Genomic DNA, 57,114 nt, shown 5'->3' with positions numbered 1-57,114 from the left:
GAAAGAGCGACTCCAGGTGCCCGAGCAGTACCTGGCAGACCTAGCGCTGCTCGAAGCCCTTAAGGCACCCGAAGCGCCTCCGACGACGCCGCATGCTAACGCCGGGTGCACTATCGCCGAGCGCGCCTACCTGATTAACGACGACGAACTGCAGGGCCCCACCATTGACCAGCTGCGAGAAGGAATCGGCAGCAACTACTCCGGCGCCGACGACAGCCTCTTCCAAGACACGGCATTAGTGGCAGCCGCTAAGGACTGGCACGAATTTCCGCCTACTGGGCGTTAGTAGTCCTGGTGGAAGGTGCCGTGTGTCGATCGTCTCCGTGATGAGCGCGGCGTCATGAATGACCTGGACGAGTTCGTCGACGTTCCCAGGCCCGCCGTAACTGGTGAGTATCCGTTCGGCGGCAGGGGTGAAGTCGAGTTCGCGCAGTCTGGTCTGTCGTGCGGCACATCTCGCCAGAGGCATAGCATCGCTCGGTCTTCCGCGAAGCGAAGGTACGGGTACCACGGTTGCCACGGACGCCTGCCGGGTTGCGGCACGTGATAGGGATGTTCAGCGGTGAAGGCCCAGAGGAGGGACGGAGCTGCTCCGGGGGCTCGCGGAGAGAAACTGAGGATGTTCCTCGCGTGGGCAGCGAGCACGTGGGCAGCCCAGGCCGGTAGAAAGTTGGCGTTCTCGATGATCACAGCTTTGTCGGGTTTCGACTGCTCAGGCGTCCACAGGGCGCGCCATTGCTCCACCATGTCGGGTGCCGGCCCCCGACGCGCACAGGATTCTGACAGTCGGGTGAGCTTTCCGCAGAGCTTGGCCGAGAAGCGTGACACGTCCCCTCCCCGGCTCTCCGACCGCGGCAACAACGTCTCCTCTCGAAAGCGCAGCCGCCCCCCATCCGACGCCGTTCTCCAGAGAGCGGGCATAGTGCGCAGGGTTCCTACTGCCGGTTCGACTTTCGGGCGCTCAACACGGACCACACCGCGCTTACAGGGTCGAAAACGGGAACGGCCGCACAGGTGTACTTGCGCAAACTAGCGCTGAAATGCTCCTCGGCGCGCACCAGCGTCGGTACTTCATCGGCCAGCGCGAGTCCGAGACCGTTGGTTCCCGCTACACGTTCCGAAAACGCAAAACCTGGCTCCTCGCAGTGTCGGTGTGTAGGCCTAGATGCGAGCCGTTTTTCTACTGCGCCGGTCGCTGGCAACCTGTTTCCATGATCAGTTCAACCCCACCGTCTATGTCCGCTGTCGGGAGCGACGTGGTAATGCTGACGAGGGCGGCGAGGTGCTGGATGTGCGTGCCGCCGCATGGGATGTCGGTAGGCCCGTCGGGGGAGGTGGCAGACCCAGGTTAAGTGTTGAGGCGGTCCGCGACGGCGGAGGGTCAGCGAGCGCGGAGGGCGCCAAGCCCCTGCGGCGAAGGGACTTTCCAAGGGGTGAGTATCTGTTGACCGGTGTGCTTCGACGCGCGAACGCTGGACAGTGAGGTCACGCCGTCCGGGTAGGTGATCTCGGTGTCCTTCGTGGGCAGGGGCATGAATCAGGCTTTTCGCTCGGGTTCGGGGATGAGAGCTGCCGTGTTGTCGACGCGCCGTCGTCGCACGCCGACCGTGACACCGATGGAGGCGACCGTGACCAGCACAAGTGCGATAACCTCACGAGGGCCGAGCGCCTGGCCTAGCACCAGAAGACCGGCGAGGGCGGCCACGACGGGTCCCAAGGCGGAGAGCACGCCGAAGATGCGCGTGGATAGCCGCCGCAGTGCGAGCATTTCCAGGCCATAGGGAAGGGCGCTGGATAGCAGTGCCACACCGATAAAAACCGGCAGCACCATGGGTGAGGCCGCTATTCCGCTGGTAGCGGCTGTAACCCCGAGCGGCAATGCGATGACCGCTCCGATCGCCATGGAGACCGCCAGGCCTCCGACGCCTGGTACCAGTCGCCCGACGCGTGCACTGGCGAGGATGTAAAGGGCCCAGAAAGCGCCCGCGCCGAGCGCGAAGAGGATGCCTGCGAGCGAGAGGTCGGCGCCGGCGCCAAGCCCCAGGAGAAGGACACCGGCGAACGCCAACAGGGCCCATGCGGCATCGGTGAGGCGCCGAGTCTGTACGAGGGCAAGCAGGAGTGGCCCGGTGAATTCGAGCGTCACGGCCACACCGATCGGAATCTCGCCGATGGCGAGGTAGATCAGGGTGTTCATGCCGGCCAGTGCGATGCCCAGCACGGTCGCGGCCGCCCATTGCTCCCGCTTCCACCGGCGAACTCTCGGTCTGACGTAGATCAGCAGGATGAGCGCTCCGAAGACCAACCGAAGAAGAGTCGCGCCGGTGGGGCCCACGGCATCGAACTGGGTCTGAGCCAACGCTGCACCGAACTGGACGGACAGCACAGCGGAGATCATCAGCAGAGGCGCTGGGACGGACGAAGAACGCCTGATCGCGATCACGCCTCGACCTCTTCGCGGTCATCGGTCTGAACGCCCTCGTGCACTTTCGCTGCGCAATGCTCCATTAGTGCAGTATACTGCACGAATGGATGAGAAAGCTGCTGTGCTCGCTACAGCCATTGGTAGACGCGTAAAGGATGAGCGATTGAACCGCCGATTGACCCTTGACCAGCTGGCTGAAGCTACAGGTGTGAGTCGTCGGATGATCGTCAGTATCGAACAGGGTGCGACCAATCCGAGTGTGGGGACACTGCTGAAAATCAGTGATGCCCTGGGTGTGGGGTTGCCCGAATTGGTGGCACCACCCCGTAGCTCCCCTGTCTCTGTCATACGCAGCGGCGAAGGGGCCGCTCTGTGGACGGGTGATCTGGGTGGCTCAGGGGTCCTCGTGGCCGGCACCCGCTCACCGAATGTCCTGGAACTGTGGGACTGGACGCTCGAAGCTCAGGAACAGCACGTCAGCGAGGCCCACTCGGCCGGAACGATGGAACTCCTACAGGTACAGCAGGGCACGATCACCACCACCGTAGCCGGTGAGCCTTTTACGCTGGGTGAGGGCGATGCGCTGACCTTTCCCGGCGATGTGAACCACAGCTACGTGAACCACAGCGAAACCAAGGCACGGTTCTCACTGGCCGTCTTCGAGCCCGGTGTCGGATTCACCCAGAAAGAGGGCACCCATGACTGAGGCACGGCAGCATCAGGATTTCCTCGAAGCCGCCCGTGTCGACGAGGCGGTCTTCGCACTCCGCCCCGACTACCGGGCATTGCTGATCGCCGTCGACGGGCTGGTTGCCGGCCCCAGTGACGCCGAGAGCGAGACGCTGCTGCAGCGAGCAGAAGCCGCCGCCGGTGCCTGGCTGGCGGAGCGACCGGTCACGGAGCTCCCCCATGTCGTGTCGTGGCGGGAGGCGTACCAGGGCTTCGGTGCGAAGCCGAACCGCACCCGTAACAGCCTCGAAGCGCTCCTGCGCCGTACGCCTGTGGGCCTGCCGCGCGTGAACCGCCTGACGGATATCTACAACGCGATCTCGGTACTGCACCAGATCCCCCTCGGCGGCGAGGACCACGCCCGGTACCAGGGCTCCCCCACCCTCATCCGCGCGACCGGGAACGAAATCTTCGACACCGCCAGCAACGGCGAGATCGTCATCGAGCATCCCGAGCCGGGAGAGGTCGTGTGGATGGATGACGCAGGCGTGACGTGCCGCCGCTGGAACTGGCGACAGGGCAGACGCACCCAGCTCACCGACAACACGACGTCGGCCCTGTTCATCCTCGATGCCCTGGCACCTCTGACCGAGGATGACCTCACCGCCGCAGCCGATGACCTGTCCGGTCACCTGGAGCGGCTTGGACCCAACGTGACGATCACCCGCCGCCTGATCACCCCCGATACTGCCAGTGCACCCGGTACTGCCAATGCATCCGGCCTGCTCGGTGAGGAGGGTCGATCATGATCCGGTCGCGGGCGGGTGGTCCCGTCCCTCCGTGGGGTCTGGCGGTCACCGCGATGCTGTCCGTGCAGCTCGGCTCAGCACTGTCGGTGGATCTCATCGGGCAGGTCGGAGCTGCCGGTACGGCCTGGCTCCGACTGAGCATGGGTGCGGTGATCTTCCTGCTCATCGCCCGACCACCCCTGTCCAGGGTGCGCCGCGCCGACGTCCCGGTCCTGCTCGGACTCGGGGTGACGACCGGGCTGGTGACCATCGGATTCCTGTCCGCACTCGAACACATTCCGCTGGGCACCGCGGTCGCGATCGAGTTCCTGGGCCCGCTCTCCGTCGCCGCCCTCCGCAGCCACTCGGCGCGAGCGCTGATCTGGCCGGCGCTCGCCCTGTGCGGGGTCATCCTCCTCACCGAGCCCTGGCATGGTGACGTAAACCTGGTCGGCGTCATGTACGCGGCACTGGCAGCGATCGGCTGGGGTATCTACATCATCCTGACCCAGCGGATCGGTGATCGGTTCACGGGAATCTCCGCCCTGTCCCTGACCATCCCCGTCGCTGCCCTGACAGCTGCGATCATCGGCATCCCGCAAGCAGCCGGTCACATGAACCTCGGCGTCCTTGCAGTAGCTGCGGGTCTGGCAGTCCTGCTGCCCGTGCTGCCCTTCGCACTCGAGATGCTGGCCCTACGACGCCTGACCGCCACCGCCTTCGGAACCCTCATGTCGCTGGAACCGGCCATGGGGCTCCTACTCGGCCTGATCGTCCTCCACCAGCAGCCCTCCCCCATCCAATTCGCCGGGATCCTGCTGGTCGTCCTCGCCGGCGCAGCAGCCCAGCGCGGAGGCCGCCGAACCCGATCCTTCGAACCAGCACACAGCACACCCGAACTCGGATCCACCCCCTAGGCGCGTTTCACACAGGGCCTGCCACGCGTCCTGCACCTCCTCCCCACTTCGCCTACGTTCCTCACCCCACCCCCTGGGAGTCTCCACATGTTCACCGGGCTCAGCGCCTTTCCCCTCACACCCCTCCACCACGACGCCGTCGACGAGACATCCTTCAGCCGCCTGGTCGACCGGCTCGCAGCGGCCGACGTCGACTCGATCACGGCACTGGGATCGACCGGCTCGTATGCGTACCTCACGCCCGAGGAACGACACCGCGTCGCCCAGCTTGCTGTCGCCCACGCTGCTGGAACCCCGGTCTTCGTCGGCATCGGAGCCTTGCGGACCTCCCACGTCCTCACCAATGCAGCCAACGCGGAAAAGGCCGGCGCGTCCGGTCTTCTGCTCGCTCCCATGACGTACCAGCCACTCACCCCCGATGATGTGTACGAGCTGTTCCGAACCGTCACCACACACTCCTCCCTGCCGGTCATCGTGTACGACAACCCCGGGACCACGCACTTCATGTTCACTCCTGAGCTCTATGGACGGATCGCCGAGCTGCCCGGCATCGCGTCCATCAAGATCCCTGCTGTACCGGCGGACCCCGAGCAGGCACAGGCCCGGGTCAGGAGCATCAGGGCCGTCATCCCCGACCACGTGAGCATCGGCGTGTCCGGAGACGCCAGCGCGGCTGCCGGCATGGCCGCCGGATGCGACACCTGGTACTCGGTCATCGGCGGTACCCTGCCCGTCCTTGCCCGGACGATCACCCGGGCGGCCCAGGAGGGCCGGATGTACGACGCCGCCACCGAAGCCCACCGGCTCGCCCCCTTGTGGGATCTGTTCACCGAGTTCGGGGGAAGCATCAGGGTCGTCGCCGCCATCGCCGAGCACCTCGGGCTGGCACCCGCCGCGAGCCTGCCCCTTCCTATCCAGGGCTTGACCGAGAACCAGCGTCACCGGGTCGCCGAGGTCATCGATGAGCTCGGCCTCGACCAGTAGACGCCGACCGGGAGTTCCAGGCCGGATGAGGCGTCGGGTGAGCGATCACCGTGGTGCGCTGATCCGGTATGTCTTTGCCGCGACACTGGTGCGCAGCGCCGACGGCGGCGCGGTCGTCGCCATCGTGCTCCTGGCGCATGCTGTCGGGCTGCCCGGCTGGGTCGCCGGGCTTCTCGGGGCGGCCATCACAGCACCCCATCTCCTCGGCCCTTTTATCGCCCGCCGCCTGGACACCGCCCGGGACGGGCTCACAGTGATCGCAGTGTCCGCAGTCCTCCACGGGCTGCTGCTCGGTGCCGCTGCACTGCTCCTGCCGATCACCTGGGCACTCTGGCCCGCTGTTCTGCTGTTCGTGTCCGGCATCTTCGGGCCGATGCTCACCGGCGGGATCAGTAGCCGCCTGCCTTCCATCGCCGGTCCTGACCAGCATGCCCAGCGCAGGGCACAGAGCTGGGATGTGGCGACGTACGGTTTCAGTGGCACGCTCGGACCGGCCGTGGTGGCATGGATCTCGTCAACATCCAGTCCCTTGACAGCGACGCTGGTCCTCGCCGCAGCAGCCATCCTCGGCGCGGCGGCAGTGCTGGCGCTCCCCCGGCAGGCTCCACCCGACCCGGCGGTCGACGTCCCCTCACCCCTGCGGACCCTGGGGAGTATCTGGAGACACGGTCCGCTTCGCCGCACGCTCGGACTCACCGTCACGGTTGCGTTCTCGGTCGCCGCGCTACCGATCTACGCGGTCGCGATCGCCCCAGCCATGGGCGGCGCGTCATCGGCCGGTCTGCTGGTTGCCGGATACGGCGTCGGGAACCTGCTCGGATCGGCCGGCCTGATGCTCCGGCCGCTGCGCGGGGACGCCGACCGGTTGATGACGTCCCTCTCCGTCCTCGTCGCCGTCACGCTGATCCTGGTCATCCTCGGCCCGAATCTCCCGGTGTCGCTTCTCGCTTTCGGCCTGGCTGGGATCGCCAACGCGTTGTTCTTCGCAGCGACGTTGGCCGCCCGCAGCGAATACGCGCCCCGCGCGGCACGCGGGCAGGTGTTCATCTGGGTGGGAGCCCTCAAGATCGCGGCAGGATCCGCCGGTACCGCCGTCGCAGGCGCCATCACAGGCTCCGCCGGCTGGGCACCGCTCGCCCTTGCGACAGTGCTCACCATCCTTGCCGGTGGCATCAGCGCCGTCGGACGAACGCGAGCGCTCTCGCGTCGTTCCGGCTAGTCCGTCCCGGCGCCTCTCGAAACCGGCAACCACGCTCACACTGCACGAAGGTACCGGCGACACCAGCGATCGGCGGGTCACCGTGATGCACTCTTCTGTCGCATCGGCGGAGGCTCCCTGCACACCTGACACGAGGTGGGTTGTGGAGCTTTCAGGTGCGAAGGATTATGCAGTGCCGCGCAGCCCGAGCTTTGAGTTCCAGCCCTCGCTGTGCAGCTGCTCGAATCCGTCCAGGAGCAGATCAAGGGCAAATTCGAACTCGAATTGGTCGTCGCAGCCCTGCCCCACGACCGAAGCGTCGTCGTGGGCGCTCAGTGCGGCGATGGTAGCGATGTTTGGATACAGTTCGGCCATCTGTTGCAGCATCTCGGACTGGGCGGCCGGTGGCATAGCGACCGGCGTCGCTGCCGCGGGCACAGCGGGGTCGTCGAAGAGCTCCTGCGTGAACCCCCACATGCGGCCACCGATGGCATGCAGGGCGTGGTGCGTGAGATCGGCCGAGAATCCCCCGTCGAGGAACATTCCGATGAACGAATCCCAGTAGGCGAGCACCGCGGGGGTCTTGGTGGTACGCGACTCGATGACCCGGCGCGCCCAGTGATGCCGCTGGAGCGCGCGCCTCGCCGAGAGCACCCGCAGGCGAACAGCACTCTTCCAATCAGCACCGGTTTCGGGAGGATCGATCTCCGCGACGATCGCCTCGACCATGCCGTCGAGGAGTTCTTCCTTGTTCGAGACGTGCTTGTACAGGGCCATCGGCACTACCTGAAGTTCCTGGGCGAGCCTGCGCATGCTCAGCGAGTCAATGCCGATTTCGTCGGCCAGGGAGACGGCGGCCTGCAGGACGCGGTCCCTGTTGAGGCGGGTACGCCGGTCAGCCTTGAGTACGTCGGTCATGTGCCCAGCTTTCCTGTCATCCGCCAATGGATTCATCAACGGGAGTACGGCGTACACCTTACCTCCTCTTGCCCGCGGTAGGGCTCGATTCCACGGTCGGCGGTGGTTCGACCGACCGCCTCCCTCCAAGCAAGGGACTTCCTTGCCCCGTGCAGATGACACTTCTTGACAGGAGTACGGTGTACACCTTACGGTTCCAAACATAGGTGTACGCCGTATACCTCCATCAAAAGGAATCATCATGAACCTGTCCAGATCCACCGCCGTCACCGCTGGCGTGTTCTTCCTGCTCACCGAGGTAGGCGCGATCGTGGGAGCCTCCCTCTACAGCCCGATCCTCACAGACATCGGTTACATCACCGGGGCAGGGGCGGATGGCAGGATCCTCCTGGGTGCCCTCTTCGAACTGCTCCTGGTGATTGCCGCCGTCGGGACCGCTGTGACGCTATATCCGATCCTCAAGCGCCAGAACGAGGGACTCGCACTGGCGTTCTTTGCGGCCCGACTGTTGGAGGGTGCGCTCATTCTCGTGGGGACCCTCAGCTTGTTGACGATCGTCACGCTTCGCCGGCAGTTCGCCGCCGGCGCGGACCCGGAGGTACTCTCCACCATCAGCTCCTCGCTGGTGGCTCTGCGCGAATGGACGTACCTATTCGGACCGAACTTCGCCCTCGGTGCCGCCTCGCTCCTCCTGGCCGCCCTGATGTACTCATCGCGTCTGGTGCCCCGTCCGATCGCCGTCCTCGGGCTGGCCGGCGGTGCGATGATCTCCCTCTCTGCGGTCGCCGTGATGTTCGGCGCCTACGACCAGTTCTCCCCCCTTGGGCTGATCGTCGCGTTCCCCGTCTTTGCCTGGGAGCTGAGCCTGGCACTGTGGCTCATCATCAAGGGCTTCCGCCCGGTGAGCATTCTGATCAGCCGCCCGGCCGTACTCGACGTAGCAACGGCTGAACGATGAAGGCTGCCCAATCCGGCAGGTTGGACCTCCAGACGTAGTGACGGTGACGGTGACGGGGGTGCTTACGCCACTGCCGCGCGCTACAAGGTCCCCTGACGTGCATGCGAGTACCGTCGGGGCAGCAGATCACCGTGCGCCGGCCCGGCACCTGGACTCGGGCGCGTTCATGGCCCTTGAAGCACCTGGGCGCCAATGCGTCCAGATGCCCTGCGAACCGCCGAGCTGCAACGACCCTGGAAGTTGACACAATGACTCGAACCTTGCCTCGTACCGACACGCGGGCAGCTGAACGGTCGGTGGTCATCATCGGGGCCGGTTACGCCGGCGTCATGGCCGCCAACAGGCTGCGTTCCTCCCTGACAAATGAGGAAGCGGAGCAGATCCGGATCCTCATCATCAATCCGCTCGGGTCGTTCGTCGAGAGAATTCGGCTTCACCAAGTCGCTGCCGGCACAACCCGGACCGCCTCCATTCCGCTGAGCGATGTACTTCACTCGGACGTCCGACTCCTCGAAGGAATCACCGTTCTCATCCATCCTGTGACTCAGGTCATCACGGTTGAAACCGCGGCCGGCCGACTGACGCTGCACTACGACTTCTTGGTGTACACCGTTGGAAGTCTGGCCTCCAACTCGGTTCCCGGGGTAAGCACCTATGCCCACACCATCGCTGATGCCGGCGGCGCCCTCCGAGCACAGGCAGCGATCAAGAATGCCCGTCCAGGCAAGCGCATCACCATGGTGGGGGGCGGATACACCTCCATCGAGGCGGCTTCCGAGATAGCGGAGCAACACCCGGACGCTGTCATCACCCTGCTCTGTGGTGGAGAACTTGCAGAATCGATGACACCCCGGGCCAGGGCAAGCGTCCGGAAGTCACTGGAACGGCTGAACATCATCGTCAGGTCGGGAGTACGCGTCATGTCAGTGACGCAGCAGGGCATGGTTACGGATTCGGGTGAACTGATTGTTGGCGATGTTTGTATCTGGGCTGCTTCCTTCGCCGTTCCTAAACTCGCGAAAGAAAGTGGTCTGGCCACCGACTCCTCGGGGCGGCTCAAGGTCGACGCGTGCCTGAGGGCATGGAATCACCCGAACATCATCGGTGCCGGCGATGCCGCTGTCATGCCACGTACCGCAGGCGGCCATCTGCGCATGGGGTGCGCGGCGGCGCTTCCGATGGGAAGCTTCGCCGCCAGGACGGTTCTTGCCCAGCTGAGAGGAGTCGAACCGGAACCGGCGTCCATCGGGTACGCCCTGCAGTGCCTGAGTCTTGGCCGGTCGGACAGCTTCATCCAGGTCGTCGGGCCCGACGATTCGCCCCGGAAACTGTCGGCTCGTGGCCGTGCCGGTGCCTGGGTAAAAGAGGCCATCTGTCGGATGACCGTGAGGGCCTTACAGGAGGAACGGATCCGGCCCGGAGCCTACAAAGCACCGAAAGGACCACGAACTCCCCCGGGGATGGACGTTTCCGCACCCGCAGGACCCCCTGATCATGCCGACGGTTCAACCGCGAGGTGAAGGCTGCACGATGTCAGCGGACCACGTGGACGCTGTGGGCGCCCCCATGTCTGAGACATGATGCACGATTCCGGACCTACTTGCAGACCTGCCGCGACGCATCTGTCCTCCACCAATGAGTGGGTACGTCGAGTACGGCCTTCGGAGGTTGAACCCAGGTCAGCTGTGATGCGACAACCTCAATCGGTGCACTAGTCTCCGCGGTCATGGAAGACGTCGGGGATGCCGTCGTTGTCGATATCGATCTTTTCCTGCTCGTCGATGCGGCGGTAGTACTTGTTGCGGCTGCGCAGCACCACGCTCGACAGCAGCGCTGCCGTCAACGACGCCGTCAGGATGGCCACCTTCGCGTGGTCGTCATGCTCGCTCCCGGCGCCGAAGCTGAGGTCGTTCACCAGCAGTGACACGGTGAAGCCAACGCCCGCGAGGATCCCGACGCCGAAAAGATCCCACCAGCTGAGACCCGGATCCAAATCCGCCTTCGTGGTCTTGGTGACGATGAAGGTTGTCAGCATGATGCCTAGGGGTTTGCCGAGCACGAGGGCCAGTACGATGCCGATGAGGACCGGATCGGCCAGTGCGGATGCGAATCCCTGCACTCCCCCGATGCTGACTCCGGCCGAGAAGAACGCGAAGACGGGAACCGCGAACCCCGTGGAGAGCGGACGGAAGCGGTGCTCGAGTACTTCGGCAAGGCCGGGTTTGTTGGGCCTGGGCAATGCCGGTCTACCGTCGGGCGTCCGGCGCAGCACCGGGACGCAGAAGCCGAGCAGCACGCCGGCCACCGTGGCGTGCACGCCGGATGCGTGCATCAGCGCCCAGGTCGCGATGCCGAGTGGCAGGAGGATGAGCCAGGGGCCGCGCGTGGTGGCGCCGAAGAACTTCGGACTCCGCTGCGCCAGCAGGGCGAACAGCCCGAGCGGTAGGAGCATCCACAGGAGGAAGACAAGGCTCACGTCCTCCGAGTAGAAGAAGGCGATGATTGCAATCGCTATGAGGTCGTCCACCACTGCGAGCGTCAGGAGAAAGACGCGAAGGGCGCCCGGCAGGTGCGAACTGATCACAGCGAGGACGGCCAGGGCGAAGGCGATGTCCGTCGCGGTGGGGATGGCCCACCCGCGCAGGGTGTCGGGTGAGGACAGGTTGACCAAGGTGTAGATGAGCGCAGGAACGACGACGCCGCCGAAGGCCGCCGCAACGGGCACGATCGCGCGGCTGATCCGCCGAAGGTCACCGGCAACGAACTCGCGCTTGAGTTCGAGCCCGGTGAGGAAGAAGAACACGGCCAGGAGCCCGTCGGACGCCCAGACGCCGACGGACAGCTTCAGGTGCCACGGTTCGTAGCCGAACTCGAGGTCGCGGATCGCGAAATAGGCGTCGGCAAAGGGTGAGTTCGCCCAGATGATCGCTATCGAGGCGGCGATGAGCAGCAGGATGCCACCCACGGTCTCCTTGCGCAGGATTTCCGCGATGCGCAGGTACTCCGGATAACTGGAGCGCTGCAGGACCACGGAAGGAAAACGCCTGGACCGATCCGGCTTGCTGGCGGACATGCCGACTCCTCTGGCTTGCAGAACTGACTTTTCCCCAGGGTTGTGATGTGGGGCACTATGTATATAGGATACATCTAGTTCCTATATAGGAAGGGGATTCGCCGATGAATACCCAGCAGCTCTTCCCTCAGCGGGATCTTGTTCGCTTCGCCGCTCAGGCGTTAGCCGCCCGGGGCGTACCACGAGAGGACGCGGACCTCACGGCCCGCTCGCTCGTCCAGGCGGACCAGCGCGGCATCTATTCCCACGGCTTGCTCCGGCTCCCCCTGTATTGCGAGGCACTGCGGCTCGGAGGCATCAACCCCGCGCCCAAGCTGAAGTTCTCGAAGGACCAGGGCAGTGTTGCAGTACTCGACGCCGATGCCGCGCTCGGTCAGGTCGCGATGCAGGCTGCCGTAGACCGCGTGGTTCGAGTCGGGCGCGAGCAGGGAATTGCCGCCGTGGCCGTCCACAACAGCAGCCACTATGGTGCAGGCGCCTTCTGGAGCGATCAGCTCGCCGAGGCAGGCTTCCTGTCCTTCATCACCTCATCCACCGGACCGGTCGTGGCGCCTCACGGCGGTACGAGCAAGGTCCTCGGCACCAATCCGCTGACACTCGGTGTACCCAGTGCGTCCGGGTGGCCACTTACCGCTGACCTTGCGACCAGCAACGGCGCCTACGGCAAGGTGATCGCCGCGAAGAACGAAGGTACTCAGTTGCCCGAGGGCTGGGCCGTCGATGCCGACGGCAAGCCGACCACTGACCCCGTTGAAGCGGAGAAGGGATCGATGATCCCCTTCGGCGGACACAAGGGTTCAGCGGTCGCCGTCCTGCTCGAGGCCTTCGCCGCCTCCCTGACGGACGCCACCTTCGCTTTCGAGACGGTCGATATCTGGTCCAACCCGGCATCGCGGATGAACAACGGCCATCTGGTGATCGGTCTCGACACCGCTGCCTTCGCCGGCTCGGAGAAAACTGCATCGCGGGTCGCAGCCCTCCAGGACCGGGTGCGCTCCTCGGGTCCAGGTGGACAGCCCGTCGACGCTCCGGGAGATCCGGAGCGTCGTCGCCAGGAGGAAGCCGCAGAAACAGTCCCCTTGCCACCCTCGACCGTAAGCCAACTGGCCGCCCTGGCCGAAGACCTGTCCCTCTCGCCCCTCGAAACGCATTCAGCACCGTAACCACCAGCACCTTCGAAAGGATCCAGCAATGACGCTCGAAACTCACCCCACCAACAATTCCACGGGTCGCCGACGCAACCGGAAGATCGTCCTGGGCGTTGCCGCAGCAGCGGCCCTGCTGCTGTCCGGTTGCAACGTCGGCGCTCCCGTCGACAGGGACAGCGTGGAAGAAGTGGATACAGAAGCCAAGACGCTGCGACTGGCTCACGTCTACGACGCCGGTCACCCGGTTGAAGAGTGTGGCGTCGCCACCCTCAAGGAGGAGCTGCAGGGAAGCGGTCTGCAGATCCAGAGCTTCCCGTCCGCGCAGTTGGGCAACGAGTCCGAGCTGCTCGAACAGGTCGCTTCGGGCAGCCTCGACATGGCCGTCGCGGGCCCGTCCTTCCTGGGCGTCTGGGAGGAGAACGCGGCAGTTCTCGATGCGGCGTACCTGTTCGAGGACGTCGACCACTTCGTCGAGACCGCCAACGGTGAGGAGATGCAGACTGTCTTCGACGACCTCTACGAATCCTCGGACATCAAGGTCCTGTCCAGCTGGTACTACGGAACCCGCCACGTGACGGCCAACAAGGAAATCAGCTCAGCAGCGGACTTCGCCGGCCTCAAGATCCGGACACCCAACGCTCCCCTCTACCTGACGAACATCGGTGCGATGGGCGGAACGGCTACTCCCATGGCGCTCGACGAGGTCTACCTCGCCCTGCAGCAGGGCGTCATCGACGCCCAGGAGAACCCCATCCCCACCATCGCCACCGCAAAGTTCAACGAGGTCCAGGACTACATCAACCTCACCGGTCACATGGTTCAGGGCGTCGAGATCACCACAGGGCGCACCGTCTATGAAGGGCTCACGGACGACGAAAGCAGCGCACTCGAGGGTGCGATGCAGACTGCAGCGGATGCCACCCGCGAGTGCGTCGAGGAGCAGGAACAGTCCATCCTCGAGGAATGGAAGGCCGGAAGCGGCATCCAGGTCAATGAGGACGTCGACCGGGATTCGCTCGCCGCCGCAGCAGGGGAAGCGATGCGGCAGCAGCCCTGGGGCGACCTCTACGAGCAGATCCAGGCCTCTCGGTGAGCGAAGCGGTGAGCCCGCAGCCGTCCTCGGGCAATGAGAACAACCTCGCCACCGGACTACGGGTTCCGCAGGAACCCGATGACCCGGACTTCCCGGAGCAACGGGTCGCCCTCTACCGGTACCTGGTCGTCGCGGAGAGGATCGCCGCGTGCACGTTCCTCGTGGGCACGCTCGGCCTGATCATCCTGCAGGTCGTGAGCCGCTACATCTTCAACACGCCCTTCACCTGGACGGAAGAGCTCGCCAGGTTCGCCCTGCTGTGGTTCACCTTCGTCTCCGCCGGATTCGTGATGGCGCGCCGCATCCATATCGCGGTCGATATCGTCGCCAGCAAATTGGGGCGACGAGGAACGGTCGTCCTCGACACCTTCGCCCTGCTCATGGTCATCATCGCCTCAGGGATGATGGCCTACGCCGGAGCAGGATTCGCGGCCGAAGCAGCGCGACTGCAGGCCCCGGCGACATCGTTGCCCATGAGCCTGGTCTACAGCTCGGCGGTAACAGGATTCGTGCTGATCTGTTTCCACGCCCTCGTGCACATGTACCTCAACATCCGCCATCCGGAGCTCGTACCGGATGCGATGGAAAACCTCGAACGGGAAGCGGTCTAGGAAACAAACATGACTCTACTCATCATGGTGATCAGCCTGTTGCTGCTCCTCGCCCTCCGCGTTCCTGTCTCCTTCGCGCTCCTGATCCCCTCCCTCGGGTACGTCATCACGGACCCATCCGTACAACTCGGAACCGCCGTCCAGCAGACCGTCTCGGGTGTCGACAGCTTTTCGATCCTGGCCGTCCCGATGTTCATCCTGTTGGGGAACCTCGCCAACGTCTCGGGCGTCACCGACAAGCTCTACGACGCTGCGGTCGCCGCAATCGGCCATCTGCGAGGCAGCCTGGGCTATGTCAATGTGGCTACCAGTTTCGGTTTCTCGTGGATGAGCGGTGCCGCCATCGCCGACGCTGCCGCAATGGGTCGGGTGCAGGTGCCCGCCATGGTCAAGCGCGGCTACAAGCAGGAGTTCGCCCTCGGAGTGACTGGCGCTTCGAGCCTGATCGCCCCCATGATCCCGCCGAGCATTCCAGCAGTGATCTATGCCGTCACGGCAGGCGTGTCCGTCGGCGCCCTGTTCATGGCAGGCATCGTCCCTGCCCTCATCCTGGTCGCCGCGCTGTGCGCCACCGTCTGGATCCTGATGCGGAAGAAGAACGAACTCCGCCTGCCCAAGGCAACCTGGGCCACCCGCGGTAAGACGGCCCTCGGCGCAGTGCCGGCCCTCGGCTCCGCCGTGGTGATCCTGGGTGGGATCCTCAGCGGCATCTTCACCCCTACGGAAGCAAGCGGTATCGGGGTCGTCTACATCGCAGTTCTCGCCATCATCTACAAAGCACTCTCCTGGCGGAAGATGTACCGCACGCTGCTGACGACCGTCGAGACCTCCGGCTCGGTCCTCCTGATCGTCGCCGCAGCGGCGCTGTTCGGTTGGGTCCTCGCCAGGGAGCAGGCACCACAGGTCGCCGCAAACCTCATCCTGGACATCACGAACCAGCCGATCATGTTCCTGATCCTCGTCAACGTGCTGCTGCTCCTGGTGGGCTGCGTGCTGGAGCCGACGGCTGCGATCCTGATCCTCGTCCCGGTCCTCCTGCCCGTCGCCGAGACGTTCGGGATCGATCCGGTCCACTTCGGCATCATGGTCATCTTCAATCTCCTGATCGGACTGATCACCCCGCCCGTGGGGTTGGTGCTGTTCGTCCTGTCGAGCGTGACGAAGGCACCGGTGCCCGTCGTCATCAAGGGAATCCTGCCCTTCTTCGCCCCGATGGTCCTGACCCTGCTGTTCATCACCTTCTTCCCCGTCATCACGCTCGGCCTGCCGGTCCTGCTCGGCTTCCTCTGACACTCACCGACCAACCCCAAGGAACTCCTCATGTCGAAAATCGAGTCCGTCCGCACCACCGATGTCCGCTTCCCCACCTCGCTCGAACTGGACGGTTCGGACGCCGTCAACGTCGACCCGGACTACTCGGCGGCCTATGTCGAGATCACCACGGACGACGGCGAGAGCGGCTACGGCCTGGTCTTCACCTGCGGCCGCGGCAACGAGATCGTCACCGCAGCGATGGACAGCTATGGTGAGCTCCTCGTCGGCCGGGATACCGACGAACTCGTTAACAACCTCGGGGAGTCCTCACGGCGCCTCGTCCACGACTCCCAGATGCGCTGGCTCGGCCCCGAGAAAGGCGTCTCGCACATGGCCGCCGGCGGCCTCATCAACGCAATGTGGGACATCCGGGCAAAGCGGGAGAAGAAGCCACTGTGGCTGCTGCTGAGCGAGATGTCCTCGGAGGAGATCGTCAGCGCCGTGGACTTCACCCACATCCGCAATGCCCTCACCCCAGAGGATGCCGCTGACATCCTCGAGAAGGGACAGGTGGGCAAGGAGGCGCGCATAGCGGAACTCAAGGCGGACGGCTACCCGGCCTACACCACCACACCCGGCTGGCTCGGCTACAGCGACGAGAAACTGGTGCGCCTGTCGAAGGAAGCGGTGGCGGACGGCTTCGGCATGATCAAGCTCAAGGTCGCCGGCAGCATCGAGGACGATCGCCGCCGTCTGTCCCTGGCACGCGAGGCAGTGGGGCCGGACGTCCGGATCGCCATCGACGCCAACCAGCGCTGGGAGGAGCAGGAGGCTATCGACTGGGTCAACCAGCTCCAGGACTTCCAGCCCTACTGGATCGAGGAACCGACGAGCACCGACGACATCCTCGCCCATGCAGCCATCCGCAAGGCCGTCCACCCCATCAAGGTGGTCACCGGTGAAGCTGTCCACAACCGCATCATCTTCAAGCAGATGCTCCAGGCTGGAGCGATCGACATCATGCAGATCGACTCGACCCGCGTCGCCGGCGTCAACGAGAACATCGCCAACCTGCTGCTCGCGGCCCGCTTCGAAACGCCCGTGTGCCCGCATGCGGGCGGCGTCGGGCTGTGCGAACTGGTGCAGCACTTCTCCTTCTTCGACTACGCGGCCATCACCGGCACCATGGAGGACCGCGTCATCGAATACGTCGACCACCTCCACGAGCACTTCACCGAACCGGCAGCCGTCTCCAACGGCCGCTACCGGGCGCCCGAGCTTCCCGGCATCGGTGCCGAGATGCTGCCCGAGTCCACCTCACGCTGGTCCTACCCCGACGGCGCGGTCTGGCAGGAACTGAACGCCCGCTGAGCATTCGAAAGGATCTCCCATGAACACGACCACCCTGACCATCGCCACCACGTCCGAGGAAGTGGACCACGCCGCGAGGAAGGCTCACACTGCTTTCCTCGCCATCGCCGACGAATCCCCCTCGACACGAGCCGCCCGGCTGAACGTCATCGCCGATGCCCTCCGCGCCAACGTCGACGAGCTGGTCGCACTTGCCGGAACCGATACGAACCTCGCCGAAGCCCGGCTCCAGGGAGAACTGAAACGGTCGGCATTCCAGCTGGACCTGTTCGCCGACGAGGTTCGATCCGGCGTCGCCCTCGACGCCACCGTCGACCACGCGGATCCGGACTGGGGCATGGGCCCCCGCCCGGATATTCGCAGGGTCAACGTTCCGCTCGGGGTTGTCGGGGTCTTCGGGGCGTCCAACTTCCCCTTCGCTTTCAGCGTCATGGGAGGAGACAGCGCCTCGGCTCTCGCTGCGGGGTGCGCCGTCCTGCACAAGGTCCACCCCGGGCACCAGAAGTTGGCGCTCCGCACGGGGGAGATCGTGGTCGCAGCCCTCGCCGAGGCAGGTGCCCCGAAAGGACTGTTCGCCCTGGTGAACGGTCGCTCCGCCGCGGAGGCGCTGGTCGACCATCCCCTCGTCAAGGCTATCGGGTTCACGGGCTCCACGGTCGGAGGCCGGGCGCTCTTCGACCGCGCCAACGCTCGCCCCGTGCCGATCCCGTTCTACGGGGAACTGGGCAGCATCAACCCGGTCTTCGTGCTTCCCACGGCCTGGGACGCCCGTGCCGAAGAGATCCTTGCCGGCTACGCGGGATCCTTCACCATGGGCATGGGACAGTTCTGCACCAAGCCCGGCGTGCTCTTCGTCCCTGCTTCCGCCTCCGAGGAGCAGCTGCGCGGCACCCTGGGGACGGCGCTCGAAAAGGCTCCGCTGGCCAAACTCCTCACGCCCGGCCTGCGGGAGTCCTTCGGCAAGGCACGTGACGAGGTCGCATCGTTCGACGGTGTCCACGCTCTCGTGCCCGGCACCGATGACGAGGTACCCTCCCCCACCGTCCTGCTGATCGACGCCGAGTCCGTCGCGTCCAACCCCGAAGTGCTGCACCGGGAGATGTTCGGTCCCGCGACCGTGGTCGTGCGGTACGACGACGTGACGGACCTGCCCGAGCTCGCTGCGCAGATGGAGGGCCAGCTGACGGCGACGATCCACGCGGACGAGGGAGATTCGTCCGGCGAGCTGCTCTCGATGCTGACGGGTATCGCCGGCCGCGTGCTGTGGAACGGCTGGCCAACCGGGGTCACCGTCTCCTACGCCCAGCAGCACGGCGGGCCGTACCCGGCGACGACGGCGCCGGGTACCACATCCGTCGGCACGGCCGCGATCGGGCGTTTCATGCGCCCGGTCGCCTACCAGGACGTACCCGACGCAGCCCTTCCGCCAGCCCTTCAGGAAGCAAACCCCTGGGGCATCGCCCGCCGGGTGGACGGAAGAATGGAACCAGCAGGAGGAAACCGATGACACCGGTCGAACCGGAAGATGTCCTGCCGGAGGACGCCTCGGAGGCCCTGCTCATCGGGCGTCTGTGGGACCCGGGAACCCAAGGTCCCCGCCCCGTCCTGTTCCACGACGGCGCCCTGCTCGACCTCTTCGAATCCGCCCACACGGTTTCCGCACTGCTCAATGGTGACGATCTTCCTGATGTCCTGGAGCGTGGGCGGCGGGAGGCCCACCGCAGCTGGAACCTTCGGGACGTCCTGAATCCACCAGCTGGAAACCGCGACCATGCACCACACCTCCTCTCACCGGTGGACCTGCAGGCCGTGAAAGCCTGCGGAGTCACCTTCGTGGACAGCATGATCGAGCGCGTCATCGAAGAACGGTGCGCCGGTGACATGACGCTCGCCGAACAGATGCGGACGCAGGTGCTGGAAGCGATCGGGGGGAGCCTCACCGGAGTACGCCCGGGCTCGGAGGAAGCCGCCCGGGTCAAGGAAGTGCTGGTCCGCGAAGGCTTCTGGTCGCAGTACCTCGAGGTCGGTATCGGCCCGGACCCGGAAGTCTTCACCAAGTCCCCTGTCCTCTCGACTGTGGGAAGCGGCGAGGACATCGGCATCCCCTCCTTCTCCTCCTGGAACAACCCCGAACCTGAACTGGTGCTCATGGTCGACAACCAGGGCCGGATCCGCGGCTGCACCCTGGGCAATGACGTCAACCTGCGCGACATCGAGGGGCGCAGCGCACTTCTGCTCGGTATGGCGAAGGACAACAACGGGTCCGCCGCGCTCGGCCCCTTCATCCGCCTCTTCGATGACGCGTATACGCTCGACGACGCCCGGCAGGAAACCATCCGTTTGATCGTGAGTGGAGCCAACGGGTACACCCTCACCGGAACGAACAGCGTGCAGCGGTTGAGCCGCCCCTTCGAGGAACTCGTAGGGGCTGCCTTCGGCCGGCACCATCAGTATCCGGACGGTTTCGCCCTGTTCACCGGGACTCTCTTCGCCCCCAACGAGGACAGGAACGCTCCGGGCATGGGCTTCACCCACGAGACGGGGGACATCGTGCAGATCAGTAGCAGCCGCCTCGGTACTCTCACGAACAGGGTGCAACCGACAGAGGAACTCGCACCGTGGACCTACGGCATCGGCGATCTGCTGGAGTATGTAGTGAATGATGGACAAATCCGCCGCCGGGCAGCTACTGCTGGAACGCCATGACTGACAGCTCCCTCGATCTCGAATCCCGGGCGCGGCCCTCCGTCGACGTCTACGCGGCATTGCGGGCCAAGATCCTCGACCTTCAGCTGCCGCCCGACGAGAAGGTGAACATCGATGCCCTCGCCCGGGAATTCGGGGTCTCCCAGACCCCGGTCCGGGAAGCACTGAGTCAGCTCGAGGGTGACAACCTCATCATCAAGACCCCCGGCAAGGGGTACCGGACAACGCCACTGCTGGACATGGCCGAGCTCCGGGAACTGTTCGAGTTCCGGCTGATGGTGGAGCCGTGGGGCGCGCGTGTAGCGGCGGTGAACCGGCTGAGCAATCCGGCCCGAGCGCTGCAGCAGTCCCTCTCGACCTTCGAGTCCGGCACGGAGACCGCACCGAGCGTACGGCACCTCCTCGTGGCACACGACACCCAGTTCCACGACAGCATCCTGAGCGCCAGCAGCAATCAGTTCGCGCTCCACGCGTACCGCGCCACGCACTGCCACCTGCATCTCTTCCGCCTTCATCCGGCGGACTACCGGGGGAAACAGACGGTGGAAGAGCATCGGAACATCGTGGATGCGATCGGGGCCTGCGACCCGGACGCGGCGGAGGCTGCCATGCATGCCCACCTCATCGGGGCTTACCACCGCTTCGCAGAAGCATTCTCCCAGGACATCGGCCGGGGCCTGCGGGTTCCACCGACGGCCAGGCTCTACTGACCCGTCCGTTCCGGCTTCTCTTCTACCTCCAGGGGTGCATCATGGATACTTTCTCCGGCGTCCGCGCCATCGTCACCGGCGGGGCGTCCGGGATCGGCGCAGCCGTCACCACGGCGCTCCTCGACCGCGGAGCACGCGTCGCCGTCCTCGACCTCCGCATCGACGGCCTGCCGGAAACGGTATCGGGCCACCAGTGCGACGTGGGCGACCGCGCGTCCGTGGAGGCGGCCGTGCACGCGGCCGCGCTATCGCTGGGCGGAATCGACATCGTCATCAACAACGCCGGCATCGGTGCCACCGGCACGGTGGAGGACCACGACGACGAGGAATGGTTGCGCGTGCTGAGCGTGAACGTCGTGGGCATCGCCCGCGTATCCACAGCCACCTTGCCGTACCTCCGGCAATCGGACCGCGCAGCGATCGTCAATACCGGATCCATCGCGGCCACCCATGGCCTTCCGCAGCGTGCCCTGTACACGGCGAGCAAGGGAGCCGTCGACGCCCTGACCCGCGCCATGGCCGCGGACCACCTGCGCGAGGGGATCCGGGTCAACTGCGTCAACCCCGGTACTGCCGACACACCCTGGGTAGGTCGCTTACTCGGCACTGCCGACGACCCCGACGGTGAGCGTCGGGCGCTGGAGGCCCGGCAACCGCACGGCAGACTGGTGCGTCCCGACGAGGTCGCCGCCTCCGTACTGTTCTTGGCCGACCCCGCGAACGGGTCGACCACCGGTGTCTCACTGGCAGTCGACGGCGGCATGCACAGCCTCCTCCTGCGGCCCGCCACCTGAGCCCCACTGCCCCACTGAGCTAGGAGAACGACGATGGACCTGATGAGACTGGGCGAGGCCGGACGGGAAATACCGACCGTCCGGGCAGGAGACACTTACTACGATCTGCGCGGACTGGCACCGGACATCACCGGGGCCTCACTCGGAGCCGGCCTCATCGAGCAGGTACGCGCCGCCCTTCGTGATGGCTCCCTCACGGAACTGGCGGGCGCCGAATCCCTGCGGGTGGGGCCTCCACTCACAGGAATCGGCGCCGTCGTCTGCGTGGGCATGAATTATGCAGCGCACGCTGCCGAGACCGGCGACCAACCGCCGGCCGCACCGATCATCTTCTTCAAGCACTCGAACACCGTCGTCGGCCCGAACGACGACGTCGTCATCCCACCCGGGGCCGAGAAGGTCGACTGGGAGGTGGAGCTGGCAGTGGTGATCGGCAAGCGCGCCTCCTACGTGCAGAGCCACGAGGAAGCGCTGGAATGCATTGCCGGTTTCACCATCAGCAATGACGTGTCCGAACGCGACTTCCAGATCAGGCACTCCGGCGGCCAGTGGTCGAAGGGCAAATGCGCCCCCACCTTCAATCCGCTCGGCCCCGCGCTGGTCCCCGCCGCCGATATACCGGACCCCCAGTCGCTCCGGCTGTACTCGAGAGTGAACGGCGAGGAACGGCAGAATTCGACGACCGCAGACATGGTCTTCAGCGTGGCCGAGATCATCCGTGACCTGTCCCAGTACATGGCACTTGATCCCGGGGATGTCGTCAACACCGGAACACCGGAAGGCGTAGCTCTCTCGGGGCGGTTCCCGTATCTGGCGCCCGGGGACACCGTGACTCTCGGCATCGAAGGACTGGGCGAGCAGCACCAACAGATGGTGGCGCACTGACTCGAGGAACATCTACGGCGAACCAGCTCGAACACACGGCTGCCCCGCTTCCTGAAGCAGGCAGCCCCTCCCGGCCTGAAGGGACAGCGAGAGCACCTGCTGGCGCTGCTCTGGAACGGGGCGTCCACTTTTCGGCGCCCGAACCCTTGACCCAATGTGGGAAAGCGATTACCGTTGCCGGAAATGGAACATAGTTCCATTTCGGCCAGAGGTCGGTTCTGCGGAGGATTCTGATCCTGCTGCGGACGTCTTGGTCGAGGCGCGATGAGGCGCCCACACGCGTGGGCTCGACGAAGAGGATTCACATGCAGCGCAACAAAGTATTCACCGTCCTGGCCTTCTCCTCCGTAGCAGTGCTCGGACTGAGCGCCTGCGGTTCCGGGGGCGGCAATGACGCCGGCCAGCAGTCCGCAACGGTTCTGAAGGTGGCATTCAACCAGAACGCCACCCACCCCCAGGCTGTGGCTATCACGGAACTCAGCGAAAAGCTCAAGGAGGCCACCGATGGAGCCTATGAGCTCGAGCTCTTCCCTGACGAGCAGCTGGGCTCGCAGGCCGAAACGCTGGAACTGGTGCAGTCGGGCGCGGTCGACATGGCCATCGTCGCCGGACCGCTCCTGGAGGCGTTCAATCCTGACTTCTCGGTCCTGAACCTTCCTTACATCTACGATTCACCCGAGCACCAGATGTCCGTCCTCAACGATCCCGAGATCACCGGGGACCTGTACGACTCGCTGACCGAGTCGGAGCAGATCTCCGTGATCGGCGCGTACCACGGCGGCGTCCGCAACGTGTACACGACGGATGGTCCCGTCGAGACGCCCGCTGATCTGGCAGGGCAGAAGATCCGCGTCATCTCGTCCGACACGAACGTCTCCATGGTCGGACTCATGGGCGGCGTCGGGACTCCCATGCCGCAGGGCGATGTCTACACCGCGATCCAGTCGGGCGTACTCAATGGTGCGGAGAACAACGAGCTCATCTTCGCCGACCTGGGTCACTCCGAGATCGCTGCGTACTACTCGTACACGAAGCACCTCATGATCCCCGACTACCTCGTGGCCAACCCCGCCGTGCTCGAGGCCTTCAGCGAGGACCAGCGCGCGGACCTCGAATCGCTCTTCACCGAGTCGGTCGACAGCGAATTGGCGTCCTTCGACGCGAAGGTCACCGAAGCCAAGAAAAAGGCGGAGGACTCGGGGGCGACGTTCCACGAAGCAGATGTCGATGCCTTCCGCGAAGCGGTCGCCCCCTTGCTTGAGGAGAAAATCAGCAACGACGTCACCACGGCCATCTTCGACAAGATCGAGGCGGCGCGCTGAGCGCCTGACCATCACCGGAGATAACTGACATGACCAAGCTGAAACAGGCGGTTGATTCCGTCCTGCGGGCACTCTGCATCGTGCTGTTCGCGATTCTCGTGCTCCTCGTGTGCTGGCAGATCCTCACCAGGCTGGTGCTCAACGACCCGAGCGTCTGGTCGGAGGAAGCCTCGCGGTACACCTTCATCTGGCTCAGCCTCATCGGCATCTCCGTCGCCACGGGGGAACGCGCCGACGTCGCGATCGATCTCCTCGTGAAGAAGCTCCCCGTCGCGGCCCAGCGGTGGGTGACCTCCGTCGCCTACCTCTCGGCCATCAGTTTCGCGACGGTCTTCATGGTCTACGGCGGCTACCTGAACGCGAAGCTCTCGTGGAACCAGGCCAACCCGGTTCTGCCGGTGACCCAGGGCGTCCTGTATCTGGCAGTCCCGGTCGCGGGCGTGCTGCTCACCTTCTACCTCTGCTACCACTTCGTCCGCATTGTGCTGGCGAAAGAGGACGCAACCGCTCCTGAAGAGATGCAGGTCGAGCTATGACAGACGCTTTGACAGTCGCCACGATGCTCATCGGCGGAATGGTGATCCTGCTCGCCATCGGCGCTCCCATCAGCATCAGCGTGGCCCTGCCGTCGGCAATATCGATGGTGTACGTCCTCGGGTTCGAGGACGGTGCCCTCGCTTCGGCCCAGAGGATGTTCAACGGCGTGAACTCGTTCGCGCTGCTGGCCATACCCTTCTTCATCCTGGCCGGCGTCATCATGAACAACGGGGGGATAGCCATCCGGCTCATCAACCTCGCGAAAGTGCTCGTCGGCCGCACCCCTGCCCCCTTGGTGCAGACCGGTGTCCTCGCGAGCATGTTGTTCGGTGCGGTCAGCGGGTCGGCTGTCGCCACCGCTGCGGCCGTCGGTTCCACCACCGCTCCCATCCAGGCGAAGCAGGGCTACGACCCGGCGTTCAGTGCAGCGGCGAATGTAGCAGCTGCACCCAGCGGTCTGCTGATCCCACCCAGCAACACCCTGATCATCTACGCCCTCGCCAGCGGAGGCACCTCGGTCGGCGCTTTGTTCCTGGCCGGATACGTCCCCGGCATACTGTGGGGTCTGACCTGCATGACCGTCGTGTACTTCTACGCGCGGCGCCACCCCGAACTGAAAGCCGAGAGGTGGACGCGGCCGCGGGAAGCACTCATCATCTTCCTGCAGGCCCTGCCCGCACTGAGCCTGATCGTCGTCGTCATCGGCGGCATCGTTTCCGGCTTCTTCACACCGACCGAGGGGTCAGCGGTCGCGGTCGTCTATGCACTGCTTCTCTCCTTCATCTACCGGAGCATCAAGGTCCAGGACCTGCCCGGCATCCTCATGAATGCCGCCCGCACCAGTTCGGTGGTCATCTTCCTGATCGGTGTCTCCACGATCATGTCCTTCGTGATGAGCTTCACGCGGATCCCCGCGCTGCTCGCCGACAGTCTCTTCGGCTGGACCGACAGCAAGGTCGTGGTGCTGCTCATCATGATGATCGTGCTGCTCATCATCGGCATCCCCCTGGACGCAACTCCGGCGATCCTGATCTTCACGCCGATCTTCCTGCCCATCGCGGTCAGTTACGGCGTGGATCCCGTGCACTTCGGGATCATGATGGTGTTCAACCTGTCGATCGCGGTGATCTCCCCGCCCTCGGCCCCCGTGCTCTTCGTCGGGGCCCAGGTGGCCAACGTGGACATCGCACCGGTGGTCGCCAAGCTCTTGCCGTTCATGGGAGTCCTGGTCATCCTGCTCCTCATCATCACCTTCGTCCCCGAACTGTCCCTTTGGTTGCCGAGGCTCCTCGGATTCCTGTGACAGCACGGCCCCTCTCCCCGCTCAGCTACCAACGAGGATCTCCTATGCATGTGCTGTACTCAACGAGTCCCGACCAGATCCCAGCCCTCACCTCTGACGATCTGCGGCGCAGATTCCTTGTCGAGGACCTGTTCGCCGACGATCAGGTACGGGCTGTCTACTCCCACGGGGACCGGGTCGTGCTGGCCGGGGCAGCGCCGGTCAACGGCCCGCTGTCACTTCCGACCTTCCCCGAACTGCGTGCCGACCACTTCTTCGAGCGGCGCGAGGGAGGAATCATCAACGTCGGTGGTCCCGGTTCCGTGACAGTCGACGGTGAGTCGTACGCCCTGGCCCACGGTTCCTGCCTCTACGTGGGGCGAGGTGCGCAGGACCTGGAATTCGCCTCCGATGGAACCGATCCGGCCCGCTACTACATCTTCTCCGCGTCCGCCCACACCACCTTCCCGACGACGTTGGTCGAAGCCGGTGCCGGCACGGTGCGAGAGCTCGGAGACCAGTCGACGTCGAACCGACGCACGCTGAACCAGTACATCCATGAGAACGGCGTACGCAGCTGCCAGATCGTCATGGGAGTGACCACCCTGCATTCCGGCAGCATGTGGAACACGATGCCGGCCCACACCCACGACCGGCGCATGGAGGCATACCTCTACTTCGACCTCCCGGAAGAAGCACGTGTCGTACACCTCATGGGTGAACCGACCGAGACGCGTCATCTGATCGTCGGCAACCAACAGGCCGTCATCTCACCCAGCTGGTCCATCCACTCAGGCGTGGGCTCGGCCAGTTATTCCTTCGTCTGGGCGATGGCCGGAGAAAATCAATCCTTCGACGACATGGATCACGTCGCCATCACCGAACTGCGTTGACCGACCATGGACGTAACACCTCTCAAGGAAAGACGGTCATGGTAGAAAAAGTTGTCGCTCAGATTGTCCCCTCCGCACCCAGTACCAGCGAGAAAACCTTGATCGTCCTGGAAGCTGCGCTGGAGCACGCTCGCTTCAGCGAGGTCGTAGCCGCTACGGGATTCCCGAAAGCTACGGTCCATCGACTGATCTCGACGTTGGTCGACCGCCAGTTCGTGACGATCGACGCCCACGGCAACTACCTGCCCGGGCCATCCATCCTCGCCATGGCGGGTCGGGCCCTGGAGCGCATCGACATCTCCTCCATTGCGCAACCCTTTGTCGACCACCTCGTCGACACCATTCATTGCACGGTCCACATGGGTGCCATCAGTGGTGACTCCGTCATCTATATCCTCCGCAAGGACTCCGACAAGCCCTACCAGATGCCATCGAGGGTCGGGCTGTCCGTTCCACTCCACACCACAGGAATCGGCAAGGCGATCCTTGCCACCTACGACGACGAGACGGTGGAACGCATGCTGAAGCGCGCCGGGATGGTGCAGCTTACTGATGCGACCATCACCAATGTGCAGGATTTCAGACGTGAGCTGGAGGATGTCCGCCGCAGGGGTACCGCCCGCGATCGCGGCGAGAACGTCCCGGGGATCGCCTGCATCGCCGCGCCGGTCCATGATCACACCGGTGTCGTCCGGTACGGACTGAGTATCTCCACCCTGTCGATCGAACATTCCGATGAGCAGGTGGAGGCGATGTCCGGCAGCCTCCTCGCATCAGCCGCAGCCATTTCCGAGGCCCTCGGCTATCGGGGCCCGCATCCCGAGCCCGCCCCCTCCCCCCTTCTACAAGGAGCAACCCCATGACCGCTGCAACCTATACGGGCGCACGAACCTTCACGACTGCCGAGCCGACGGTGGGCCCGCCGGGACCCGGACAGGTGCAGATCGCCGTCGCCTATACGGGTCTGTGCGGTACGGATCTGCATATCTTCCACGGAGACATGGATGCACGGGTGACCATGCCGGCAGTGATCGGCCATGAGATGTCGGGAACCATCGCCGCCATCGGTGAGGGGGTCGCCGGATGGTCGGTCGGCCAACCCGTGACGGTCATGCCCACGCTCTCCTGTGGGTCATGCCCGGCGTGCCGCCGGGGAAACACCCACATCTGCCACAACCTGAATTTCGTCGGCATCGACTCCGAGGGCTCCATGCAGAACTCATGGAACGTCCCTGCCGACGTCCTCGTCGCCCTACCCGAGGGCTTGGCCCTCGATGAGGCGGCACTGATCGAACCGACTGCCGTCGCCGTGCACGACGTCCGGCGGTCCAAGCTGGTCGCATCGGATTTCGTCGTCGTGATCGGCGGCGGCCCGGTCGGTCAGCTCATCGCCTCGGTGGCCCTGCAGCAGGGCGCCCGGGTGGTGCTGGTCGAACTCGATCCCGGCAGGAGGGAGACCGCCAAGGGCTTCGGCATCATCGCGATCGATCCCCGCGAGGAGAACCTCGTCGAGTACGTCCTGCGGGAGACGGACGGCGCGGGAGCCGACGTGGCCTTCGAAGTCTCCGGGGCAGCGGCAGGCGTCAATTCGGCTGTCGAAGTCCTGACCACCCGTGGACGGCTCGTCATGGTGGCGATCCACCCCAAGCCGAAGGAGATCGACCTCCACCGGTTCTTCTGGCGTGAGTTGGAGATGTTCGGTGCCCGCCTGTACCAGCGCGAGGACTTCGAGGAAGCCGTGCGCCTCGTGGCCAACGGCGCCATCCCCGCCCGCCAGCTGATCTCCCGGGTCGTGGCACTGCAGGACGTCGAGGAAGGGTTTCTCTCCCTCGAATCCGGCGGAGTCATGAAGGTCCTCGTCGATTGCCGCGAAGTGACGGCATGAGCACGACGAGTCCTTTCGACCTGAGTGGGAAGACCGCCGTCGTCACCGGAGCCCGGCGAGGAATCGGGATGGCGATGGCCGTAGCCCTCGCCGAAGCAGGAGCCGACATCATCGGGGTCTCCGCGAACCTCGAGGCCGAAGGGAGCGCCGTCGGGCATGCCGTTACAGCGCTCGGGCGCAGCTTCACGGCGATGCGCGCGGACTTCGCGGATCGTGCCGCGGTACATCAACTCGCCGCCGACCTGACTGCTGCGGGGCCCATCGACATCCTGGTCAACAACGGCGGCACGATCGCCCGGACGCCCGCAGCGCAGCACCCGGACGACATGTGGGACCAGGTCATCGAGGTGAACCTGTCGAGCCAATTCATCCTGAGCCGGGAGGTCGGCCGGCAGATGCTCGAACGGGGCAGCGGGAAGATCATCTTCACTGCCTCGCTCCTCAGTTTTCAGGGTGGCATCAACGTCCCCGGCTACACCGCGTCGAAATCGGGCATCGCGGGCCTGACCAAGGCGCTGGCCAACGAGTGGGCGCCCCGCGGAGTGAACGTCAATGCGATAGCCCCCGGCTACATCGCCACCGACAACACGCAGGCGCTACAGGATGACCCGGACCGGGAACGAGGCATCCTCGAGCGCATCCCTGCAGCGCGCTGGGGACGCCCCGACGACCTCGCCGGCGCCACCGTCTTCCTCGCCTCCCCCGCATCGGACTACATCCACGGCGTCGTTCTCCCCGTCGACGGCGGCTGGCTCGGCCGCTGACGCTTCGCCCCGCCGGCACTCCCTTCCCGCGCACGATTCACACACGAAGGATCCTCCTTGTCTCCGACAGAACACTTGCCGACCGTCATCCAACGCGCTCCGGCGTCATCAATACTGCTGGACACCGGGACCGTAGCGGTGATGCGCGCTCCCCATGCCACGGCTTATGCTCCCGTTGTCGAGGCACTGGTTCGCGGCGGAGTGCTCAGCATCGAGTTGACGCTGAGCACACCCGGCGTCTTCGAGGAGCTTCCGCTGCTGCAGCAACGCTTCGGTGACACCGCCGAATTCGGCGTGGGCACGGTCACCACGGTCGACGAGGCCGTGCGGGTGATCGAAGCCGGTGCAGCCTACCTGGTCACCCCCGTGACCGACACCGCGATCATCGCTGCTGCGGTGCAGCGCGGCGTCGCCATCTACCCGGGAGGGCTGACGCCCACTGAGCTGTTCAACGGATGGGCGGCAGGTGCGACCGCGGTGAAGGTCTTTCCCGCGTCGGTGGTCGGGCCAGGATACGTCTCCATGCTGCGCGGTCCTTTTCCCGGCATCCAGGTCGTTCCCTCGGGTGGAGTGGATATCGACGAAGCCGCCGCCTGGGTGAAGGCGGGAGCCTTGGCCGTCAGCCTCGGTGGTCCTCTGCTCGGGGATGCTTTCAAGGGCGGGGACCTGCGGCGGCTCACCGAACGCGCAACCAGGCTCCGGGACGTTGTCGATGAAGCACGGGCAACGCTGTGAGTGCGTCTCTTCCGGCCCCGTACCTCGTGACTCTCGGGGAGACGATGGCACTCCTCACCGCTCAGCATCCCGGGCCGCTTGCACACGTGTCCTCGATGAGCCTCGGTATCGGCGGTTCCGAATCGAACGTCGCCATCGGCGTGCAACGGCTCGGCGGAAACGCGGTGTGGTGCGGGCGAACGGGAGCGGATTCCCTCGGCCAACTCGTTCGGCGCGAGATACGGGCTGAAGGAGTCACGGTTCTCGTCACCGAGGATCCGGACGCACCGACGGGCCTGATGCTGAAGGAACGCCGGACACTGTCCACCCAGAAGGTCAGCTACTACCGTGCGGGCAGCGCCGGCTCCAGGCTGACTCCCGAGGACCTGGATCCATCGATCATCACGGGAGCAGCGATACTCCACCTGAGCGGGATCACGCCTGCGCTGTCCGCCTCAGCGGCGAGTACTGTCCGCGAGGCCATCGGGATCGCGCGATCGGCAGGGGTCACCGTTTCGTTCGATCTGAACTACCGGGCGAATCTATGGACGGCAGTGGACGCCGGGCGCTCGTACCTGGAGTTGATACCCCTCACCGACATCGTCTTCGCGGGCGACGAGGAGGCAGCGCTGGCCGTCGGAACCGCAGAGGATCCCGCCGAACTGGCGCAGCGGCTGGCCGATCTGGGTCCCCCACAGGCGATCATCAAACTCGGCAGCAAGGGCGCAGTAGCAAGCATCGACGGCGAGATACATCACCAGCCCGCGGTACCCATCGAACCCGTGGACACCGTCGGCGCCGGCGACGCCTTCGTCGCCGGGTACCTGGCGGAATTGATGGCAGGTAAGACCCCGTCGGAGCGGCTCGAGCTGGCAGCCAAGACCGGAGCCTTCGCCTGCCTTGCCTACGGAGACTGGGAAGGACTCCCGACACGCGCCGAGCTGGCCCTGCTCCACCACACCGAGTCTGTCACGCGGTAAGGGATCGCGCGCGACTACCCTGCTGCGTTCGCGGGAGTAGCGCGAGCTTCCCTCCTGGGTGCTTGTTTCTGGTTGCTCATCGCATCGACGGCGTCATCGAGGGGAAGGTACGTGCGAGCTCGCCGGTGCCGACCGCGTCGAAGGCCGCGGTGTAGCCGTCGGGTACGAACTCGCGGAGTTGCCATCACGACGGGAAAGCGCGATTCGGGCGCCAGCTGGCTCGCAGCGCATGGGAGGGATGTCAGGAGTGGGCGTGCGCTCCGGCAACTGCCGAGGTGCCCAGGTCGCTTCCAGGAAGTGCGTGATGGGTGGTCAGGGCTGTCGTCCAGGCGTCCGTGGTGCCGACGGAGGCCCAGTTGGAGTTGAGCAGTGCGAGCAGGGTTGTATGCACGGTCCTGGCGTCAGCGGAACCGGCGTCGTTAGCGATGTTGATCGCGCCGGTGGCGTCGGAGAGAACTTCGGTGGAGAAGCCGAGAGCTTCCGCTTCGACGGCAGAACCGAGGATGCAGTTGTTGGTCATGTAGCCCACGAGGGTGACGGTGTCGACATTGTTCTCGCGCAGCCACCCTGCGAGGTCGGTGTCGGCGTAGACCGAGCCGTATTGCTTGACGACGCTCTTCCACGCGTCGGTGCGCCGGGTCTCGACCTCTGGGTGGAGCTCGAAGCCCGGCGTGCCCGGAGCGAAGACGGGAGCTCCTTCGCCCGTAGTGTGCTGGATGACCGCGATGGGGACGCCGGCGGCGGTGGCCGCATCGATGGCCGCGGCGATCTGCGGCAGGGACTGCTCGTGCGGTGGGTACTGGATCTCGAGAAGACCGCTGAAATACTGCTGCTGGACATCGACGAGAACGAGGGCGCGGCGAGGGCTGCTCATGGTGGGGCTTCTCCTGGATCAATGGGCTGACGCACGCCTGGTGGGTGCTGATTCCATCCTCTACGGTGCAACACCTGGCCAACAGTGGCACGTATGCCTTTGTACAATGGTTTCGGGCCACCAGGGAGGATGTCGTGTGCATATTGCGGTGTACGCCTTCGATGGCGTGACGATGTTCCATCTGGCCGTTCCGCAGATGGTCTTCGATGAGGTCTCGCGGCAGGGACTCGGAGAGTGGACGACTAGTCTCTTTTCTGACGGTCCGAATTCGATCCGGACGGCGGAGGGCTACCAGCTGGCCGGGGTTGAAGGCCCCGAGGTTGCGGCGAGGGCGGATGTTGTCGTGGTGCCCTCGTGGTTCGATGACGGGCGCGTGCTGGGTGACACCCTGCGGGGCCTGCTGCAGGATGCACACCGGCGGGACGTGACAGTTCTGGGACTCTGTCTTGGTGCGATCGCCGTTGCGGACGCCGGCCTGCTGGCCGGACGTCAGGCTGTCACTCACTGGCAGGCCTTCGCCACTTTGACCGAGCGACACCCGGACATCCTGCTCGACCGCTCCGTGCTGTACATCGACCACGGGGACGTCATGACCTCGGCGGGTACAGCATCGGGCCTGGATGCATGTCTGCATGTTGTGAGGGATCGTCTGGGAGCCGACGCGGCCAACACAGTGGCCCGCAGTTTGGTCGTCGCGCCTCACCGCGAAGGCGGACAGGCACAGTACATCGAGCAGCCCGTTCCGCAGCGTTCCTCCGTCGAGCCGATCGCGACCCTGCTCGAGTGGGCGCTGGGCAATCTCCGTGAATCGCTCACCGTCGACCGCCTCGCGGAGCAGGCGCATATGAGTCGCCGCACTTTCGTCCGTGCTTTCCGAGCAGCCACCGGGACAACGCCCTCCGCCTGGATACGGTCCAGGCGGCTCGACGCGGCCCGCCGCCTGCTGGAGACCACCGATCGGTCGATCGATCACATCGCCACGGACTGCGGGTTCGGCAACGCCGTTACACTCCGCCAGAACTTCGCGGCCGCCTTTTCAACCACCCCGACCGACTACAGGCGCCGCTTCGACGCCCGACCCCACATACGAAGCCTGCACTGATCGCTACGAGTCAGTCCTCCATCGACTCCGGATCAGTGGTGGTACTGGTGGACGACGGCGTGGCCCTTGCCGCGGCTGATCAGCCAGCGGTTCACGGGTGTCGTGATGATGAAGGCCAACACCAGTGAGGCGGCAAGTGTCGCCCAGAACAGAACGGAAGCAATACCGGCATCCATGGCACCCGGGATGGTGAGCATCGCGGTGTTGTCGATGACCTCCATCACGGCGATGGAGATGCTGTCCGCTGCGAGGGCGACCTTCAGTGCGTTCCGCCAGGGCACACCGACCCGGAGCACCCCGCGCATCGTCAGTGCGTAACCGAAAACGAACGCCAGCGCGACAGACAGGGCGACCGTCGCCAGGTTGTGTAGGCCCAGGCTCGTGCCGATCACCATACCCAGGACCTCGCCTATAGCGCACCCGGTGAGGCAATGCAGGGTCGCTGTCCCCGCCATCGACCAGGACGTCGCCGATGACCTGCCGTGATGATCGTGGTGGTCGGCATGCATGTTCTCGTTCATCTACTTCTCCTTCAGCCAGCACGCGTCCGATCGCTCGGGGTGCCGGACGCAGCGCTTACCCGCTTGCTTCCGATACCCCCAGGGGTATACATAGTTGCGCATACCCCCGGGGGGTATTAGGAGTCCAGTGCCGTCCCATGAGGAGTTTCCATGTCCGCGAAGTCACCCGCCCCCTCGGGAGCATCCACCACTGCGCATAGTCGGGGTGTCGGTCTCGCATTACTGGTGGTCGCCAGCGCTCAGCTGATGCTGGTCCTCGATGATTCGATTGCGAACATCGCATTACCGTCGGTCCAGAACGAACTCCGGATCTCCCCAGCGAACCTGCCCTGGGTGATCAACGCCTACATCCTTGCGTTCGGCGGCCTCCTGCTCTTCGGTGGAAGGCTCGGTGACCTCTTCGGCCGGCAGCGGATCCTGCAGATCGGCATCGGCCTGTTCACACTCTCGTCTGGTGTCGCGGCGATCGCGCCGACCGGTCCGGTCCTCGTCGCGGCCCGAGCGATTCAGGGACTCGGAGCCGCCTTGACCGCGCCGAATGCGCTGGCTCTGATCGCCACGACCTTCCCCGCCGGCGAAGCCCGGAACAAAGCCCTTGCCCTGTACGGGGCGATGTCGGGCCTCGGCGTGACCGTGGGCCTGCTGCTGGGTGGAGTGCTGACCGGGACGCTCGGCTGGCGGTGGGTGTTCTTCATCAACATCCCCATCGGGCTCGCCCTACTTGCCGGAACCCGGATCCTCGTCGACGCACCCCGACATGCCGGACGACTCGACCTCCCCGGGGCGGTCACCGGCACCGGCGGGATCGCCGCCATTGTCTTCGCCATCATCCACGGAGGTGAGCAGGGCTGGGCCGACCCGATGACACTGATCGCCTTCGGCCTGGCCGCCGTCCTGCTGCCCGCATTCATCATCATCGAATCCCGCACCACGGACCCGATGCTTCCCCTGCGTTTATTCAGGGACCGCAATTGCACCGGCTCCTACCTCAGCATGCTGTTCGTCAGCTTCGGGCCCATGGGAACCTTCTACCTACTCACCCTCTACATGCAGCACATCCTCGAGTACGGGCCCGTCCAGACCGGACTGGCATGGCTGCCCTTCGGCGCCGGGATCATCCTCTCCGCCGGCTTCGCCTCAAAGCTTGTCCTCCGGATCGCACCCCGGATCGTCGCAGTCGCCGGGATCCTCGTTTCCACTGGCGCCATTCTGTGGCTGTCCACCACCACCCCGGATTCCGGGTACGTACAGCACCTCATGGTCGGGATCTTCGCGGTCGCCGTCGGATTCGGGCTGAGCTTCGTGCCCCTCACTCTCACCGCAGTCACCGGCGTCCGCCCTGAAGACTCAGGCATCGCATCAGCATTGCTGAACTCAGCCCAGCAGATCGGCGTCGCTCTCGGCATCGCAGCCCTGTCCACCATCAGTGTCACCACAACAGAAAGCCGTCTCCAGAACGCCCTCGCCAGCCTTCGCGAAGCGCGCTCAGCCGGCAATACGGACGCTGCGGCAACCGCCGGCCAAGCCATCGTCGACGGCTACACCACCGCCCTGAGCAGCGGAGCAGTCATCCTCGCCGCCGCCGCACTGATCGTCGCCCTCATGGTCACCGCCCGCCCGCAGCAGGCCGCGGAACGCGCGTGACGTACACCCCTCACTCGGATCCTGAACGGTCGATTCTTTCCTGTAATGGAGTCCATGGGTGGGGTGGCCCGATGGACGGCAGGCACATCCTCGTGGGATGCCCATCGCCAGCAACCGAGAGGAGATGTGCCCTGCAGGTGCTTCCCAACGCCTGAACATTTTCCGTTCGGTAGCGCTGTTCTGACACCCATCTGATCCCATGACCGACTTCCTGAACAATAGCCACGACATCAGCTGGTCAAACTGATCAGAGTAATAGCATTAGGATCACCACACGTGGTCAATCTGACCTGGGAAGATCAGGAGGAGAAACCAATGGCGTCTCGCCGAGATACAACCCCGATCCGGGATGCGATCGACAGAGCTGTCCTCGAAGCCCTCGATGCTGATTCCAGGATGACGATCCTCGCCATTTCTCATCGCACAGGACTTGCTCGAGGTACGGTGCAGGCCCGGCTGGAACGATACGAGCGAGAGAACGCACTGCGGGACCACAGCGTGCGCATCGACCCCACTGCCCTTGGCCTGGGAATCTCGGCCCACGTCGCGGCTGAGCTCGACCAGCACCGGATCGATGTAGCGGTAGAGGGGCTACGAGCAATACCCGAGATCGTAGAATGCCTGGCGCCGGCAGGAGAGACGGACCTGCTCTGCCGGGTCGTCGCACGAGACCCCGATGACCTGTACCGCGTCTCCGAGGAGATCCGGCTCTGCCCGGGGATCCTCCGAACAAGAACCAGCATGTTCCTTCGCCAGCCCATCCCCTACCGGATGAGCCAGCTACTGGCCACCATCACCGACTGAACCTCGGCATCTGCTTCAAGCAGGGACCGACACCACGCTACGCTTCCCACTACCGCCTGGCGGGTGGTTGGCGGGGTGAGCCGGTTCATGCCTCGGGGCCGGTTCATGAGAACCGGCCCCGAGCCGTGCGTTACTGCTATGCCTTCGCAGCGCGGTGACGGCCGCGGCCCGCGAGGACCACGCCGGCACCGAGAGCCAGGAGACCGGCACCGATGCCCCCGGCGATTTTCATGCTGTCGTCGGTGCCCGTGTAAGCAAGCTGCTGTGTGCTGTAGGTGGCATCGTCGTCATCGTCGGTCACGAGAACTCCACCGTTGGCGGCGTTGTTTTCTGTGCTCTCGTCAGTCCGGTTGCCGTCGGTATCGAGCTCACAGCCGATACCGTCGCTGTCCCGGTCGAGACCGGCACGGAAGCCCTCTTCACCCAAGAGGATGGAGCGGCCCAGTACGTCCCGAACCTCGGTGCAGTTCTCGTAATAGACACCGACCGTTGCATGGTCGAGCACCGGGAGAACGTTGTCGGGGGTGTCCACGATGACGACCGGCGTAACGGGCACTTCCACGGTCACGGGGACCTCAACCTTGACGGGCACGACGACAGGAGCCTCGTCCACGGGGGTTTCGTCTGCGGGGACCTCTACGGGAACCTCTTCGACAGGGGTCTTCACGGGGACCTCTTCGACAGGGGTCTCTACGGGAAGCTCGGGAGTAGGCCCCGCGGGGTTTCCGGGAGTCTCGGGGGTTTCCGGGGTGGGAACCTCGGGAACCTCGGGAACCTCGGGAACCTCGGGAACCTCGGGGGTCGGTACCTCAGGTACCTCAGGTACCTCGGGTACCTCGGGGATTGGAACGACGACGACAGGCGCGGGAATCAACGTGTAGGAGTAGTGGGAGATGTCCTTCCCGCTGGTGTGACTGAAGGTCACCTCCGTCTGGGGGGTAGACAGGACGACGTCCTCGGGACCGTTCTGTTGCTTGGCGGAACCGGCTTTGACGCAGTAACTCGCAATGAGCTGTCCCTGCGGGGCAGTGATAGTGACTGCCTTGAGTCCTGACTCGGTAACGTCTACCTTCCCGCTCGTACCTTCGCCACACACCTGTTCCACAGGTTCGGCCACCTGGCCTGTTGCGAACGCAGGGGCGACGGAGAAGGTGCTGAGACCGGCAGTGACGGCGAGGGCGAGCAGCCCTGAGCGCTTGTTCATATTTACCTGTTGTTTCTCTTGTGTATTTTGGGCATGGACTGACGCGAAGGTTGCGCCCCATCACTGGCAATCCAGCGGCGCTCCATGAAGCGTGGTCTGAAGCCGACTTCTGAACTGTCCAGTCGTTTCCGGACTTTCAGGTCACCCAGTGCCACGGTCAGAAGCTGCGAATGTTGCAACACCTTCTAATCGAATGCAAAAGGCGCGGTCCCCTCGCGCGTCGTATTCACTCGTACAACACTCAATCTATGAACTCGGGAAGGAGTAAACACGAGTGGCACCTACGCCTTAATCGCAGGGCTACCGATTAAGAACAAGCAGTTACTACCAGTCAGCAGGCTGCTGGCTACTCGAAAACCGAGAGAAAACTACTTGCTAAGGCGCACTACTCGTTCAGGTGACAACCACCTGAGAAGTCGGTTGGGCCTTTTGGCGACGCCGTCGGTTATGTCTGCGACTTTTCGTCTCCGTCACGGGTTATTTCCCCTACCGGGACACACTTATCGGAGCGGGAGAGAGGCCTTGCCCTGATTGGGTGGATACGAACCAAGCCGCGAGTTTGGCTTCAGCGGTGCGGACCAAAGTGCCCCGGCGCTGCAACAGCCGTAACGGGGAATCTTGATATTGGCGCGGTTCTTGGCTGTCGTGACCGGTTCGCGTCGGAGGCCTCTACGAGCGCCTGATAACGCTCCAGCCGGCAGCACACCGCGCCGCGACCGCAGCCATCAAGGCTCACCGCCGGGAGCTTCCCTCGGGCTGGACCCTGGCGAACTCGGACATCCCGTCCATCGATGGAGGTCGTGGCACGGCCGATCAGGTGCGCCGGGGCGTCAACGAACGCTTCCTCGAGGCGTCCCGCGACGACGACTTCGTGGGCATCCAGACCTACGGCCGCACCGTCTACGGCCGAACGGCCTGGCGCCGGCCCTGCAAGGCGCGGCGACCAACCAGATGGGCGAGGAGATCGGCCTCGCCACTGAGGACGAAGTACAGCGTGTGGACTATCTCCGGGCCGCGGTGGACAGCGTTGCCTCCTGCCTCGCGGACGGCATGGATGTCTGCGGCTACATCACCTGGCCGGCTTTCGACAACTACGAATGGGTGTTCGGCTACGGGCCGAAGTTCGGTCTCATCGCGGTGGACCGGAACACCCAGGAGCAGACACCCAAGGACAGCGCTCGCTGGCCGGGTCGCCAGCCGCAGGAACACGCTCCGCAGGTCGGCGTGGACACCCCGTCCGACGTCGTTCAGCGGGCCTAACACCGCAGTGAACCCCGGCACCGCCGAAGCGGGCGCGGCGCCCGTTCATCGCCGGCGCGCTGGTCGCCCATGGCGCGGTCCGCCACTGCCATCGGGGCCAAGGACCTGCCCGATGGTCAGACTTCACCTGCAGTATCAAGGATGCGGCGGGGGTTCCTATCCCCCCGCATCCTTGAAGCATGGAAACACCTGATGACAGCAGTGATGAATCGCCCCGCCACCGGAGTCCTGAAGTCGTTTGCAGTTCTGACGTCGTGATGTTGCAACCTCTCGACAGGCACATCCAGTGAACCCGGATCAGGTGCTCATCCAAGGGCGTCAATGACCTCCGCTCCCGATCCATGCGAGCAGCGGACGTGACGCGCAACGGCATGGGTAGTTGGCCGTTCATCGCTGTTCTGGTGTCGATGGGCTGCAGGGGGCGATCCTGCTCATCGCAGCCAAAGGGCAGGACGGGATCAGTGTTGCCGTGGCGCTGCACGATTTCGAGACCGAATACTGCGGCCAAGCAGGAGATCGACCGCCCGATCCAGCTCAGCGAGCAGCAGCTCGCCATCATCGTGGAACTCCAGCTGCACCTTCGGAGCGGCCAGGTCGACGGCGAATGCGACCACGGGGTGCCGTCATGCAGCCCTCTAGAGGCCTCAGGGCCTCCGGCCGATGGGCGTACGGGTCGCCGAACAGTACGAGGCGCGCGGCAGGAGGGATCCGCGTTGCGAATCCTCGCCTGCACCTGTTGTTCAGCGGGAAGCTCCTCAGTTACTGATCGAGGGCTTCAACGTGGGGGTCCAACCCGAGGGCAGGTGCACTCCGACGTGTGATGTCTTCTTGCCAGTCATGGGTGCGGGGAGCATTGCTTCGCTTCCCCTTGAGGAAGTTCATCTCCTCCGCGGACAGCCAGTGCTCGCCATGCTCGTCGAGGCATAGGACCTCGCCTGTACCTGCTTCGACCCGGTTGACGTAGGTGCGTGGCAGCACCATCGTCCCTGGGTTGTCCAGTAGCCACTGCTGGACGGTGGTATCAAGCGTGGACCACAAAGCACTGATGCTGGTCATTGGGTGCGTCTTTCTGATCGGGGACCTTATCGGCCGCCGCTACGGTACGGCGCACACCTCAGGTCCTCAGGCAATACAAACCGGTTGCAATGCGGGGTACTAGGGGACAACGTCCCGACTCTTCGAGCTGCTGAGGAGGCATAGGGGCGGCGAGCGCCCTGTGTGTGAGGGCACCCCGCACCAAGTCGGTGATGAGCGTGACGGCGAGGATGACGCCCGGGGTGCCGACTGGTGGTTCTTGGCTTCGCTAGAGGAGCCACGGCCTCCGGTGCACGATCGGCAGTTTCCTCCACGGCCTGCCGGCGCCCCAGGTGTCGCCGGCGGACGATGCAGCGAGGAGGACCAGAGTCAGCGCGTAGATGATGTGGTAATCCACGAGCGGGTTCGTCGACGTCGTGTTCGCGGCGAAGGGCCATTCCGCGAGATACATCATCATCATGAGAAAGCTGCCGACGACGGCGCTGACACGCAATCCGATGCCGAGCATCACCGCCATCCCGATGCCGAGCATGCCCAGCTGGAAAAGGATGTCGGAGGCAGGACTGGCGATCAGAGTGAACAGGCCCTTCAGCGGACCGGTGACCCCGTCACTGAGCAGAAACCCCTGGCTGGGTGTTCCGCCGGCAACCCATGCGCGGTCGGCAGGAGTCGAGAACCCCAAACCGAACGTCTTGTCCAGAAAGGCCCACAGGAAGATGAAGCCGGTTGCCAGTCGCAGGAGTGCCAGGATGTGCAGTCCCTTGCCGCGGGACGCCTTATCCTCCCCTTGAGTGTGGGCGACCCTCACGGGCGGGGTGGATTCTGTGAAGACCGTGCGCTCCGGTGTTCCAGAGGGCGCACGGCGGGTGAAGTAGGTCCTGATCGTCATGGGAATCCTTGAGGTGATCGAGATGGATGGGGCTTCGACCGGCGTCGCCTGCTGCGGGTGAAACGGGCAGAGGCGAAGGTCACGTCGGCGGAGAAAGCGGATTCTCATCGGCGTGCCAACTGGCTTGAGCAGGAGACGCACCGCGTTGGAGTCCCCGCTGAAGGGATCGCTACGCGACTACGAGGCGGTGAGAACTGGGTCGGCCGACTGGAATTCGGCGAGCCAGAGATCCGGTCCGAAGACTTCGTAGCGAATGTCCCGTGCGGGAACGCCTCGCAGGATCAGCGCGCTGCGCACCATCTGCATGAAGGCGAGCGGCCCGCACAGGTAGTACTCGGCATCGGCGGGAAGTTCGAGCAGGGACAGGTCCATGAACCCGGTGAACTGCCGGCCTGATCCGGCGTTCTGAGCTGCGTCGGGCGATGGCGGCTGTGACGGTTCCATAAACCAGGTGGTCAGTGTTGCTCCCGGCAGCCGCGCGAGGTCTGCGCGTACCTGGCCCTGTAGCGCGAAGGTGTCGGACGATTCGTCAGCATGTAGAAGCGCCACCATGCGGGTGGAGGAAGACCGAGCGAGGTGGGAGAGCATCCCTGCCATGGGCGTGATACCGATGCCGGCGGTCGCGAAGACGATCGGCCGAGTGCCGGGGGCGAGGACCACGTCACCGAAAGGAGCCGAGAGCACGACCTCGTCGCCGACGTCCGTGCTCGAGTGCAGGAGGTTGGAAACTTCGCCGTCGGGGGTCGGCGACCCGTGTAGGCGCTTGACGGAGAACCGGCGGTGCTGTCCGTCGTCGGCCTGGGTGAGGCTGTACTGGCGTGGCTGGTGCACGCCGTCGGGCATGAGCGCCTTCAGCGTCACGTACTGCCCGGGCAGGGATCGCTTCCCGCTTCGATCGTTCGTACTCTCCACGACGAAGGTCACGACGTCTTCCGTCTCCCGAATCTTCTCGGTGACCCGCCATGTGTCCCACACCGTCTCGGGGCTCAGGTCCGCGGCCGCGTACATGGTCCGTTCCTGATTCGTGAGCATGTTGGCCATCAGCCAGTACACCTCGTCCCACGCCGAGGCGATCTCCGGGGTGACAGCGTCCCCGAGGACGTCGCCGATGGCCCACATCAGGTGATCGTGGACGATCTGGTAATGATCAGGACGTAAGCCCAATGACACATGCTTGTGGGAGATCCGCGACATCAGGTGATCGGGTAGTTCACCGGGACTGTTCACCAGGAGGCCCGCGAATGCTGCAACCGATCCGGCCAGGGCCTGCTGCTGCCGTCCGTCTGCCTGGTTCCCACGATTGAACAGACCATCCAGGAGGTCTGGCCTCTCCTGGAACATGTGCGCGTAGAAGCGCTTGGCGATCTCGCCGATGTTCTCGCCGACGACCGGCAACGTGGCTTCGACGATGGGACGGGATGTATCGGAAAGCATTGTGGAATCCTGACGGTGGGAGCGGGGTTTTTGAGCGTGGTGATGGAAGGAGAACGACCGAATCGTCGGGGCGCCCAGCGTGTGTCCGATTCGGCACGATGATCAGGTCCCCGGAAAATCGCTGCAGCGCCTCGTCGTCGGCGGTCAGTGAACGCGTCCCTGAAGGGCCGGCGCCGTTCCGCAGTTTCCTATTCCCACGAAAGACGGTGTGAGGGCTGTGGCGCGTGCAGGGCAAGCATCAGTTGTCGGGCACAGGAGAGCCGACAGTGATGCTTCCCTCGGCACGTGCCGTCGGGCATCGTGTCGTGTCCTAGCGGACGACGATGACATTCCCCTGGGCGTGGTGAAGCACTGCATGGACCGCTGATCCGAGGCGGGCGCCCAGCGTGTTGTTGCCCTTGGCGCCGAGGACGACACAGACGGCCCTATTTGCGTGGTGCACGATGACTCCGGGTACTGAAGGTTCCGCGAACGAGTCCTCGATGATGGTGAGCTCGGTATCCGCAGGCAGGAGGTTCAGGGCCTGCTGGACGACGGGATCGTGCTCAGGGTCCGGCAGCCGCGTCAGCGCGTGTCGGCTGTAGGGCCTGACGTGCAGGACACGCAATGACGCGTGCAGGGTCTTCGCGAGATCCGCAGCTGCAATGACCGCGCGATCGCTCTCCGGTGATCCGTCGACCGCGACCAGCACGTCACCCTTTTCCGGTTGATCCTGGCGGATGACCGCGATGGGGCAGGAGGCGGTGGCGGCAAGGTGAAGGCTGACGGAGCCGACGAGCAGCCCCGCGAAACCGCCGAGTCCGCGAGTACCCGTCACGAGCAGGGAGGCCTCGGCGGAGAGTTTGGTGAGCACTTCCGAGGGAAAGCCGGTGATGAGCCGCACGCTCACGTTGATGTCGGGCGCGGCCTGCTTGGCAAGGTCGAGACCCTCGGCAGCTATTCTCTCCGCTGCCTTTCGCAGTCCGCTATCCTTGACATCGGTCCTCGGGCCTAGGTCCTGCGTGAAGAACGGCCAGAGCCAGCAGTGCACGACGACGAGGGCTTGTCCTGTTGCTGCGGCGTGTCCAGCGGCCCACAGAACTGCTCGTCGGGAACCGTCTGATGCGTCGTAGCCTACGATGATCGGCTTGGTCAGCGTCACTGGCGTCCCGGCTGTCGGGCTTTCTGCCGCACTCATGCTGAAGCCCCGACCGGTCGCAGGGCGACAGTTTCACCCTCGCGGAGTTGCAGGGCGCCGTGGGACACGAGAACCGGACACTCGGCCCGTTCCGCTACCGCTGAACTGACGGATCCAAGCAGTAGCCCCCCGAAGCCGCCGTGCCCGCGAGAGCCGACGACGACCATGGAAGCATGCCGGCTTTCCTCGATAAGGACCTCGGCAGGCGCGCCCTTCAGGAGGTGGCGCTCGATCTCGCATGGATAGGTGGAGGGGAGCGCGTCGGCAAGGGCCCGATCCAACGCCTTCCCTCCAAGTTCTTCATAGTTCCAATCCACAGGGGTGTACAAGCCGAAGACGAGGGGGTACTGCCATGCCGCAACTGCATGGATGACGTCGCCCGCGAGCGGGACCAGGCTTGCGGCTAGTTGGAGGGCGGCTACCGACGAGGGCGAGCCGTCGACGCCCACGACTATGACTCGAGGACGTGGAGTAGAGGGGCTTTCCATGATGGATCCTTAACTGGGGGAATGAGTGCTCCATCCGATCGTCGCGGGTTGCAGGGCGGGCTGGTAGGGCCTTTCGTCCCGACATCAAAAGGGGACGTAAGGCCCTGCCGCGGCATGGCAGAACACGCCATGCTGATGGTTGGCGTCATCAGGCGTGCAACTCCACTGAGAAAGAAACAGGCGATGAGGATGATCGGCAGATGAAGGACGTAACGGTGTTCCTTCTCGATGACCATGAGCTGGTACGTCGGGGTTTGCGGGAACTGCTGGAATCTGAGGGCTGCGTGATCGTCGGGGAATCCGGATCGGCCGAGGAAGCTACCAGGCGTATACCGGCCCTGTCACCGGACATCTCGATCCTTGACGCACGGCTGCCGGACGGGACAGGAATCGAGGTGTGTCGGGACGTGCGCTCGATCGACCCGTCCCTGTCGTGCGTGATCCTCACGAGCTACGACGATGACCAGGCTGTGCGTGGCGCCGTACTGGCGGGGGCTTCCGGATACATCCTCAAGGAGATTCTCGGTTCCGACCTCGTCGGCAAAGCCCGCCGCGCTGCTGCCGGTGAGTCCTTGTTCGAGCCCGGGTTGAAGGAGCGCATCATCGCCGGGTTGCGCGAGGCACCCCAGGAGGACGTGCGCCTTGCCGGCCTGACTGCGCAGGAGAAAAAAGTCCTGGCTTTGATCGGGGGTGGGTTGACGAACCGGGAGATCGGCGCGGAATTGTTCCTGGCGGAAAAAACGGTCAAGAACTACGTCTCCTCGCTTCTGGCGAAGCTAGGTTTCCAACGCAGGACCCAGGCCGCCATCTACATCTCCAAACCGGCGGCGCCCCAGCCCTCCTAGGCGTCAGGGGTCAGGGGTCAGGGGTCAGGGGCACGGTGAGGAGGACGTCCGTTCCTTGACCGAGAGGGCTCGAGATCAAGATGGTTCCGCCGCAGAGTTCGGCGCGGCGCCGCATGTTCGCCAGCCCGCTTTCGGAAGTGGTCTGCACGAACCCGCGCCCGTCGTCGCTGATTTTCAGCTCGAGGCGGTCCGGGAGAGCTTGCAGCGTCATCGTGATGCAGTGTGCGTCGGCATGGCGGAGCGCATTCGAGAGACTTTCCAGGAGCACAGCACGCACGTGGTCGGCCCACTCCGGGTCGATCACGGCGTCAAGCGGTCCCGAGAGATGTACGACGGGCTGGAGGTCCTGGCCCTCGAACGCGCTCGCCACCAGGGCAAAGATGCTGGAGGTGAAGCTCGGTGTGATTTGCGGAACCGAACGCAACGAATAGATGGTGTCGCGCAGCTCCCTGATGGTTGCATCCAGTTCAGCGGTGACGGTGGTGATGCGTTCAAGGGGTTCTCGGGCCGACACGTACTTCCGGAGGCTTTGAATACTCAGCCCGGCGGCGAATAGTCGCTGGATGACCAGATCGTGGAGGTCCCGCGCTATTCGATCGCGGTCACCGAAGACAGCCTCCTGCTCCCGCTGTCGGTGGACCCGCAGCAGTTCAAGGGCCAGGGACACATGGGAGGTGAAGGATCGCACCATCTCATGGTCGACGTCGGAGAACGGGGTAGACCTTTCCGATCGGCCGAAGAGGAGGAACTGCCGCTCGCCCGCGTCCGCCAGGCGGGTGCACAGGGCGGTGGAGATGGTGGCCGGCGGAGCGCCCGGAAGAAGGCGGTTGATGTCCTCCAGGGTCAGCAGCAGCGGCGAGGACTGTGCCGTCAGTCCTTCGAGTTGAGCGTTGTCGGCCCCTGACTGGCCGATGAACGCACCGGCGTTGACGCCGTCGCCGGCTTCGCAGATGAGGCCGCGCTGATGGCCGAAATCACGCAGGACGACGGTGAGATCGCTGTGGGATGCGTGCAGTGCGTGGTGCGCGATCAGTTCCAGGTCGTTGCGGGCGTCATCGCTTTGCTCGAGAAGCTCGCGGGCGGCGTTCAGGCCGCCTTCGAGCCAGCGGGTCCGGCGCGTCGATTCGTCGAAGAGCCGGGAATTCTCGATGGCGACGCCGGCCGCTGCAGCGAGGGCAACCAGTTGTTGCTCGTCCGTGGAGGTGAAGTCCTCTCCCCCGTTCTTCTCGGTGAGGTACAGGTTTCCGAACACCGTCCCGTGTATACGGATAGGAGCCCCGAGGAAGTTTGTCATCTGGGGATGATGCTTCGGAAAGCCCACAGCACGGTCATGCTGTCGCAGGTCATGAAGCCGGATGGGTTGCGGTTCCGTGATCAGTAGGCCCAGGACGCCTTCCCCCCGAGGCAGCGAGGCGATCTGTGCTATCTCGTGGTCCTCGAGTCCCACGGTGATGAACTGGCTTAAGGTTTGATCCGGGCCGATGACTCCCAGGGCGCCGTAGCGTGCGTCGACCAGTTGGCAGGCGGCAAGTATGACCCGTTTGAGAACCGTGTCCAGGTCGATGTCATCGGCCATGGCGGCGAAAGCCGCGAGCAGGTTTCCAATACCTGTGGACGTTCCTGCGGCAAGATCTTCAGCCGTCATGCCCGGACGCGATCATTCGTTGATGTGACCACTCGACGCTCCAAAGTGTCGTGGCGGGTCTCGTCGTGCAGCCCCGCAGGTGGTTGGATCACTCGTCAGGACGAGCGATGGCGCACGCTGATTCAAACGTCAGAATAAGGCCCAAATGCCCTAGTCGCTTGAGCAGCACCTTCATAGTGTCATGGTATGAACGGCGAACCCACACCCACGAGAATCCTTCCGGCGAATGAGTGCTGGGCGCTCCTGCGATCCACGCCTTTCGGGCGGCTTGCTCTTTGCCATGATGGTCGGCCGGAGATCTTCCCCATCAACTTCGTCGTCGACCATGGAACAGTCGTGTTCAGGACATCCGAGGGCACGAAATCCCATGCCGCCGAGAAGGCGGACGCTGCATTCGAAGTAGACGGCCAGTATCCGGAAGGGACAGGCGAACGGGGAGGCATGGTGTGGAGCGTTGTCGTGAAAGGGGATGTCGCGACTATCGCTACGACCTCCGAGCTCATGGCCACCGTTCAGTTGCCCCTTCACCCTTGGGAGAGCGGCAGTAAGGACCGGTTCATGCGACTGGTCCCCGAGACCATCACCGGTCGGGCATTTACGCGCACCAGGGCAAACGCACCTCTCGACACGGACGTCGGCGCATCATCCATGGCGTCGCCGGCATCGGACGAGTGATTACCACGACCGCGTTCAGCGACTGATCCGAGCCGCTCACTGATTCCGCGTTGCATCCCACCTGCCAGAGGCGGTTATCGAGCCAATGGCGGTAGCTGTCCGGCTTGGGGCACGGTGGTGACGAGTGTCGGGCAGGGAGGGCGCAGGAGCAGCGTGTGCGTGACCGAGCCGAGTGCCATGCCCGGCCTTGCGCCGTGCCCGTGACGGCCGATCACCAGAAGCTCTGCGTCACGGCTGTGCCGGATGAGGGCCCTGGTCGGTGTGCGGAGCATGTCCACGATCCAGCTCACCACGAGCGACGGGTAGCTGCTGCGGATCTTCAGGAGCAACGCAGAGGTATCGATAGCCTCTTCGTCAGATAGCGGTGCCTCAGGTTTTATCGCTGCGACTATGCGCAGCGCCGCTCCTAGTCGGTCGGCTTCAGCGGCTGCCCGCGCCACGGCTGCGTACGCCTCAGCAGACCCGTCAACACCGACGACCACGTGTCCTTGGACCGTGCCGTTTCGTTCGTTGCTCTCCCGATGCCCGGTGGGGATGATGAGGACCGGGGCCAGTGATCCCAAGGCGACTTCTACGGCAACGGAGCCCTGGAACACCCCAGTGACAGTGTTCACCCGGTCCGCGCCGACCACGAGCAGGGACGCGTCGCAGGATAGTCCCAGCAGCGCATGGACGACGTCACCGCAGTGCAGGTAGGTGCCCACTCGTAGCGTGGGAAACCGGGTGGACAGGCGGGCTGACTCGGCTTGCAGGAGCGTGCGGCCGGCGGTGACCACATCTGCGTAACAGGTGCCGGGCGGCATCAGGTCGGCGCTTGGCAGAGCGTGAACCAGTGTCAGCGGGGCATCGGTAGCCCGTGCACGACGGGCAGCCCATTCCAGGGATGGGTTCAGGGACAGAGGGCCTCGCACGGCGACGAGGATAGCCCGCCGATCAACGAGAGGCGGGGACACGGACTCCTGCGGATGTGCGGCCGTCAGCATGGAAAACACTGATTTCGGGGCCTGGACGATGCTGTCACCTTGGTGTGTCCTTTTTGTCGACGCGATCATACAGTGGTCTCTCGGGCCGCTTCAGGGCCCGTTGCACTCCCCGCCCGGGAGTCCTGACGCTCATGCGCCCTGCGATTCATCGCTGTATCAATCATTGCTGCAAAGTTCGGTCCTGATCAGGGCCTTTGGACCCTGATCAGCCCAATGAATTCTTCATACCGTGGGAATCAGGAGTCGAACAGGCACCGATGACCGGTTGAAGACGGCAGACGCGCTACCGCTCCTGCGAAACGCTCCCCTACTTTCGCCGGTACCCTCATCCATCTTGGTGAGTGGTCCTCGCGACAAACGGAAAGAAGTCACGACCATGCCGACGACACCGAACCAGGACACCTACTGGGAATCCGCAGGCGCCTCGCGCGCTTCCCACGTCATCCCGACCTCGGAGTGCTGGGCCCTTGCCACGACACAATCCGCCGGTCGGCTCGGCTTCTTCCGCGAGGGGCTACTGGATATCTTTCCCGTGAACTACCTGGTCATCGACGAGCACCTGTACTTCCGTACATCGGTGGACGGCACCATCGCCACCAGCCACCTCGAACACGCGGCGTTCCAGATTGACCACGTGGACAAGGAAGCCCGAAGCGGCTGGACCATCCTCCTGAACGGTCCCGCGACCCGGGTGGAAGATCCCACCCTGCTGACGACACTGTGGGGAAAAGCTGTCGACGAGCCATGGGCGCCGGGTCAGCGTGACCTGTTCTTCGATCTGGCACCCACCCTCGTGCGTGGCCGCCGTATCGGAGCAGCACACTAGTGGTGATGGCCTAGACGATGCCGGTAGTTCCCAGCACCGTACCGACGAAATAGGTGAAGGCCATGGCCAGCGCCCCACCGAGGATGAGACGGGTCATCGCGCGGCGAGCCGAGCTGCCGCCGACGTTGGCACTGATCGCACCGGTGATGGCCAGCGCGACGAGGACCGCCAAGAATGTCAGGGGAATCCGGATATCGGCAGGCAGGAGAAGGATCGCCAACAGGGGCAGGACAGCGCCGACCGCAAACGATGCTGCCGAGGCGAGTGCCGCATGCCAAGGGTTCGCCACCTCGAGCTCATCGAGGTTGAGCTCCGCGGCGAGGTGAGCTGCCAGAGCATCGTGTTCGGTCAGCTCGAGGGCCACCTGGCGGGCGGTAGCAGGGTTCAGCCCCTGCTTCTCGTACAGACCGGCAAGCTCGACCAACTCCCCGTCGGGATCCTCGCGTAGTTCCTGACGTTCCTTGTCGATCAGCGCTTCCTGGCTGTCCCGCTGGCTGCTCACCGAGACGTACTCGCCGAGCGCCATGGAGACCGATCCACCAACCACTGCCGCCACTCCTGCAACGAGGATGGGAGCGAGAGTGTTCGTTACCCCAGCGACACCGACAACCGTGGCGGCAGTCGAGACAATCCCGTCATTGGCCCCCAGGACTGCTGCACGAAGCCAGTTCAGCCGCGCCGCAACGCTACTCTCGTGCGGCTCGGTCTCTCGGCCTGTCGTATCAGTCATATGAGTAGTACAACACCGGTGATAAAACCACGCCAGCTAGGCAAAGCGTCCCTCACGATTACATCGACATAGCCCCGCTGTGACCGGCACTCGAGATGTGATGAGGTCTGGCCCCGAGCCGATCGAGGCCAGATGCTCAGCGGGAAAGGTACCTCATCGGGGCCCTCGAGCAGGGTGTTCTGAGGGGCTCACAGAGACACGGACTCGAAGTAGGTTGCCTCGATGCGACCGTGATCGACGAAGGGCTCCCGAACGGCGACGTCATCGACGTACTTAGTCGGTTTCCTTCAAGCCGACGCGGAACTGGCCCATCATGTCGTGGTCCTCAGCGGCAGGTGATGGCAATGCATCATGTAGGCACCCTGGTGAGGGGTGACGCTCATGAGAAGCCGAACAGTTCTCGATCTCCCAGATCTTCACCGGGTTGAGCGCAGGATCGGCGATGACTCTCTTGTAGTCGCTGGCGATGACGTCCTGCCAACTGTCCGACCGAAGGTTGCCGTGACAGTCGTGCCGGCACCTGGTGACGACCTGATGTCCAAATCGCCGCCGGCCTGCTCGATGGTGTCCCCGAGGATCCGCAGGCCGAAGTGGTCCTCCTGTCGCGACGTGTTGGTATTGAAGCCGAGGCCGTCGTCGAAGACCGTGATCTGGGTGTATCCGTTAGTCTGCTGAATTTCAATTCCCACCGACTGCGCGCAGGAATGCTTGGTGGCATTGACAAGTGCTTCGCGGACCACGCGAAAGAGGAGGACTGCCCGTTCCCGATCAAGCACGAGATTGTCAGGGATATCCACCGAGAACCCGATGCGGCGCTCGACGAACGATGTCTCCATTCTCATGATGGAAGCCTTGAGACCGAGTTTTTCGAGATCGGGAGGATAGAGCTCACTTGTCATCGCTCGGAGCGTCCGAATATTCTCCTGCAGCATCGAACGTGCCTTGATGAATACGGGCCGCTGTGAAAGGGGACCCCGCCGCTCCTCTGATTCCAATGCATATGCCAGACCGGACAGATCCTGAATCACTTCGTCGTGGAGCTCGCACGCAATTTGGCGGCGTTCCTGGTCTGATGCTTCGATCGCACACCGCAGCAACGCGTTCCGCGTCGCCTGGTGAGCCTGAATCCTGCGTGCAAGACGTATGGCCGGGACGAGTTGCACCAGCTGCAGGACTGCCAAGGACAGCAGCATCGGCGCGATCATCCCCATCAGGACGGAGTGTTGTTCCCGCCGCACCGCTTCCCCGGAGGAGTACGTCTCGAAGATCATGGGAGCGCCGCCTTGTGAGGAGGAGCGAACGTAGACTTCCACGAGTTCGCCCGAGTCGGCCTCGAACTCGTTTTCCTGACCGGTCTGCGATTCCAGGCTTACTGAGGCCGGCCCGCCTTGCAGGAGCAGGCGTGCCCATTCCTCCTGTTCGAAATCCTGCCCGACGAGGGACTCGACGTCCGAGTAGACCACTCGGCCGTTTTCGTCCCAGACCTTGATCCTCGTCAGACCACCATCGGTCAACCAAGGCGCGAGTTGCTGATCCATGAATTCCAGCGCGGAAGGTTCACGGGCGAGAAGCTGAGTTGTAATCAGCGGCCCAACAACGTTGTCGGCCAAACGCTGCGTAGAGTCTCTCGCATTCGTCAACGCGTGCCGTTCCGCTTCTGCGCGGATCCAGAACGCAACGGGAGTGGCAACCAGAACAAGGGCTATGAAACCGGCCGTCAGGAAGCGGGTCACGGCTATCCTCACCTCCCGCCGCTCCGCAACTTCCGGGAGAGCCTTGGGCCTTTCCTCTTGTAGAGCGCGCATCATGATCGCCCGCGACTGTCCTACGCGAATTCCGGTACGGAGGCCGCAGCGATGCCCAGCCTCGCGATGAGGGACGGATGCACAATCATGTTGCCCGAGTGGGCATGCCTGAGAGTGTCCAGGACAACTCCCAAGGAGCCGTCCTTGGGAAGGAAGCCACAGATCCCCATGCGAGCGGCCTCCCGTAACGCGTCCTGGGACGGGTTGCCCGTCAACATGACGATCCGCGTCTCCGGCGCTTCGGACAGAATCCGTTCTGCTGCGTTCAACCCGGAACCATCAGAGAGAAAGAGATCCAGGAGGACGACGTCCGGCCGCAAGTCCTGAAACATCGTGACCGCGGCATCCACCGTTTTCGCGGCTCCTACGCTTACGAGGTCGGGTTCCCGATTCAGGGCTCCGGCCAACAACTCCGAGAAGGTGGTGTGGTCATCGACGATCAGGACCCTCAGGCGTTCCGTCTCCTGCGTCGCCGGAAACGAAGCCGCGTCGAAGGAGTTGTGGGCGCCTGCATGGAGGGAATCAGTTGCTCTCGCCGACTCGCCTGTTGTAGCCGTACTCGCGAGGAGCCTCGTGTGTGCGTCCTTGAGCGTTGCGCTCGGTGCGCAACCCAGTTCTTCGTCAAAAACCCTACGACAGCGGTCGAAGGTCCTCAAGGCTTCAGTACTCTCTCCGTTACGCTCGAGCCCAAGGACCAGGGCAGTCCACGCCCGCTCGTTGAGAGGGTCCTCCTTCACCGCCGCACGAGCCCAGGCAATCGCCTTACCGACCTCTCCCACGGTCAGCGCGGCCTCCGCGGCCAGAACCCGAGCCAGGTTGACGCGTACTGCGTGCAGCGCGCGCTCGTCCTCAGCCCATACCGGCAGTAATTCGTCACCGAGCAGCGGGGCTGATCCGAGTTCGAGTGCTTCTGTGAGCAACGCCAGGGCGGCGGCCGGCGCCGCGAGGCCTGCCCGCCCCGTCAGCGTCGCGAAGCGATGCAGATCCAGGTCGACCAGGGCCGGGTCGATTGCGTAGCCACCGGTGACCGTGCGAAGTGGGCCAGTCCGGCCGGTGCCGGGCTGCAGATGGCGGCGCAGGACGCTGACATAACTCTCGAGAGTGGGAAGGGCGACAGCCGGATGCTTACCGCCCCACAGCAGATCGACCATCCGGGTCTTCGACACTGCCGCACCGAAATCGAGGAGCAGGATTTCCAGTACCTGGCGTGGCTTCGGTCCACCCAGGTCGCCGGCAGTGAGCACTTTGTCTCCACGACGAATAGTCAACGGACCGAGAACGGAAATCTGCAGCGTCGGTGCCTGAAGCATCTTTTCCCCAAGGAGAACTACACCGCCTGCAACTCTTGGTCCATCCAAGGTGATCACGAAATCCCTCTTTCATTGAGACCGTCCTGCCTGTGTCCCATGGAAGAGGTGAATGAAGAAGCGAACAAGAGTGGTGACTACGCGCCTCGTCATCGGACTACTCACTTGCGGTACTCGATCCGATTTCCCATTCTTCCGCCGATCTGCTCTGGGGAGCTTTTGGGCCGACAATCAGTAGCGATTGTCACTCGTTGCAAGGTTTTCCCTAGGAGCGTCGTAGATCGTGAGCCTGTCTCGTCGACGGAATTAGGAAGTCGGCCATACTGGGGAGCAGACGCAGGATGAATGCAACGTCGAGCAAGTTCATGCACCGGACGCACCGGACGCACCGGAACAGAGCCGGGAATACATTTCGGGCGATCGCCGCGTCAGGAATGCTGGCCCTGGTCGCCTCGATGGGCCTGCCGCCAGTAGCGGCCAATGCTGTACAGGCTCCGGTCGGCGCCGGCTTCACCGTGACCCCCGCTGACCTGTCCTTCATCCTCAAGCAGATCAAGATCGCCGAAGCCCACGTCGCCAACACCACGTCCGAAACCGGGCCTTGCGGCGCCCTGGTAGGGACCGGCCCCAACCAGCTTGCCAGTCCGCTGCTGTCCCAAGGCCTCCGCACGGTTGACGGAAGCTGCAACAACCTCCAGCCGGGCCAGGAAACTTTCGGCGCATCGGATCAGGTATTCCCGCGCCTCGGGTCCAAGTCCTTCGGCGCAGCCGAGAGCGGATCCTTCGGCGGGCCTCCCGCGGCCACGAGCTACACACAGAAATCGGGCAACGTCTTCGATTCGCGGCCGCGCACCATCAGCAACCTGATCGCCGATCAAACGTCGACCAACCCGGCAGCTGTCGCCGCTGCCGGCTTCCCTGCGCGGACCCAAGGCAACGAGGGCGTAGTGCCCTGCGCCACGGACCCCGATGCTGGGGCGACTCCCCCTGTCAAAGCCGCACCCGACGGCTGCGTCCCCTCGCACAACACGCTGTTCATCCCCAACGTGACTACCGACGTCGGACTTTCACCGCCCTACAACTCTCTCTTCACCCTCTTCGGGCAGTTCTTCGACCACGGCATCGACCAGACGGTCAAGGGCGGCGGCACGGTCTATGTTCCACTCAAGGCCGATGACCCGCTGATCGCAGGCCCGGACCACGTCTTCGGCAACGCCGACGACCTCAATCCGCACATGCGCTTCATGGTCCTGACCCGGGGCCAGAACCAGCCGGGTGCGGACGACCAACTGGGGACTGCGGACGATGTCCAGGATGCCCTGAATACCAATTCGCCGTGGGTCGACCAGAGCCAGACCTACTCCTCGCACTCCTCGCACCAGGTCTTCCTGCGCGAATATGCCAACAACGCCGCGGGGCACCCCGTGTCAACGGGCTCAATGCTGGGCGGCCCGGACGGCACGCTGAGGGCCGGTGGCATGGCCACCTGGTCGGACACGAAGAAGCAGGCCCGGGAGCTGCTCGGCATACAGCTGCTGGACAAGGACGTCCTCGACGTCCCCATGCTCGCTGCTGACGCCTACGGGAAATTTATTCCCGGGCCCAAGAACGGGCTCCCGCAGTTCGTCACCCCGTCCGGTCTGGTAGAAGCAGACCGCGCCGCGAGTGGCGGGCAGGGAACCCTCGTGCCCCAGGACGTGCTGTACTTCAACACTCCGTTCCTGACGGACATCGCGCACAACGCCGATCCAACGCCTCAGGACGCCGACCACAATCCGGCCACCCCGCGGACATCCCCGGGCCCTGACGGCGACCAGGCGGCTTCCGCCGATTTCATGAGCCAGGCCCCGGGTACCTACGACGACGAGATGCTGAACGAGCACTTCATCGCCGGCGACGGCAGGGTCAACGAGAACATCGGGTTGACCGCGATACACCAGGTTTTCCACTCCGAGCATGACCGCCTGGTCGAAGACGTCAAGCGGGTCCTCGGTAACGACACCTCTGCCAGGGGCATTGCCGCCCTGGCGGAGTGGAAGCTGGTCGAAGGCGCAGGCGGCTGGAACGGGGAGCGGCTCTTCCAGGCCGCGCGCTTCGTCACCGAAATGGAGTACCAGCACCTCGTGTTCGAGGAGTTCGCAAGAAAGATCCAGCCTGCCCTCAACATTTTCGAGCCCTTTGCTTTCGCCCAGACGGACATCAATCCGGCGGTCAGCGCTGAGTTCGCGCATGCCGTATATCGCTTTGGCCACTCCATGCTTACGGAAACCATCTCCCGCCGGAACGAGGACAGCCCTGGAACGGACACCGTGTTCGGGACTTCCGACGACGTCAGGGGCTCGCAGAACGACGTGTCACTGCTCGAGGGGTTCCTGAATCCGCCCGCCTACACCGACGGCGGCCCCGCTGGTGGCCTCACCTCGGAGGAGGCGGCCGGCAGCATCATCATGGGAATGTCGGACCAGGTGGGCAGTGAACTCGATGAGTTCGTGACCGATACGCTCCGCAACAAGCTACTGGGACTGCCCATGGACCTGGCGGCGATCAACCTGACGCGCGCCCGGTCGGAGGGATTGCCCACGCTGAACGGGCTGCGGAAGGAAATCCACGGGGCCACCAATGACAGCCAGCTCAAGCCCTATACCAACTGGATCGACTTCGGCGAAAACATCAAGCATCCGGAGTCCCTGGTCAATTTCGTGGCCGCCTACGGCAAACACCCCTCGATCCTGGCAGCCACCACGACGGAGGCCAAGCGCACAGCAGCCCGGCTGATCGTCAGCCCGGACGCCCTTGCCGGCGAGGTGGCCCCCGAGGACGCCGTGGCCTTCATGAACAGCACGGACGCCTGGGCCGACAAGGGAAACTCCTCGATCACCGGCCTCGACGACATCGACCTGTGGATGGGCGGCCTCGCCGAACGGACCAACCTGTTCGGAGGCTTGCTCGGCAGCACTTTCAACTATGTCTTCGAGAGCCAGATGACCGACCTGCAGAACGGTGACCGGCTGTACTACCTGGCGCGCACACCCGGGATGAACCTGATGGCGCAGCTCGAAGGAAACTCCTTCGCGGAGATGATGATGCGTAACACCAATGCACAGGCACTGAAGGCAGACGCCTTCGCCACTGCTGACTGCAAGTTCGAATTGAAGAACCTCGATGGAACTCCTCAGGGCTTCGCCTCCGTCGGCAACGCTGTCGCGGACGACCCCGGGTCGGAGTGCAAGGAGTCTGCTCTGCTGATCCGCATGCCGGACGGCACCATCAAGTACCGGGCCTCCAACTCGGTGGACCCCGCCGGGATCAACGGACAGGCCGTGTACAACGGATCTGTCAATGCCGACCGGATTTACGGCGGCGTGGACAACGACACCATGTGGGGTGGCGTGGGTAACGACGTCATCGAAGGTGGCGACGGCGCCGACACCGTCCTTGGCGGCGACGGAAACGACATCATCACTGACCTTGCCGGAGGCGACATCCTGAAGGGCGGGCCGGACAATGACGCGATCGACGGCGGCCCGGGCCTGGACCTGCTCCTCGGTGGGGACGGACGGGACTTCATCAACGGCGGGGCGAACTCGAATGAGACCTTTGCCGGCGAAGACGACGACTTCGTGATCGCCGGTGAAGGGCTGGACGCCGTATTCGGTGGTGGTGGGAACGACTGGGCCGAAGGCGGTGACGGACCTGACCTGCTGATCGGTGACTCCAGCAACCTGTTCTTCCTTGATGACTCCCAGAAGCCCGGCAATGACGTCCTGATAGGCCAGGGCGGCGACGACGACTACGACATGGAAGGCGGGGACGACATCGGCATTGCCGGCCCCGGGGTGGAGAAAGTGGCAGGGGCATCCGGCTACGACTGGGAAACCGGCCTCTACGATCCGCAGCCTCAGGACGCCGACCTTGACCTCCCCATCGAGCCGCTGGACATCCTGCAGGTGGGCGTCCGCGACAGGTACAACGAGGTTGAAGCGCTCTCCGGCGGTCCCTTCGACGATAAGCTCCGGGGCGACGACCGCATTCCCAGGACATTGGGGGGCGCCGGCTTCATCGGCTGCGATGCAATGGACCAGTCCGGTGTGGACCGGATCGCTGGGCTCGACGAGCTGATCCCGTCCCTGCCGACTCCGCTCGCCGACGTTGTCAACGCGTCCGCATCCAAGGAATGCCCTGTGCTGGCGGGATCGCATGTCTGGGGCGAAGGCAACATCCTCCTGGGCGGCGGCGGCAGCGACCTCCTCGAGGGCCGCGGCGCCGATGACATCATCGACGGCGACCGTTACCTCAATGTCCGGCTCAGCGTCCGGACCAATGCCACCGACGCGGCCACCGAAATCGGCAGCGCCACCGGGATGAACGCGCAGTACCAGCGCACCTCCGATGGAACCCTCACGGGCCCGACCCTCCAGCAGTCCGTGTTCGCAGGGACCCTGGACCCCGCGAACATCATCGTTGTCAGGGAAATCCTCACCGCCATCGAGGGAACCGACACGGCGTACTTCTCGGACTTCGAGTTCAACTACACCATCACCACCAGCGGCGGAGACGGCACCATGGGCTCACCGGGATCTGTCACCACCGTCCGGCACACCACCGGCGAGCACGGCACCGACACGCTTCACAACATCGAGCTGCTCCTCTTCGGTGATGGAACCGATGGAGCGGATGACGGTGAGGGCGAAGTGGAGGACGACGTCGACGAGGTGGAGGACGACGTCGACGAGGGCACTCCAGGCGATGGCGAGGTTGTCATCGTTACGCCGACGCCGGGCACCGAGCCCGCGCCTGGAACTACACCAGCGAATCCGGCACCCGTCGACCCGACACCAGCGAACCCGGCACCCGTGAACCCGACACCAGCGAACCCGGCACCCGTGAACCCGGCACCCGTGAACCCCGCACCCGTGAACCCCGCACCCGTGAACCCCGCACCCGTGAACCCCGCACCCGTGAACCCCGCACCCGTGAACCCCGCACC

General features: G+C 64.4%; 52 protein-coding genes and 1 pseudogene. 35 read left to right on the top strand and 18 right to left on the bottom strand.

Going from position 1 to position 57,114, the window contains the following annotated elements; genetic code table 11:
• Window positions 1-16: 16 nt before the first annotated feature.
• Window positions 17-286 carry a hypothetical protein gene (locus tag RCH21_RS16110; protein ID WP_326965237.1) on the top strand — a complete coding sequence of 90 codons (270 nt, stop codon included), beginning with the start codon at window positions 17-19 and terminating at the stop codon, window positions 284-286.
• Here RCH21_RS16110 and RCH21_RS17215 read toward each other — a convergent pair.
• Window positions 236-469 (bottom strand): hypothetical protein, encoded by a 234-nt coding sequence (locus RCH21_RS17215; RefSeq protein ID WP_442784729.1) that lies wholly within the window; start codon window positions 467-469, stop codon window positions 236-238. The genes RCH21_RS16110 and RCH21_RS17215 overlap by 51 nt on opposite strands.
• Before the next feature lie 1,068 nt (window positions 470-1,537).
• Window positions 1,538-2,398, bottom strand: a complete 861-nt coding sequence (locus tag RCH21_RS16105) for an EamA family transporter (protein ID WP_326965236.1) — start codon at window positions 2,396-2,398, stop codon at window positions 1,538-1,540.
• Between the two features lie 130 nt (window positions 2,399-2,528).
• Here RCH21_RS16105 and RCH21_RS16100 point away from each other — a divergent pair, with 130 nt between their 5' ends.
• The 5 genes from RCH21_RS16100 to RCH21_RS16080 all read left to right on the top strand — a co-directional run bounded on the left by RCH21_RS16100 (window position 2,529) and on the right by RCH21_RS16080 (window position 7,002).
• A complete protein-coding gene (locus RCH21_RS16100) occupies window positions 2,529-3,131 on the top strand; it encodes a helix-turn-helix domain-containing protein (protein WP_326965235.1) in 603 nt (200 codons plus the stop codon).
• Window positions 3,124-3,903: a B3/B4 domain-containing protein gene (locus RCH21_RS16095; RefSeq protein WP_326965234.1), complete on the top strand. Its 780-nt coding sequence runs from the start codon at window positions 3,124-3,126 to the stop codon at window positions 3,901-3,903. Before RCH21_RS16100 ends, RCH21_RS16095 begins: the two co-directional genes overlap by 8 nt.
• Window positions 3,900-4,799 (top strand): EamA family transporter, encoded by a 900-nt coding sequence (locus tag RCH21_RS16090; RefSeq protein ID WP_326965233.1) that lies wholly within the window; start codon window positions 3,900-3,902, stop codon window positions 4,797-4,799. Before RCH21_RS16095 ends, RCH21_RS16090 begins: the two co-directional genes overlap by 4 nt.
• Window positions 4,800-4,886: 87 nt before the next feature.
• Window positions 4,887-5,783, top strand: coding sequence for a dihydrodipicolinate synthase family protein (locus RCH21_RS16085; RefSeq protein ID WP_326965232.1), 897 nt, complete (start codon window positions 4,887-4,889; stop codon window positions 5,781-5,783).
• 37 nt (window positions 5,784-5,820) lie between these two features.
• A complete protein-coding gene (locus tag RCH21_RS16080; RefSeq protein ID WP_326965231.1) occupies window positions 5,821-7,002 on the top strand; it encodes an MFS transporter in 1,182 nt (393 codons plus the stop codon).
• A 165-nt stretch (window positions 7,003-7,167) separates the two neighbouring features.
• On the opposite strand, the gene RCH21_RS16075 is transcribed toward RCH21_RS16080, so the two are convergent.
• Complete coding sequence (locus tag RCH21_RS16075) at window positions 7,168-7,899, bottom strand: TetR/AcrR family transcriptional regulator C-terminal domain-containing protein (protein ID WP_326965230.1); 732 nt, start codon at window positions 7,897-7,899, stop codon at window positions 7,168-7,170.
• 241 nt (window positions 7,900-8,140) lie between these two features.
• On the opposite strand from RCH21_RS16075, the gene RCH21_RS16070 reads away from it, so the two are divergent.
• Both RCH21_RS16070 and RCH21_RS16065 read left to right on the top strand, forming a co-directional pair.
• Window positions 8,141-8,857 (top strand): DUF4386 domain-containing protein, encoded by a 717-nt coding sequence (locus tag RCH21_RS16070; protein WP_326965229.1) that lies wholly within the window; start codon window positions 8,141-8,143, stop codon window positions 8,855-8,857.
• A 248-nt stretch (window positions 8,858-9,105) separates the two neighbouring features.
• Window positions 9,106-10,377: an NAD(P)/FAD-dependent oxidoreductase gene (locus RCH21_RS16065; RefSeq protein ID WP_326965228.1), complete on the top strand. Its 1,272-nt coding sequence runs from the start codon at window positions 9,106-9,108 to the stop codon at window positions 10,375-10,377.
• 191 nt (window positions 10,378-10,568) lie between these two features.
• Here the strand turns inward: RCH21_RS16065 and nhaA are convergent, their stop codons facing one another.
• Complete coding sequence (gene nhaA / locus RCH21_RS16060; protein WP_326965227.1) at window positions 10,569-11,930, bottom strand: Na+/H+ antiporter NhaA; 1,362 nt, start codon at window positions 11,928-11,930, stop codon at window positions 10,569-10,571.
• A 104-nt stretch (window positions 11,931-12,034) separates the two neighbouring features.
• On the opposite strand from nhaA, the gene RCH21_RS16055 reads away from it, so the two are divergent.
• The 19 genes from RCH21_RS16055 to RCH21_RS15965 all read left to right on the top strand — a co-directional run bounded on the left by RCH21_RS16055 (window position 12,035) and on the right by RCH21_RS15965 (window position 30,879).
• On the top strand, window positions 12,035-13,093 hold the full coding sequence (locus RCH21_RS16055) for an Ldh family oxidoreductase (RefSeq protein WP_326965226.1): 1,059 nt from the start codon (window positions 12,035-12,037) through the stop codon (window positions 13,091-13,093).
• A gap of 28 nt (window positions 13,094-13,121) precedes the next feature.
• Entirely contained in the window at window positions 13,122-14,171 is a 1,050-nt protein-coding gene (locus tag RCH21_RS16050) for a sialic acid TRAP transporter substrate-binding protein SiaP (protein WP_326965225.1), read from the top strand.
• On the top strand, window positions 14,168-14,782 hold the full coding sequence (locus tag RCH21_RS16045) for a TRAP transporter small permease (RefSeq protein WP_235830833.1): 615 nt from the start codon (window positions 14,168-14,170) through the stop codon (window positions 14,780-14,782). Before RCH21_RS16050 ends, RCH21_RS16045 begins: the two co-directional genes overlap by 4 nt.
• Window positions 14,783-14,791: 9 nt before the next feature.
• Window positions 14,792-16,072 (top strand): TRAP transporter large permease, encoded by a 1,281-nt coding sequence (locus tag RCH21_RS16040; protein WP_326965224.1) that lies wholly within the window; start codon window positions 14,792-14,794, stop codon window positions 16,070-16,072.
• 30 nt (window positions 16,073-16,102) lie between these two features.
• Window positions 16,103-17,407, top strand: coding sequence for an enolase C-terminal domain-like protein (locus tag RCH21_RS16035; protein WP_326965223.1), 1,305 nt, complete (start codon window positions 16,103-16,105; stop codon window positions 17,405-17,407).
• 19 nt (window positions 17,408-17,426) lie between these two features.
• A complete protein-coding gene (locus tag RCH21_RS16030) occupies window positions 17,427-18,914 on the top strand; it encodes an aldehyde dehydrogenase (NADP(+)) (protein WP_326965222.1) in 1,488 nt (495 codons plus the stop codon).
• The gene (locus tag RCH21_RS16025; RefSeq protein ID WP_326965221.1) at window positions 18,911-20,113 is read left to right on the top strand and encodes a fumarylacetoacetate hydrolase family protein; all 1,203 of its coding nucleotides are present in this window, start codon (window positions 18,911-18,913) and stop codon (window positions 20,111-20,113) included. The genes RCH21_RS16030 and RCH21_RS16025 overlap by 4 nt, the downstream gene beginning before the upstream one ends.
• Window positions 20,110-20,823 (top strand): GntR family transcriptional regulator, encoded by a 714-nt coding sequence (locus RCH21_RS16020; RefSeq protein ID WP_326965220.1) that lies wholly within the window; start codon window positions 20,110-20,112, stop codon window positions 20,821-20,823. Before RCH21_RS16025 ends, RCH21_RS16020 begins: the two co-directional genes overlap by 4 nt.
• Before the next feature lie 41 nt (window positions 20,824-20,864).
• The gene (locus tag RCH21_RS16015) at window positions 20,865-21,617 is read left to right on the top strand and encodes an SDR family NAD(P)-dependent oxidoreductase (protein ID WP_326965219.1); all 753 of its coding nucleotides are present in this window, start codon (window positions 20,865-20,867) and stop codon (window positions 21,615-21,617) included.
• A 33-nt stretch (window positions 21,618-21,650) separates the two neighbouring features.
• The gene (locus tag RCH21_RS16010; RefSeq protein ID WP_326965218.1) at window positions 21,651-22,502 is read left to right on the top strand and encodes a fumarylacetoacetate hydrolase family protein; all 852 of its coding nucleotides are present in this window, start codon (window positions 21,651-21,653) and stop codon (window positions 22,500-22,502) included.
• Between the two features lie 305 nt (window positions 22,503-22,807).
• Window positions 22,808-23,824 carry a TRAP transporter substrate-binding protein gene (locus RCH21_RS16005; protein ID WP_326965217.1) on the top strand — a complete coding sequence of 339 codons (1,017 nt, stop codon included), beginning with the start codon at window positions 22,808-22,810 and terminating at the stop codon, window positions 23,822-23,824.
• A 29-nt stretch (window positions 23,825-23,853) separates the two neighbouring features.
• Window positions 23,854-24,360, top strand: coding sequence for a TRAP transporter small permease (locus tag RCH21_RS16000; protein ID WP_326965216.1), 507 nt, complete (start codon window positions 23,854-23,856; stop codon window positions 24,358-24,360).
• Window positions 24,357-25,664 (top strand): TRAP transporter large permease, encoded by a 1,308-nt coding sequence (locus tag RCH21_RS15995; RefSeq protein ID WP_326965215.1) that lies wholly within the window; start codon window positions 24,357-24,359, stop codon window positions 25,662-25,664. Before RCH21_RS16000 ends, RCH21_RS15995 begins: the two co-directional genes overlap by 4 nt.
• A 44-nt stretch (window positions 25,665-25,708) precedes the next feature.
• Window positions 25,709-26,536: a 5-dehydro-4-deoxy-D-glucuronate isomerase gene (gene kduI / locus RCH21_RS15990; protein WP_326965214.1), complete on the top strand. Its 828-nt coding sequence runs from the start codon at window positions 25,709-25,711 to the stop codon at window positions 26,534-26,536.
• Window positions 26,537-26,574: 38 nt separating this feature from the next.
• Window positions 26,575-27,399, top strand: coding sequence for an IclR family transcriptional regulator (locus RCH21_RS15985; protein ID WP_326965213.1), 825 nt, complete (start codon window positions 26,575-26,577; stop codon window positions 27,397-27,399).
• The gene (locus RCH21_RS15980) at window positions 27,396-28,421 is read left to right on the top strand and encodes a zinc-dependent alcohol dehydrogenase (protein WP_326965212.1); all 1,026 of its coding nucleotides are present in this window, start codon (window positions 27,396-27,398) and stop codon (window positions 28,419-28,421) included. Before RCH21_RS15985 ends, RCH21_RS15980 begins: the two co-directional genes overlap by 4 nt.
• A complete protein-coding gene (locus tag RCH21_RS15975) occupies window positions 28,418-29,185 on the top strand; it encodes an SDR family oxidoreductase (protein ID WP_120150422.1) in 768 nt (255 codons plus the stop codon). Before RCH21_RS15980 ends, RCH21_RS15975 begins: the two co-directional genes overlap by 4 nt.
• Before the next feature lie 57 nt (window positions 29,186-29,242).
• Window positions 29,243-29,920: a bifunctional 4-hydroxy-2-oxoglutarate aldolase/2-dehydro-3-deoxy-phosphogluconate aldolase gene (locus RCH21_RS15970; RefSeq protein ID WP_326965211.1), complete on the top strand. Its 678-nt coding sequence runs from the start codon at window positions 29,243-29,245 to the stop codon at window positions 29,918-29,920.
• Entirely contained in the window at window positions 29,917-30,879 is a 963-nt protein-coding gene (locus RCH21_RS15965) for a sugar kinase (RefSeq protein WP_326965210.1), read from the top strand. Before RCH21_RS15970 ends, RCH21_RS15965 begins: the two co-directional genes overlap by 4 nt.
• A 241-nt stretch (window positions 30,880-31,120) precedes the next feature.
• Here the strand turns inward: RCH21_RS15965 and RCH21_RS15960 are convergent, their stop codons facing one another.
• Complete coding sequence (locus RCH21_RS15960) at window positions 31,121-31,753, bottom strand: isochorismatase family protein (protein WP_326965209.1); 633 nt, start codon at window positions 31,751-31,753, stop codon at window positions 31,121-31,123.
• Window positions 31,754-31,889: 136 nt separating this feature from the next.
• Between RCH21_RS15960 and RCH21_RS15955 the strand changes: the two genes are divergently transcribed.
• A complete protein-coding gene (locus RCH21_RS15955; RefSeq protein ID WP_326965208.1) occupies window positions 31,890-32,855 on the top strand; it encodes a GlxA family transcriptional regulator in 966 nt (321 codons plus the stop codon).
• A gap of 32 nt (window positions 32,856-32,887) precedes the next feature.
• On the opposite strand, the gene RCH21_RS15950 is transcribed toward RCH21_RS15955, so the two are convergent.
• A complete protein-coding gene (locus tag RCH21_RS15950) occupies window positions 32,888-33,376 on the bottom strand; it encodes a DUF4396 domain-containing protein (protein WP_326965207.1) in 489 nt (162 codons plus the stop codon).
• Window positions 33,377-33,526: 150 nt separating this feature from the next.
• On the opposite strand from RCH21_RS15950, the gene RCH21_RS15945 reads away from it, so the two are divergent.
• Complete coding sequence (locus tag RCH21_RS15945) at window positions 33,527-35,020, top strand: MFS transporter (RefSeq protein ID WP_326965206.1); 1,494 nt, start codon at window positions 33,527-33,529, stop codon at window positions 35,018-35,020.
• Between the two features lie 315 nt (window positions 35,021-35,335).
• On the top strand, window positions 35,336-35,824 hold the full coding sequence (locus RCH21_RS15940) for an Lrp/AsnC family transcriptional regulator (RefSeq protein WP_326965205.1): 489 nt from the start codon (window positions 35,336-35,338) through the stop codon (window positions 35,822-35,824).
• Between the two features lie 136 nt (window positions 35,825-35,960).
• Here the strand turns inward: RCH21_RS15940 and RCH21_RS15935 are convergent, their stop codons facing one another.
• Entirely contained in the window at window positions 35,961-37,028 is a 1,068-nt protein-coding gene (locus RCH21_RS15935) for an excalibur calcium-binding domain-containing protein (protein WP_326965204.1), read from the bottom strand.
• 951 nt (window positions 37,029-37,979) lie between these two features.
• Between RCH21_RS15935 and RCH21_RS15930 the strand changes: the two genes are divergently transcribed.
• Window positions 37,980-38,288 (top strand): family 1 glycosylhydrolase, encoded by a 309-nt coding sequence (locus tag RCH21_RS15930; RefSeq protein ID WP_326965203.1) that lies wholly within the window; start codon window positions 37,980-37,982, stop codon window positions 38,286-38,288.
• Between the two features lie 759 nt (window positions 38,289-39,047).
• Here RCH21_RS15930 and RCH21_RS15925 read toward each other — a convergent pair.
• The 5 genes from RCH21_RS15925 to RCH21_RS15905 all read right to left on the bottom strand — a co-directional run bounded on the left by RCH21_RS15925 (window position 39,048) and on the right by RCH21_RS15905 (window position 43,311).
• Window positions 39,048-39,344: a hypothetical protein gene (locus tag RCH21_RS15925; RefSeq protein ID WP_326965202.1), complete on the bottom strand. Its 297-nt coding sequence runs from the start codon at window positions 39,342-39,344 to the stop codon at window positions 39,048-39,050.
• A 247-nt stretch (window positions 39,345-39,591) separates the two neighbouring features.
• Window positions 39,592-40,212 carry a DoxX family protein gene (locus RCH21_RS15920; RefSeq protein WP_326965201.1) on the bottom strand — a complete coding sequence of 207 codons (621 nt, stop codon included), beginning with the start codon at window positions 40,210-40,212 and terminating at the stop codon, window positions 39,592-39,594.
• Between the two features lie 177 nt (window positions 40,213-40,389).
• Entirely contained in the window at window positions 40,390-41,646 is a 1,257-nt protein-coding gene (locus RCH21_RS15915; RefSeq protein WP_326965200.1) for a globin domain-containing protein, read from the bottom strand.
• Window positions 41,647-41,956: 310 nt separating this feature from the next.
• Window positions 41,957-42,823, bottom strand: a complete 867-nt coding sequence (locus RCH21_RS15910) for a universal stress protein (protein ID WP_326965199.1) — start codon at window positions 42,821-42,823, stop codon at window positions 41,957-41,959.
• Complete coding sequence (locus RCH21_RS15905; RefSeq protein ID WP_326965198.1) at window positions 42,820-43,311, bottom strand: universal stress protein; 492 nt, start codon at window positions 43,309-43,311, stop codon at window positions 42,820-42,822. The genes RCH21_RS15910 and RCH21_RS15905 overlap by 4 nt, the downstream gene beginning before the upstream one ends.
• Before the next feature lie 200 nt (window positions 43,312-43,511).
• Here RCH21_RS15905 and RCH21_RS15900 point away from each other — a divergent pair, with 200 nt between their 5' ends.
• Window positions 43,512-44,156: a response regulator gene (locus RCH21_RS15900; protein WP_120150440.1), complete on the top strand. Its 645-nt coding sequence runs from the start codon at window positions 43,512-43,514 to the stop codon at window positions 44,154-44,156.
• A 10-nt stretch (window positions 44,157-44,166) separates the two neighbouring features.
• Here RCH21_RS15900 and RCH21_RS15895 read toward each other — a convergent pair whose 3' ends face one another.
• Window positions 44,167-45,801: a GAF domain-containing sensor histidine kinase gene (locus RCH21_RS15895; RefSeq protein ID WP_326965197.1), complete on the bottom strand. Its 1,635-nt coding sequence runs from the start codon at window positions 45,799-45,801 to the stop codon at window positions 44,167-44,169.
• A 186-nt stretch (window positions 45,802-45,987) separates the two neighbouring features.
• Between RCH21_RS15895 and RCH21_RS15890 the strand changes: the two genes are divergently transcribed.
• The gene (locus RCH21_RS15890; RefSeq protein WP_326965196.1) at window positions 45,988-46,476 is read left to right on the top strand and encodes a pyridoxamine 5'-phosphate oxidase family protein; all 489 of its coding nucleotides are present in this window, start codon (window positions 45,988-45,990) and stop codon (window positions 46,474-46,476) included.
• Window positions 46,477-46,550: 74 nt separating this feature from the next.
• Here the strand turns inward: RCH21_RS15890 and RCH21_RS15885 are convergent, their stop codons facing one another.
• Complete coding sequence (locus RCH21_RS15885) at window positions 46,551-47,459, bottom strand: universal stress protein (RefSeq protein WP_326965195.1); 909 nt, start codon at window positions 47,457-47,459, stop codon at window positions 46,551-46,553.
• Window positions 47,460-47,835: 376 nt separating this feature from the next.
• On the opposite strand from RCH21_RS15885, the gene RCH21_RS15880 reads away from it, so the two are divergent.
• On the top strand, window positions 47,836-48,285 hold the full coding sequence (locus RCH21_RS15880; RefSeq protein ID WP_326965194.1) for a pyridoxamine 5'-phosphate oxidase family protein: 450 nt from the start codon (window positions 47,836-47,838) through the stop codon (window positions 48,283-48,285).
• 10 nt (window positions 48,286-48,295) lie between these two features.
• Here the strand turns inward: RCH21_RS15880 and RCH21_RS15875 are convergent, their stop codons facing one another.
• The 3 genes from RCH21_RS15875 to RCH21_RS15865 all read right to left on the bottom strand — a co-directional run bounded on the left by RCH21_RS15875 (window position 48,296) and on the right by RCH21_RS15865 (window position 52,064).
• Window positions 48,296-49,015: a VIT1/CCC1 transporter family protein gene (locus RCH21_RS15875; RefSeq protein ID WP_326965193.1), complete on the bottom strand. Its 720-nt coding sequence runs from the start codon at window positions 49,013-49,015 to the stop codon at window positions 48,296-48,298.
• 416 nt (window positions 49,016-49,431) lie between these two features.
• Complete coding sequence (locus RCH21_RS15870; protein ID WP_326965192.1) at window positions 49,432-50,748, bottom strand: sensor histidine kinase; 1,317 nt, start codon at window positions 50,746-50,748, stop codon at window positions 49,432-49,434.
• Between the two features lie 92 nt (window positions 50,749-50,840).
• Window positions 50,841-52,064, bottom strand: a complete 1,224-nt coding sequence (locus RCH21_RS15865) for a BTAD domain-containing putative transcriptional regulator (protein ID WP_326965191.1) — start codon at window positions 52,062-52,064, stop codon at window positions 50,841-50,843.
• 404 nt (window positions 52,065-52,468) lie between these two features.
• Between RCH21_RS15865 and RCH21_RS15860 the strand changes: the two are divergent.
• A pseudogene (locus tag RCH21_RS15860) lies at window positions 52,469-55,783 on the top strand (peroxidase family protein); the annotation flags it as partial.
• 912 nt (window positions 55,784-56,695) lie between these two features.
• Here RCH21_RS15860 and RCH21_RS17210 read toward each other — a convergent pair.
• Window positions 56,696-57,114, bottom strand: a 419-nt coding sequence (locus RCH21_RS17210; protein ID WP_442784732.1) for a Cys-every-fifth RiPP peptide CefA, incomplete at its 5' end; no start/stop codon positions are given.

This window comes from Arthrobacter sp. PL16 (genome assembly GCF_035985055.1).
Classification (GTDB): Bacteria; Actinomycetota; Actinomycetes; order Actinomycetales; family Micrococcaceae; genus Arthrobacter_D; species Arthrobacter_D cheniae.
The sequence above is the reverse complement of the archived record's forward strand: the minus strand, read 5'-3'. Positions and strand labels throughout refer to the sequence as shown.

Coding starts and splice junctions, on each gene's coding strand:
- RCH21_RS15900 (WP_120150440.1), top strand. CDS start 43,512: ATGAAGGACGTAACGGTGTTCCTTCTCGATGACCATGAGCTGGTACGT.
- RCH21_RS15960 (WP_326965209.1), bottom strand. CDS start 31,753: ATGAGCAGCCCTCGCCGCGCCCTCGTTCTCGTCGATGTCCAGCAGCAG.
- RCH21_RS15995 (WP_326965215.1), top strand. CDS start 24,357: ATGACAGACGCTTTGACAGTCGCCACGATGCTCATCGGCGGAATGGTG.
- RCH21_RS16105 (WP_326965236.1), bottom strand. CDS start 2,398: ATGATCTCCGCTGTGCTGTCCGTCCAGTTCGGTGCAGCGTTGGCTCAG.
- RCH21_RS16040 (WP_326965224.1), top strand. CDS start 14,792: ATGACTCTACTCATCATGGTGATCAGCCTGTTGCTGCTCCTCGCCCTC.
- RCH21_RS15915 (WP_326965200.1), bottom strand. CDS start 41,646: ATGCTTTCCGATACATCCCGTCCCATCGTCGAAGCCACGTTGCCGGTC.
- RCH21_RS17215 (WP_442784729.1), bottom strand. CDS start 469: ATGCCTCTGGCGAGATGTGCCGCACGACAGACCAGACTGCGCGAACTC.
- RCH21_RS16020 (WP_326965220.1), top strand. CDS start 20,110: ATGACTGACAGCTCCCTCGATCTCGAATCCCGGGCGCGGCCCTCCGTC.
- RCH21_RS15975 (WP_120150422.1), top strand. CDS start 28,418: ATGAGCACGACGAGTCCTTTCGACCTGAGTGGGAAGACCGCCGTCGTC.
- RCH21_RS15910 (WP_326965199.1), bottom strand. CDS start 42,823: ATGAGTGCGGCAGAAAGCCCGACAGCCGGGACGCCAGTGACGCTGACC.
- RCH21_RS16100 (WP_326965235.1), top strand. CDS start 2,529: ATGGATGAGAAAGCTGCTGTGCTCGCTACAGCCATTGGTAGACGCGTA.
- RCH21_RS16000 (WP_326965216.1), top strand. CDS start 23,854: ATGACCAAGCTGAAACAGGCGGTTGATTCCGTCCTGCGGGCACTCTGC.
- RCH21_RS15885 (WP_326965195.1), bottom strand. CDS start 47,459: ATGCTGACGGCCGCACATCCGCAGGAGTCCGTGTCCCCGCCTCTCGTT.
- RCH21_RS16075 (WP_326965230.1), bottom strand. CDS start 7,899: ATGACCGACGTACTCAAGGCTGACCGGCGTACCCGCCTCAACAGGGAC.
- RCH21_RS15980 (WP_326965212.1), top strand. CDS start 27,396: ATGACCGCTGCAACCTATACGGGCGCACGAACCTTCACGACTGCCGAG.
- RCH21_RS16010 (WP_326965218.1), top strand. CDS start 21,651: ATGGACCTGATGAGACTGGGCGAGGCCGGACGGGAAATACCGACCGTC.
- RCH21_RS15985 (WP_326965213.1), top strand. CDS start 26,575: ATGGTAGAAAAAGTTGTCGCTCAGATTGTCCCCTCCGCACCCAGTACC.
- RCH21_RS15905 (WP_326965198.1), bottom strand. CDS start 43,311: ATGGAAAGCCCCTCTACTCCACGTCCTCGAGTCATAGTCGTGGGCGTC.
- nhaA (WP_326965227.1), bottom strand. CDS start 11,930: ATGTCCGCCAGCAAGCCGGATCGGTCCAGGCGTTTTCCTTCCGTGGTC.
- RCH21_RS15925 (WP_326965202.1), bottom strand. CDS start 39,344: ATGACCAGCATCAGTGCTTTGTGGTCCACGCTTGATACCACCGTCCAG.
- RCH21_RS15950 (WP_326965207.1), bottom strand. CDS start 33,376: ATGAACGAGAACATGCATGCCGACCACCACGATCATCACGGCAGGTCA.
- RCH21_RS16095 (WP_326965234.1), top strand. CDS start 3,124: ATGACTGAGGCACGGCAGCATCAGGATTTCCTCGAAGCCGCCCGTGTC.
- RCH21_RS15945 (WP_326965206.1), top strand. CDS start 33,527: ATGTCCGCGAAGTCACCCGCCCCCTCGGGAGCATCCACCACTGCGCAT.
- RCH21_RS15875 (WP_326965193.1), bottom strand. CDS start 49,015: ATGACTGATACGACAGGCCGAGAGACCGAGCCGCACGAGAGTAGCGTT.
- RCH21_RS16070 (WP_326965229.1), top strand. CDS start 8,141: ATGAACCTGTCCAGATCCACCGCCGTCACCGCTGGCGTGTTCTTCCTG.
- RCH21_RS16090 (WP_326965233.1), top strand. CDS start 3,900: ATGATCCGGTCGCGGGCGGGTGGTCCCGTCCCTCCGTGGGGTCTGGCG.
- RCH21_RS16030 (WP_326965222.1), top strand. CDS start 17,427: ATGAACACGACCACCCTGACCATCGCCACCACGTCCGAGGAAGTGGAC.
- RCH21_RS16050 (WP_326965225.1), top strand. CDS start 13,122: ATGACGCTCGAAACTCACCCCACCAACAATTCCACGGGTCGCCGACGC.
- RCH21_RS16085 (WP_326965232.1), top strand. CDS start 4,887: ATGTTCACCGGGCTCAGCGCCTTTCCCCTCACACCCCTCCACCACGAC.
- RCH21_RS15880 (WP_326965194.1), top strand. CDS start 47,836: ATGCCGACGACACCGAACCAGGACACCTACTGGGAATCCGCAGGCGCC.
- RCH21_RS16035 (WP_326965223.1), top strand. CDS start 16,103: ATGTCGAAAATCGAGTCCGTCCGCACCACCGATGTCCGCTTCCCCACC.
- RCH21_RS15935 (WP_326965204.1), bottom strand. CDS start 37,028: ATGAACAAGCGCTCAGGGCTGCTCGCCCTCGCCGTCACTGCCGGTCTC.
- RCH21_RS16065 (WP_326965228.1), top strand. CDS start 9,106: ATGACTCGAACCTTGCCTCGTACCGACACGCGGGCAGCTGAACGGTCG.
- RCH21_RS15920 (WP_326965201.1), bottom strand. CDS start 40,212: ATGACGATCAGGACCTACTTCACCCGCCGTGCGCCCTCTGGAACACCG.
- RCH21_RS15890 (WP_326965196.1), top strand. CDS start 45,988: ATGAACGGCGAACCCACACCCACGAGAATCCTTCCGGCGAATGAGTGC.
- RCH21_RS16025 (WP_326965221.1), top strand. CDS start 18,911: ATGACACCGGTCGAACCGGAAGATGTCCTGCCGGAGGACGCCTCGGAG.
- RCH21_RS16015 (WP_326965219.1), top strand. CDS start 20,865: ATGGATACTTTCTCCGGCGTCCGCGCCATCGTCACCGGCGGGGCGTCC.
- RCH21_RS16005 (WP_326965217.1), top strand. CDS start 22,808: ATGCAGCGCAACAAAGTATTCACCGTCCTGGCCTTCTCCTCCGTAGCA.
- RCH21_RS15895 (WP_326965197.1), bottom strand. CDS start 45,801: ATGACGGCTGAAGATCTTGCCGCAGGAACGTCCACAGGTATTGGAAAC.
- kduI (WP_326965214.1), top strand. CDS start 25,709: ATGCATGTGCTGTACTCAACGAGTCCCGACCAGATCCCAGCCCTCACC.
- RCH21_RS15940 (WP_326965205.1), top strand. CDS start 35,336: ATGGCGTCTCGCCGAGATACAACCCCGATCCGGGATGCGATCGACAGA.
- RCH21_RS16055 (WP_326965226.1), top strand. CDS start 12,035: ATGAATACCCAGCAGCTCTTCCCTCAGCGGGATCTTGTTCGCTTCGCC.
- RCH21_RS15930 (WP_326965203.1), top strand. CDS start 37,980: ATGGGCGAGGAGATCGGCCTCGCCACTGAGGACGAAGTACAGCGTGTG.